General features: G+C 53.2%; 54 protein-coding genes (1 of these 54 running past the window's edge). 39 read left to right on the top strand and 15 right to left on the bottom strand.

The window, feature by feature from the left end; all coding sequences use genetic code 11:
* Together metW and metX are read right to left on the bottom strand one after the other, a co-directional pair.
* Positions 1-595, bottom strand: the 5' portion of a protein-coding gene (gene metW, locus LG200_RS12285) for a methionine biosynthesis protein MetW (RefSeq protein ID WP_226757917.1). Its footprint begins 29 nt before the window's first position; the window shows 595 of its 624 coding nt (coding positions 1-595); it begins with the start codon at positions 593-595; its stop codon lies beyond the left edge, outside the window.
* Positions 592-1,731 (bottom strand): homoserine O-succinyltransferase MetX, encoded by a 1,140-nt coding sequence (gene metX / locus LG200_RS12280; protein ID WP_226757916.1) that lies wholly within the window; start codon positions 1,729-1,731, stop codon positions 592-594. Before metX ends, metW begins: the two co-directional genes overlap by 4 nt.
* A gap of 68 nt (positions 1,732-1,799) precedes the next feature.
* Between metX and LG200_RS12275 the strand changes: the two genes are divergently transcribed.
* Together LG200_RS12275 and LG200_RS12270 are read left to right on the top strand one after the other, a co-directional pair.
* Positions 1,800-2,333 carry a gamma carbonic anhydrase family protein gene (locus LG200_RS12275; protein WP_226757915.1) on the top strand — a complete coding sequence of 178 codons (534 nt, stop codon included), beginning with the start codon at positions 1,800-1,802 and terminating at the stop codon, positions 2,331-2,333.
* A 265-nt stretch (positions 2,334-2,598) separates the two neighbouring features.
* Complete coding sequence (locus tag LG200_RS12270) at positions 2,599-3,528, top strand: DMT family transporter (RefSeq protein WP_226757914.1); 930 nt, start codon at positions 2,599-2,601, stop codon at positions 3,526-3,528.
* Here the strand turns inward: LG200_RS12270 and prmC are convergent.
* The 4 genes from prmC to hemA are packed head-to-tail and all read right to left on the bottom strand — an operon-like array spanning position 3,525 to position 7,207.
* Positions 3,525-4,379: a peptide chain release factor N(5)-glutamine methyltransferase gene (gene prmC, locus LG200_RS12265; RefSeq protein WP_226757913.1), complete on the bottom strand. Its 855-nt coding sequence runs from the start codon at positions 4,377-4,379 to the stop codon at positions 3,525-3,527. The two genes, LG200_RS12270 and prmC, sit on opposite strands and share 4 nt — an antisense overlap.
* 2 nt (positions 4,380-4,381) lie before the next feature.
* Entirely contained in the window at positions 4,382-4,831 is a 450-nt protein-coding gene (locus LG200_RS12260; protein WP_226757912.1) for a DUF2127 domain-containing protein, read from the bottom strand.
* A 24-nt stretch (positions 4,832-4,855) separates the two neighbouring features.
* Complete coding sequence (prfA, locus tag LG200_RS12255; protein ID WP_226757911.1) at positions 4,856-5,938, bottom strand: peptide chain release factor 1; 1,083 nt, start codon at positions 5,936-5,938, stop codon at positions 4,856-4,858.
* A gap of 24 nt (positions 5,939-5,962) precedes the next feature.
* On the bottom strand, positions 5,963-7,207 hold the full coding sequence (gene hemA, locus LG200_RS12250) for a glutamyl-tRNA reductase (RefSeq protein ID WP_226757910.1): 1,245 nt from the start codon (positions 7,205-7,207) through the stop codon (positions 5,963-5,965).
* A 254-nt stretch (positions 7,208-7,461) separates the two neighbouring features.
* Here hemA and rpe point away from each other — a divergent pair, with 254 nt between their 5' ends.
* The 8 genes from rpe (at position 7,462) to hemB (ending at position 16,341) form a co-directional block, all read left to right on the top strand.
* Positions 7,462-8,160 carry a ribulose-phosphate 3-epimerase gene (gene rpe / locus LG200_RS12245; RefSeq protein WP_226757909.1) on the top strand — a complete coding sequence of 233 codons (699 nt, stop codon included), beginning with the start codon at positions 7,462-7,464 and terminating at the stop codon, positions 8,158-8,160.
* Between the two features lie 124 nt (positions 8,161-8,284).
* Positions 8,285-9,775 carry an anthranilate synthase component I gene (trpE, locus tag LG200_RS12240; RefSeq protein ID WP_226757908.1) on the top strand — a complete coding sequence of 497 codons (1,491 nt, stop codon included), beginning with the start codon at positions 8,285-8,287 and terminating at the stop codon, positions 9,773-9,775.
* Positions 9,776-9,777: 2 nt separating this feature from the next.
* Complete coding sequence (locus LG200_RS12235; protein WP_226757907.1) at positions 9,778-12,417, top strand: bifunctional diguanylate cyclase/phosphodiesterase; 2,640 nt, start codon at positions 9,778-9,780, stop codon at positions 12,415-12,417.
* Positions 12,418-12,443: 26 nt separating this feature from the next.
* Positions 12,444-13,010 carry an aminodeoxychorismate/anthranilate synthase component II gene (pabA, locus tag LG200_RS12230; RefSeq protein WP_226757906.1) on the top strand — a complete coding sequence of 189 codons (567 nt, stop codon included), beginning with the start codon at positions 12,444-12,446 and terminating at the stop codon, positions 13,008-13,010.
* Entirely contained in the window at positions 13,010-14,035 is a 1,026-nt protein-coding gene (gene trpD / locus LG200_RS12225; protein ID WP_226757905.1) for an anthranilate phosphoribosyltransferase, read from the top strand. The genes pabA and trpD overlap by 1 nt, the downstream gene beginning before the upstream one ends.
* Positions 14,032-14,493 carry a DUF3465 domain-containing protein gene (locus LG200_RS12220; RefSeq protein ID WP_226757904.1) on the top strand — a complete coding sequence of 154 codons (462 nt, stop codon included), beginning with the start codon at positions 14,032-14,034 and terminating at the stop codon, positions 14,491-14,493. The genes trpD and LG200_RS12220 overlap by 4 nt, the downstream gene beginning before the upstream one ends.
* A gap of 36 nt (positions 14,494-14,529) precedes the next feature.
* Entirely contained in the window at positions 14,530-15,318 is a 789-nt protein-coding gene (gene trpC / locus LG200_RS12215; protein ID WP_226757903.1) for an indole-3-glycerol phosphate synthase TrpC, read from the top strand.
* Between the two features lie 9 nt (positions 15,319-15,327).
* Positions 15,328-16,341 carry a porphobilinogen synthase gene (hemB, locus tag LG200_RS12210; protein WP_226757902.1) on the top strand — a complete coding sequence of 338 codons (1,014 nt, stop codon included), beginning with the start codon at positions 15,328-15,330 and terminating at the stop codon, positions 16,339-16,341.
* Between the two features lie 5 nt (positions 16,342-16,346).
* Here the strand turns inward: hemB and LG200_RS12205 are convergent, their stop codons facing one another.
* Together LG200_RS12205 and LG200_RS12200 are read right to left on the bottom strand one after the other, a co-directional pair.
* Positions 16,347-16,988, bottom strand: a complete 642-nt coding sequence (locus LG200_RS12205) for a hypothetical protein (protein WP_226757901.1) — start codon at positions 16,986-16,988, stop codon at positions 16,347-16,349.
* A 28-nt stretch (positions 16,989-17,016) separates the two neighbouring features.
* Positions 17,017-19,386: a penicillin-binding protein 1A gene (locus LG200_RS12200; RefSeq protein ID WP_226757900.1), complete on the bottom strand. Its 2,370-nt coding sequence runs from the start codon at positions 19,384-19,386 to the stop codon at positions 17,017-17,019.
* Between the two features lie 160 nt (positions 19,387-19,546).
* Here LG200_RS12200 and LG200_RS12195 point away from each other — a divergent pair, with 160 nt between their 5' ends.
* From LG200_RS12195 to LG200_RS12155, 9 genes are all read left to right on the top strand, one after another.
* Positions 19,547-20,617, top strand: a complete 1,071-nt coding sequence (locus LG200_RS12195) for a pilus assembly protein PilM (protein ID WP_226757899.1) — start codon at positions 19,547-19,549, stop codon at positions 20,615-20,617.
* The gene (locus LG200_RS12190; protein ID WP_226757898.1) at positions 20,617-21,204 is read left to right on the top strand and encodes a PilN domain-containing protein; all 588 of its coding nucleotides are present in this window, start codon (positions 20,617-20,619) and stop codon (positions 21,202-21,204) included. Before LG200_RS12195 ends, LG200_RS12190 begins: the two co-directional genes overlap by 1 nt.
* On the top strand, positions 21,201-21,836 hold the full coding sequence (gene pilO / locus LG200_RS12185) for a type IV pilus inner membrane component PilO (protein WP_226757897.1): 636 nt from the start codon (positions 21,201-21,203) through the stop codon (positions 21,834-21,836). The genes LG200_RS12190 and pilO overlap by 4 nt, the downstream gene beginning before the upstream one ends.
* The gene (locus tag LG200_RS12180; protein WP_226757896.1) at positions 21,833-22,384 is read left to right on the top strand and encodes a pilus assembly protein PilP; all 552 of its coding nucleotides are present in this window, start codon (positions 21,833-21,835) and stop codon (positions 22,382-22,384) included. The genes pilO and LG200_RS12180 overlap by 4 nt, the downstream gene beginning before the upstream one ends.
* Before the next feature lie 11 nt (positions 22,385-22,395).
* Positions 22,396-24,579 carry a type IV pilus secretin PilQ gene (pilQ, locus tag LG200_RS12175; RefSeq protein WP_226757895.1) on the top strand — a complete coding sequence of 728 codons (2,184 nt, stop codon included), beginning with the start codon at positions 22,396-22,398 and terminating at the stop codon, positions 24,577-24,579.
* A 64-nt stretch (positions 24,580-24,643) separates the two neighbouring features.
* Positions 24,644-25,156, top strand: coding sequence for a shikimate kinase AroK (gene aroK, locus LG200_RS12170; RefSeq protein ID WP_226757894.1), 513 nt, complete (start codon positions 24,644-24,646; stop codon positions 25,154-25,156).
* 6 nt (positions 25,157-25,162) lie between these two features.
* On the top strand, positions 25,163-26,242 hold the full coding sequence (gene aroB, locus LG200_RS12165; protein WP_226757893.1) for a 3-dehydroquinate synthase: 1,080 nt from the start codon (positions 25,163-25,165) through the stop codon (positions 26,240-26,242).
* On the top strand, positions 26,239-27,366 hold the full coding sequence (locus LG200_RS12160; protein ID WP_226757892.1) for a deoxyguanosinetriphosphate triphosphohydrolase: 1,128 nt from the start codon (positions 26,239-26,241) through the stop codon (positions 27,364-27,366). Before aroB ends, LG200_RS12160 begins: the two co-directional genes overlap by 4 nt.
* A gap of 247 nt (positions 27,367-27,613) precedes the next feature.
* Complete coding sequence (locus LG200_RS12155; RefSeq protein ID WP_226757891.1) at positions 27,614-28,831, top strand: porin; 1,218 nt, start codon at positions 27,614-27,616, stop codon at positions 28,829-28,831.
* A gap of 135 nt (positions 28,832-28,966) precedes the next feature.
* On the opposite strand, the gene ntrC is transcribed toward LG200_RS12155, so the two are convergent.
* From ntrC to glnA, 4 genes are all read right to left on the bottom strand, one after another.
* Entirely contained in the window at positions 28,967-30,355 is a 1,389-nt protein-coding gene (gene ntrC, locus LG200_RS12150; RefSeq protein ID WP_226757890.1) for a nitrogen regulation protein NR(I), read from the bottom strand.
* A 58-nt stretch (positions 30,356-30,413) separates the two neighbouring features.
* A complete protein-coding gene (glnL, locus tag LG200_RS12145; RefSeq protein ID WP_226757889.1) occupies positions 30,414-31,511 on the bottom strand; it encodes a nitrogen regulation protein NR(II) in 1,098 nt (365 codons plus the stop codon).
* 37 nt (positions 31,512-31,548) lie between these two features.
* The gene (locus tag LG200_RS12140) at positions 31,549-32,037 is read right to left on the bottom strand and encodes a DUF4124 domain-containing protein (RefSeq protein WP_226757888.1); all 489 of its coding nucleotides are present in this window, start codon (positions 32,035-32,037) and stop codon (positions 31,549-31,551) included.
* 121 nt (positions 32,038-32,158) lie between these two features.
* Positions 32,159-33,568, bottom strand: a complete 1,410-nt coding sequence (gene glnA, locus LG200_RS12135; RefSeq protein WP_226757887.1) for a type I glutamate--ammonia ligase — start codon at positions 33,566-33,568, stop codon at positions 32,159-32,161.
* 255 nt (positions 33,569-33,823) lie between these two features.
* Here glnA and LG200_RS12130 point away from each other — a divergent pair, with 255 nt between their 5' ends.
* From LG200_RS12130 to LG200_RS12110, 5 genes are all read left to right on the top strand, one after another.
* A complete protein-coding gene (locus LG200_RS12130) occupies positions 33,824-34,279 on the top strand; it encodes a rhodanese-like domain-containing protein (protein WP_226757886.1) in 456 nt (151 codons plus the stop codon).
* Between the two features lie 9 nt (positions 34,280-34,288).
* On the top strand, positions 34,289-35,104 hold the full coding sequence (aroE, locus tag LG200_RS12125) for a shikimate dehydrogenase (RefSeq protein ID WP_226757885.1): 816 nt from the start codon (positions 34,289-34,291) through the stop codon (positions 35,102-35,104).
* Positions 35,101-35,796 (top strand): monofunctional biosynthetic peptidoglycan transglycosylase, encoded by a 696-nt coding sequence (mtgA, locus tag LG200_RS12120; protein ID WP_226757884.1) that lies wholly within the window; start codon positions 35,101-35,103, stop codon positions 35,794-35,796. Before aroE ends, mtgA begins: the two co-directional genes overlap by 4 nt.
* Before the next feature lie 189 nt (positions 35,797-35,985).
* A complete protein-coding gene (locus tag LG200_RS12115; RefSeq protein WP_226757883.1) occupies positions 35,986-36,906 on the top strand; it encodes an SdiA-regulated domain-containing protein in 921 nt (306 codons plus the stop codon).
* Positions 36,907-36,952: 46 nt separating this feature from the next.
* Positions 36,953-37,648: an FxDxF family PEP-CTERM protein gene (locus LG200_RS12110; RefSeq protein WP_226757882.1), complete on the top strand. Its 696-nt coding sequence runs from the start codon at positions 36,953-36,955 to the stop codon at positions 37,646-37,648.
* A 706-nt stretch (positions 37,649-38,354) separates the two neighbouring features.
* Here LG200_RS12110 and uvrA read toward each other — a convergent pair.
* Positions 38,355-41,174 (bottom strand): excinuclease ABC subunit UvrA, encoded by a 2,820-nt coding sequence (gene uvrA, locus LG200_RS12105; RefSeq protein ID WP_226757881.1) that lies wholly within the window; start codon positions 41,172-41,174, stop codon positions 38,355-38,357.
* Between the two features lie 94 nt (positions 41,175-41,268).
* Between uvrA and LG200_RS12100 the strand changes: the two genes are divergently transcribed.
* From LG200_RS12100 to LG200_RS14090, 3 genes are all read left to right on the top strand, one after another.
* Positions 41,269-42,645: an MFS transporter gene (locus tag LG200_RS12100; RefSeq protein ID WP_226757880.1), complete on the top strand. Its 1,377-nt coding sequence runs from the start codon at positions 41,269-41,271 to the stop codon at positions 42,643-42,645.
* 2 nt (positions 42,646-42,647) lie between these two features.
* Positions 42,648-43,157 carry a single-stranded DNA-binding protein gene (gene ssb / locus LG200_RS12095; RefSeq protein ID WP_226757879.1) on the top strand — a complete coding sequence of 170 codons (510 nt, stop codon included), beginning with the start codon at positions 42,648-42,650 and terminating at the stop codon, positions 43,155-43,157.
* A gap of 90 nt (positions 43,158-43,247) precedes the next feature.
* On the top strand, positions 43,248-43,370 hold the full coding sequence (locus tag LG200_RS14090) for a hypothetical protein (RefSeq protein WP_264193900.1): 123 nt from the start codon (positions 43,248-43,250) through the stop codon (positions 43,368-43,370).
* A gap of 4 nt (positions 43,371-43,374) precedes the next feature.
* On the opposite strand, the gene LG200_RS12090 is transcribed toward LG200_RS14090, so the two are convergent.
* Complete coding sequence (locus tag LG200_RS12090) at positions 43,375-45,153, bottom strand: EAL domain-containing protein (RefSeq protein WP_226757878.1); 1,779 nt, start codon at positions 45,151-45,153, stop codon at positions 43,375-43,377.
* 235 nt (positions 45,154-45,388) lie between these two features.
* Between LG200_RS12090 and gspG the strand changes: the two genes are divergently transcribed.
* From gspG to LG200_RS12035, 11 genes are all read left to right on the top strand, one after another.
* Positions 45,389-45,817: a type II secretion system major pseudopilin GspG gene (gene gspG / locus LG200_RS12085; RefSeq protein WP_226757877.1), complete on the top strand. Its 429-nt coding sequence runs from the start codon at positions 45,389-45,391 to the stop codon at positions 45,815-45,817.
* Position 45,818: 1 nt separating this feature from the next.
* Positions 45,819-47,000 carry a type II secretion system F family protein gene (locus LG200_RS12080; protein WP_226757876.1) on the top strand — a complete coding sequence of 394 codons (1,182 nt, stop codon included), beginning with the start codon at positions 45,819-45,821 and terminating at the stop codon, positions 46,998-47,000.
* On the top strand, positions 46,997-48,679 hold the full coding sequence (locus tag LG200_RS12075) for a GspE/PulE family protein (protein WP_226757875.1): 1,683 nt from the start codon (positions 46,997-46,999) through the stop codon (positions 48,677-48,679). The genes LG200_RS12080 and LG200_RS12075 overlap by 4 nt, the downstream gene beginning before the upstream one ends.
* Positions 48,660-49,505: a hypothetical protein gene (locus LG200_RS12070; RefSeq protein WP_226757874.1), complete on the top strand. Its 846-nt coding sequence runs from the start codon at positions 48,660-48,662 to the stop codon at positions 49,503-49,505. Before LG200_RS12075 ends, LG200_RS12070 begins: the two co-directional genes overlap by 20 nt.
* On the top strand, positions 49,502-50,056 hold the full coding sequence (locus LG200_RS12065; protein WP_226757873.1) for a hypothetical protein: 555 nt from the start codon (positions 49,502-49,504) through the stop codon (positions 50,054-50,056). The genes LG200_RS12070 and LG200_RS12065 overlap by 4 nt, the downstream gene beginning before the upstream one ends.
* Positions 50,053-50,637 (top strand): hypothetical protein, encoded by a 585-nt coding sequence (locus tag LG200_RS12060; protein ID WP_226757872.1) that lies wholly within the window; start codon positions 50,053-50,055, stop codon positions 50,635-50,637. The genes LG200_RS12065 and LG200_RS12060 overlap by 4 nt, the downstream gene beginning before the upstream one ends.
* Entirely contained in the window at positions 50,634-51,245 is a 612-nt protein-coding gene (locus LG200_RS12055; RefSeq protein WP_226757871.1) for a hypothetical protein, read from the top strand. Before LG200_RS12060 ends, LG200_RS12055 begins: the two co-directional genes overlap by 4 nt.
* Positions 51,246-53,183 (top strand): secretin N-terminal domain-containing protein, encoded by a 1,938-nt coding sequence (locus tag LG200_RS12050; RefSeq protein WP_226757870.1) that lies wholly within the window; start codon positions 51,246-51,248, stop codon positions 53,181-53,183.
* Between the two features lie 6 nt (positions 53,184-53,189).
* On the top strand, positions 53,190-53,678 hold the full coding sequence (locus tag LG200_RS12045; protein ID WP_226757869.1) for a type II secretion system protein: 489 nt from the start codon (positions 53,190-53,192) through the stop codon (positions 53,676-53,678).
* A complete protein-coding gene (locus LG200_RS12040) occupies positions 53,678-54,070 on the top strand; it encodes a type II secretion system protein (RefSeq protein ID WP_226757868.1) in 393 nt (130 codons plus the stop codon). The genes LG200_RS12045 and LG200_RS12040 overlap by 1 nt, the downstream gene beginning before the upstream one ends.
* Before the next feature lie 70 nt (positions 54,071-54,140).
* Positions 54,141-54,803, top strand: a complete 663-nt coding sequence (locus LG200_RS12035) for a type II secretion system protein (RefSeq protein ID WP_226757867.1) — start codon at positions 54,141-54,143, stop codon at positions 54,801-54,803.
* A gap of 671 nt (positions 54,804-55,474) precedes the next feature.
* Here the strand turns inward: LG200_RS12035 and LG200_RS12030 are convergent.
* The gene (locus LG200_RS12030) at positions 55,475-56,110 is read right to left on the bottom strand and encodes a lytic transglycosylase domain-containing protein (RefSeq protein WP_226757866.1); all 636 of its coding nucleotides are present in this window, start codon (positions 56,108-56,110) and stop codon (positions 55,475-55,477) included.
* Positions 56,111-56,280: 170 nt separating this feature from the next.
* On the opposite strand from LG200_RS12030, the gene epsA reads away from it, so the two are divergent.
* Positions 56,281-57,132 (top strand): XrtB/PEP-CTERM-associated transcriptional regulator EpsA, encoded by an 852-nt coding sequence (gene epsA, locus LG200_RS12025; RefSeq protein ID WP_226757865.1) that lies wholly within the window; start codon positions 56,281-56,283, stop codon positions 57,130-57,132.
* The last annotated feature ends 81 nt before the right edge of the window (positions 57,133-57,213 follow it).

Genomic DNA, 57,213 nt, shown 5'->3' with positions numbered 1-57,213 from the left:
AGCGGTAAATCGCCAGGCTGCCGAGCAAGTTGGGCATGAAGCCGACCGTCGTGCCTTCATTGATGACGATGCGGTCAGTGATACGTATGCCCATCTTGTCGCATAGCGATTCAAAGTCGTCTATGGTGCAAAGGTGCAGGTTGGGCGTGTTGTACCACTGATGCGGCAGCCGGTCCGATACCGGCATATGGCCTGCCATGAGCTGGATGCGATGGCGCCAGTAGCCGAAGTTCGGGAAAGTGATGATGCCTTGCTTGCCAACGCGCAACATTTCGCGGAGCACGCCTTCGGTATTGACCATGGCCTGCAGGGTCTGGGACAGGATGACGTAGTCAAAGGACAATGAGTCAAACCCTGCCAGGCCTGCCTCTAGGTCCATCTGGATCACGCTGATGCCATTGCTGATGCAATCCAGCAGGTTGGCATCGTCATTTTCCACGCCATAAGCCTTGATTTCCAGTTTGTCGCGCAGGTAGCCAAGCAAGGCACCATCACCGCAACCCAGGTCAAGCACCTTGGATCTTGGTTGTATCCATTTTGCTATTAAAGCAAAATCGTGTCTATTTTCTGCGGCTTGTGCAAATTTTGTGCTCATGCGCTTGTCCCGGTACTGATATTGTCGATATAGGCACGCAGTATCTGGTGGTAATGGGCATCCGGCATCAGGAAAGCATCATGGCCATGAGCTGCGGTGACCTCGGCGTAGCTGACGGATAGTTCATTATCCAAGAGCGCCTTGACGATTTCCTTGGAGCGTGCGGGCGAAAAGCGCCAGTCGCTGGTGAAGGAAACCACCAGGAACTTCGCTTTTGCCTTGGCCAGCGCCAATGAAAGGTCGCCGTGGCAGGCGAATGCCGGATCGAAATAGTCTAGTGCCTTGGTCATGCGCAAGTAACTGTTGGCATCAAAGGCGGTAGCGAATTTATCGCCCTGATAGCGTAGATAGGACTCCATTTCAAATTCAACGTCGAAGTTATATTTGAAATTGCCGTCACGCAGCTTGCGGCCAAATTTTGCGCCCATGGCATCATCGGAAAGGTATGTGATATGGCCCAACATGCGCGCAATGCGTAAGCCCCGGCGCGGTACGGCGTCCTTCTCGTAATAGTCGCCATCGTAAAATTCCGGATCCGTCATGATGGCCTGGCGGGCGACTTCGTTGAAAGCCAGGTTCTGCGCCGTCAGATTGGGTGCGGAAGCGATTACCAGGGCATGGCGCACACGGTCCGGGTAGTGCAGGGTCCATTGCAATGCCTGCATGCCGCCCAGGCTTCCCCCTACAACGGCGGCCAGCTGGTGGATGCCTAGATGGTCGGCAAGCCTTGCCTGTGAAGCGACCCAGTCCTCGACTGTCACCATGGGGAACCTGGATCCCCATGGTTTTCCGGTTGCCGGGTTGATGCTTGCCGGACCGGTGCTGCCATGGCAACCGCCCAGGTTGTTCAGCGCAATGACAAAAAAGCGGTTGGTATCCAGAGGCTTGCCGGGGCCTATCAGGTTGTCCCACCAGCCTGGATGTTTGTCAGTGTTGGCGTGTTTGCCCGCTGCATGATGGTTGCCGGACAGGGCATGGCAAATCAGTACGGCATTGGATTTCGCGGCATTCAGTGTCCCGTAGGTTTCATAGACGATATCGAATTGCGGCAATATTTCGCCGCTCTTGAGTGTCAAGGGGTCTTTGAAGTGCGCGGTTTGCGGGGCAACTAGGCCTATGGATGAAGATTCTTGCATGGGTGCGATTATACTATGGCTGATGCAAGACGATAATTCTTCTCAACGGACTTCGTACAAGGATCAGTATGAGCGCAAGCCTGGCTGCATATCAGGGCATTTTTCCGCGAGTGGGGGAGGGAGTTTACATCCATCCATCGGCCACGGTGATTGGAGATGTGGTGTTGGGTGATCATGCCTCAATCTGGCCTGCCACCGTGATACGCGGCGATGTTAACCATATCCGGATCGGCAATGGCAGCAATATCCAGGATGGATCGATATTGCATGTCAGCCATAAATCCAGTTGGGAGCCAGAAGGCTGCCCTTTGTTGATCGGCAATAATGTCACGGTGGGGCATAAAGTCATATTGCATGGATGTACTCTGGAGGATGAATGCCTGATAGGCATGGGCAGTATTGTCATGGATAAAGTCGTGGTGCAAAAACACGTGTTGCTGGGGGCTGGTAGCCTGGTACCCGAAGGTAAGGTGCTGGAAAGCGGCCACCTTTACCTGGGCAGCCCGGCACGCAAGGTGCGGCTGCTGACAGACAAGGAAATTGCCCACTTTATTTATTCGGCCAATCACTATATGCGTTTGAAAAACCATTATCTGGATTGAATATCCAGTGGCGGCTATCTGATGTTGAGTTAATTGATGTGCTGTAAAAGGCGCCATGAGTAAATGGCATAGACACTGTTGGCTGTATCCCGTAAAGTCGAAGTCATGAATATCAAGACAAATCTATCAAGCAAGCGACTGTGGCGATCTGTCATGGTGTGTCCCTTGCTCGCCTGAAGTTTTCCCTTGGCAGCACGGGCCTTGTCTCGATTGCTTGCCGTCCTGATAAGGCCTGTTCTTTTGAGTCCTTATCTAAAGTCATGAAATGAATCAATTTTTCGCTGGTTTTTTCTTTACGCGCCAACATGTCTATGGCGTCATGTTTGCATTGCTTTCTGCTGTCGGGTTTTCTGCCAAGGCTATTTTCGTCAAGTTGGCTTATCTGGAAGCTGTTGATGCCATTACCTTGCTGGCATTGCGCATGGCGTTCTCGGTGCCATTCTTTGTGTTGGCTATCTGGTTTGGCAACCGGGATAGCAAGAGAGAGCCCATGCAGCAAAGGGACTGGTTGGCGGTGCTGGTGCTGGGGTTTATCGGCTATTACCTTGCCAGTTTCCTGGATTTTCTTGGATTGCAATATATCAGTGCCGGCCTTGAGCGCTTGATCCTGTTTCTTTACCCTACCATGGTCGTATTGATTTCAGCCATCGTGTTCAGGCACCGGGTAGGCAAAACCGTGATGTTGGCGCTGCTGCTGAGTTATGCCGGAATTGTGTTGGTGTTTCTGCATGATTTTGGCGTGCAGCAAGAGGATGGGGTGCTGGTTGGAGGGGGGCTGGTGTTCGCAAGTGCACTGGCGTATGCGGTTTATCTGGTTGGTGCTGGGCATACCATTGCCAGGATAGGGGCCATGCGATTTACGGCTTATGCCATGACAGTGGCTTGTCTAGCGGCTTTGGTGCAGTTTGCGCTTACTCATCCTCTAGGCGGACTGATGGTGCAATCTGGTCGTGTATATGGCTTGAGCCTTGCCATGGCGCTGCTTTCAACCGTATTGCCCGCATTTACGCTCGCAGCCGCCATGCGCAGGATAGGATCCATGCAAACCTCATTGATCGGCGCTATTGGCCCGGTTGCCACTATTTATCTGGCATATTGGTTTCTTGGTGAAACCTTGTCGCTGGTCCAATTCGTTGGTTCGGTGCTGGTATTGGCAGGCGTGCTCATGATCAGTTTGCGCCGGCAAAAAAACTAGTCTTTTTGTCCCATGGTCACACGGCCATGGCCGGCAAGATCGGCTATGGTCATTATGTTGTGGTATTGGTCCTGATGCAGTATCTCGGCTACCTTGTCGGCTTGATTGTAGCCGTGCTCCATCATCAGCCATCCCTGGGGATTGAGATACCGGCGGGCGGAGGCTGAGATACGGCGTATATCAGCCAGGCCATCTGCACCAGAAGCCAGTGCCGAGAGCGGCTCAAAGCGCAGGTCGCCTTGTTGCAGGTGGATATCATCCTGCGCAATATAGGGAGGATTGCTGACGATCAGGTCAAACGACTGATTATTCAGGGCAGAAAACCAGTCGCTTTCTATAAAGCGGACATTATTGGCCCCAAGTCTGGTGCCATTGTTTTGGGCAACCACCAATGCAGGGTGCGAGCGGTCAACAGCAACGATGCTCGCATGGGGCCGCTCCAGTGCAATGCTGATGGCAACGGCACCGCTGCCAGTGCCTAGGTCCAGAATGTGAAACTCTTTCGCCTGCGGGATTTTCCCCAAGGCAACTTCCACCAGGGTCTCGGTATCCGGGCGTGGAATCAGGGTATCCGGAGTGACTGCAAACTCACGTCCGTAAAATTCACGCTGGCCCAGGATATGCGCGACAGGTTCGCCTTGCATGCGGCGCTGCAGCAGTAATTCAAAGTGGTGGCGCGTCTCTTCCCCTATGGTGTCCTCGCCATGGGCAATCAGCCATGCGGGTGAAGCGTCACCCAAGGCATGACGCAGCAGGGCGCGTATCTCGATACGGGCTTCGGGTATTTCCAGCTGCGATTCTTTTTGCAGTCGATTGAGTGCGCAGGCTGCAAGGTTGCGTATTTTTGCCATGATTATGATGTGCTGCGATGGTTGGACCAGAGGACGGCAATGATCAAGAGGTTGGAGCAGAAAATGCCCACCGCAATCCAGCTGGAGTGCTCAATGATTTCCAGGATTTCGAAAGGAAGGTACAGGCCGGCGCTGGCAATTCCCAATATTAGCGCCCAGGGCCGGCTTTTCCATAGGCCATAAGCTTCCAGCAGGCGGATGGCGGAATAGAACAGGGCGCCGAACGCGAGTGCCAGCATTCGTGGGTGTGTCAGGTTATCGCTCAGCTCCAGCAGAATGCGTGGGTACTTGCTGGCAGGATTGAGATGGAAGTGGGCAATCAATGTTTCGATATTACTTTGCCAGTTTGTGCCCAGGTTCTTGAACAGAGCCAGTGAGGCAGCCAGGACCAGCAGGGCTTTTGCCGCCTCTACCAAGGCAATACCGCGCAGGCTTGCTTGTCTGCCGTTCATGCCTGTTTCCCTATGTATGGCGACCTAGTTGTCTTCACCCAGCGTGGCAAGCAGGTCTGCCTGGTGTTCCGATGCGAGGGCATTGATCAGCTCATCCATGTCGCCTTCAGTGATTGCATCAATCTTGTATAGCGTCAGGTTGATGCGGTGGTCGGTAATACGGCCTTGCGGATAATTGTAAGTACGGATGCGTTCGGAGCGGTCGCCGGAGCCAATCAGGCTGCGGCGTTCACTCGCAATCTTGCTTTGCTGCTCATCAACTTGCTTGGCCTTGATCCGGGCTGCCAGCACTTGCATCGCTTGCGCCTTGTTCGAGTGCTGGCTACGGCCGTCCTGGCATTCCACAACAATACCGGTAGGGAAGTGAGTGATGCGTACCGCCGAGTCGGTTTTGTTGATGTGTTGGCCACCGGCACCTGAAGCGCGAAAGGTATCGATACGGATATCAGCTGGGTTGATGGTGATATCGCTCACCTCATCGACTTCGGGCAGTATGGCGACGGTGCAGGCCGAGGTGTGAATGCGTCCTTGGGTTTCCGTTTCAGGAACGCGCTGTACGCGATGGCCACCGGACTCGAACTTGAGCTTGGAGTAGGCGCCAAAGCCTTCGATCTTGGCAATGATTTCCTTGTAGCCACCTATTTCGGATTCGCTGGCGGAAACGATTTCCACTTTCCAGCGCTGGCGTTCTGCAAAACGGGAATACATGCGAAACAGGTCGCCGGCAAAGAGCGCGGATTCGTCACCGCCGGTGCCCGCGCGGATTTCCAGGAAGATATTGCGCTCATCATTGGGATCTTTGGGCAGCAATAGTTTTTGCAGTTCTTCCGCAATTGCTTCCAGCTTGTCCTTGCCGCTCTCGATTTCATCCTGGGCAAAGTCCTTCATCTCGGGGTCAGCCAGCATGGCCTGGGCTTCTTTGATGTCGGCTTCTGTTTTCTCGTATGCGCGGAACTGTTCAACGATAGGCGTGATTTCGGCATGTTCACGCGTGATCTTGCGGTAGTTGTCCATGTCGCTGGTGGCATCTTCGCTGCTCAGCAGGCGATTGAGTTCGTCCAGGCGCTCGCTCAGGGTGGCGAGCTTTTTTATCATTGAGGGTTTCATTGCTTCAAATCGTAAAAACGGCAGTTAATGTTGAATCTGGTAAAGCTGGCGCAGCATGGCTTCAAGCTGATCCCTGTCTTCTCCAGATGTCGTGTTGAGTGCATGGCTGGGGCCATGCAGCAGTTTGTTGGTCAGGGCATTGCTCAAGGCTTCCAGTACCAGGGCCGGGTTTTCACCGCGGGCGAGCAATTTTTGTGCTTTTTCCAGCTCCGACAGGCGATAGGTTTCAGCCTGCTCACGCAACGCCCGGATAGTGGGGACTGCGCTACGGGTTTTCAGCCAGTGCATGAAGTTTTCCACGCGCATATCGATAATGGCCTCTGCCTCTGCTGCAGCTTCCTGGCGGTTTTCCATGCCTTCCTGGACCACTTGCGCGAGGTCGTCGACGGTGTATAGGAATACGTCATCCAGTTCGCTGGCTTCGGCTTCAATGTCGCGAGGAACGGCTAGGTCGACCATGAACATGGGTTTGTGTTTACGGCTGCGGATTGCCCGTTCCACCATGCCCAGCCCAACTATCGGTAGCTGGCTGGCGGTGGAGGTGATGACAATGTCGAACTCGGCCAGCCGGTCGGGCAGGTCTGCCAGCAACATGCTATTGCCGCCGATTCTCAAGGCAAGGTCTTCCCCACGCTCCAGGGTACGGTTTGCCACTGTCAGTGATGCAGGGCGCTGGGCAGCAAAATGTTCGGCGCAAAGCTCTATCATTTCGCCGGCGCCTATAAACAGCACATGCTGGGAAGACAATTCGCCAAAAATCCTCTGGGCGAGGCGTGTGGCTGCTGCTGCCAGCGAGACTGAATTTGCACCAATATTGGTGTTAGTACGTACTTCCTTCGCAACGGAGAAGGTACGCTGGAAAAGTTTATGCAGCAGCGTGCCCAGGGTGCCGGCGTTTTCAGCAATGCGCACGGCCTGTTTCATTTGTCCCAGGATCTGCGCTTCTCCTAGCACCATGGAGTCCAGGCCAGAGGCCACGCGGAAAGCGTGCTTGACTGCGTCCTGCTGCGGCAGGGTGTACATATAGGGTTCTATAGCCTGGGGTTGCAGGCGATGGTAGTGTGCCAGCCAGTTCAGGGCCTTTTGGGGGTTGTCAGTGTTGCAGTAAAGTTCGGTGCGATTGCAGGTAGAGAGGATGGCGGCTTCATTGATGCCGAATGAGTTCAGGTCACGCAAGGCAACGCCGAGATGCTCGTTTTGGAAAGCGACATTCTCACGTATGGAAATCGGTGCGGTCGTGTGGTTCACGCCGACTGTAAATAAATGCATCCTGCAATTTTCCTGTATCGCGGCAACTTAAGCAACAATTTCAAGTCATTAAGCCGTTGATTCTGCATGGCAGGCCGCTATCATACTCCGTTTGAGCCAAAGCGTAAGCTTGGGATTCAATCTTGCCAAGAGGCCTGTGCCGCTATATAAATGCGGTTTTTATCGGGATTTTTGCAACATATCCCTTGTACAAAGTGCTTTGCACGGTTTTTCGGTTAAAATACTCATTTTTTACGCTATCACGACCCAATATCATGGCTAAACCATTCAGAATTGCTCCCAGTATCCTTTCCGCCAACTTTGCCAAGCTAGGACAGGAAATTACCGATGTCATCACGTCTGGCGCTGATATCGTTCACTTTGACGTAATGGATAACCATTATGTTCCCAACCTGACCATTGGACCTCTGGTCTGTGAAGCAATTCGCCCAGTGACTGATGCAATTATTGATGTGCATCTGATGGTGAAGCCAGTGGATCGCATCATTCCTGACTTTGCCAAGGCTGGCGCCAACATCATTACCTTCCATCCTGAAGCTTCTGATCATATTGACCGCAGCCTTTCCCTGGTGCGCGAGCACGGCTGTAAATCGGGCCTGGTGTTCAATCCGGCAACACCACTGAGTTATCTGGATTACGTCATGGACAAGGTGGACATGGTGTTGTTGATGTCGGTCAACCCTGGTTTTGGCGGTCAGAAATTCATTCCAGGCACGTTGGACAAGCTGCGCGAGGCACGTGCCCGCATTGATGCCTATACTGAAAAAACCGGCCGTGAGATCTGGCTGGAAATCGATGGCGGTGTCAACCCATCCAATATTGCTGACATTGCCCGCGCTGGTGCTGATACCTTCGTGGCAGGCTCTGCTGTGTTCGGTGCTGGCAAGGATACCGATCCTAACCGTTACGACACAGTGATCAATGCATTGCGTGCCGAGCTGGCAAAAGTCTAGGCCCTGCAATGAATCCCCGGATCCTGAACAATCCAAATAGCTGGCGATGGTGGCGCTGATGTAGCCACCCTTCTGGCAAGGTCAATGCCAGCGTCATCTTAATATTCAGGATCCGGGAGTCTGTATGTTGCAAACCATCAATCAACAAGAGTTTGATGCCCTCGCGAGTGAGGGTTTCAATCGTATTCCGCTGGTCGTAGAAACCTTTGCCGACCTTGATACCCCACTTTCGCTTTACCTGAAACTAGCCAACCAGCCTTACTCTTATCTATTGGAGTCGGTGCAGGGTGGTGAACGTTTTGGGCGCTATTCCATCATTGGCCTGCCAGCCAGGACGCGGATTGAAGTTCGTGGCCGCAAGCTGAAAGTACTGAAGGATGGCAGCGTCATAGAAGAAGCGGTTGATGACAGCAATCCGCTGGATTTCATACAGCAATACCAGGCGCGTTTTCGCATTCCACCCTATCAGGGCTTGCCGCGGTTTACCGGGGGGCTGGCTGGTTATTTCGGCTATGACACCATACGTTATATAGAACGCCGTCTTGCGAATACCGTCAAACCAGATGCGCTGGGTGTGCCGGATATACTGTTAATGGTATCCGAAGAGCTGGCCGTGGTTGATAACCTGTCCGGCAAGCTTTACTTCATTGTGTACGCTGATCCTGCGCAACCGAATGCTTATGTGGATGGCCTCGCCCGCTTGCATGAACTAGTACGCCGCCTGCGCCAATCGGTACAGATCCCCGATGCGCAAGCCATGGATGCAACAGAGGCGGGATCGGAGTTCGGTGAAGGCAGCTTCAAAAATGCTGTGGCGCAGTCCAAGCAGTATATTTTTGATGGCGACATCATGCAGGTGGTGTTGTCGCAACGTATGGCCAAGCCCTTCAGCGCTCCGCCACTTTCCCTGTACCGCGCATTGCGCAGCCTGAACCCGTCACCCTATATGTTCTACTATGATATGGGGGACCATTATGTGGTTGGCGCGTCGCCTGAGATTCTGGTTAGGCTTGAGGATGATACCGTGACATCGCGCCCAATTGCGGGCACCCGCCCTCGTGGCAAGACCCGCGAGGAAGATATAGCGTTGGCGGAAGAGCTGCTTGCCGACCCGAAGGAAATAGCTGAACATGTACAGTTGATGGACCTGGGGCGCAATGATGTGGGCCGCGTGGCCGAGGTCGGTAGTGTACGTGTTACTGATAATATGCTGATAGAGCGTTATTCACACGTGATGCATATTGTCTCCAATGTCGAGGGCAAGCTAAAGCCTGGCATGAGTGCAATCGATGTACTCAAGGCAACTTTTCCTGCCGGCACCTTGAGTGGTGCTCCTAAGGTAAGGGCGATGGAAATCATAGATGAGCTGGAGCCGAGTAAGCGCGGTATCTATGGTGGAGCCGTCGGCTATCTTGGTTTTAATGGCGATATGGATCTGGCCATTGCGATCCGTACCGGTGTGATCAAGGATGGCATGCTCTATTCCCAGGCAGGGGCCGGCATTGTTGCTGACTCCGTGCCTGAAAACGAATGGATGGAAACTCAAAACAAGGCGCGAGCGGTGCTGCGCGCCGCAGAAATGGTGCAATCAGGGCTCGATAACAGCGAGGATTGAGCATGACCATAGGGACAAGCCGGCAATTAAGCCGGCTTATTATTCTGACGCTGGCCTACCTTGCAGTTGGCAAAGTGCTGCAATATTTGCCATTTGTCATGTCTCATATTGTACTGCTCTGGCTTCCATCGGGCATTGCCGTGGCTGCGCTCATGCGCTGGGGCATGCGATATTGGCCTGCTATTCTTGCGGGCGCATTCCTTGATTGTTACTTTTATCTCCAGACTTCATTGGATGGCGGTGATCCAGTCCTGCCTGTAGTCGTGGCGGTTGCCAATACTTTAGGTCCTGTCTTGGTTACCTTGATACTCAGACGGACTTTCTTCCATACTTCATTGAACAGAATACGGGATATTCCGCTGATGGTGGCGGCAGCGGCTATCGGCATGCTGGTGTCCGCCACAGGTGGAGTTGCAGGATTGCAGTATGCCGGCATGTTGGAGGCAGGGATGTTCTGGCGTGCACTCCTTTTATGGTGGACGGCAGATGTAATGGGAATATTGATGTTGCTTCCGTTATTGCTCAATGTCTCCCGGCAGGAATTGGCGGCACTCTGGAAACAGCGCAGGCGCTACCTTGGGTTTGCGTTGATGGTATTTATCCTTGAATGGCTGATTTTCCAGTATATCGCTGATTATACCGATCAATACATGGTGCTGGCATTTCTGGTGCTGCCCTTCGTTGTGCTGGTCGCAATGCGAGTAGGAGTGACCGGCGCATCCTTTATAGTGTTGATACTGTCCTTGATAGCGCTCAGCTCGATAGTGGATATCCAACCAAGCTCCACCACGGAGCTTGAGTATCAGCCAGCATGGGCGTTGTGGGTATTTATGAGCACATTGTCATTGGTGGTGTTACTCATTACTGCATTGCAATCTTCGCGGGAAACCTCCGACAAGGCTTTGCGTAGCAGCGAGACCAAGTTACGGGCGGTGGTGGACAATGCGCAGGACGGGATTGTGAGCATCGACGACAAAGGCCGTTTGGTGGAGTTCAACCAGGCAGCCGAGCGCATGTTTGGATATAGCCGTGCAGAAGTAATCGGTCAACCCATGGTGGATAAAATTATTCCGCCATCCTTGCGAGAGGCTCATTTACGGGCGCACAAGAAGTTTATCGATACCAATAAGGCGACCATGTTTGATCGCCGGCTTGAGCTTACTGGAATGCGGTCTGACGGCACAGAATTTCCGGTTGAACTGACGATTACTTCACTCATGGATAAAGGTGTGCCGCTGGTTACCGGCTTTTTCCGTGATTTGACCGAGCGCAGAAAGGTGGAGCAGGAAATCCGCAACCTGGCGTTCTTTGATGTGCTTACCGGCCTGCCTAACCGGCGCCTGCTTATAGATCGCCTGCACCAGGCTATAGCGTCCAGCATCCGGGATTACAAACATGGAGCAGTCATATTTATTGACCTGGATGATTTCAAGGCATTGAATGATTCGCGCGGCCATGATGTGGGAGATCTGCTGCTGGTTGAGGTTGCCAGCCGTTTGCGGGATTGCGTGCGGGCTGAAGATACAGTCGCACGTCTTGGCGGGGACGAGTTTGTGATCATCCTGGAGGATTTGAGCTCGGATATGGAGCAGGCGCTGGTACAGACCAGGCAGGTTGCCAACAAGATACTGGAGGCAGTGAACCAGCCCTATCATCTGGGTGAAATTGAACACCACAATTCGTCGAGTATGGGAATTGCGTTGTTTACTGGTAATTTTGTCAGCATAGAAGAGCTCCTCAAGCGCTCAGACACTGCGATGTACCAAGCCAAGGCAGCAGGACGCAATACACTGAGGTTTTTTGACCCAGCCATGCAGGCCGCTCTTGAAAAGCGCGTGGATCTTGAGCTGCAATTAAGATTGGCACTGGTGCAGGAACAATTGCGCATGTATTGCCAGGTGCAAGTGGATGCAGATCGGCGTGCCTTTGGCGCCGAAGTGTTGCTCAGGTGGCAGCATCCAGAGCATGGATTGTTGCCTCCCAACGAGTTTGTCGGCATTGCCGAGGATAGCGGCCTGATCGTTTCTATCGGGCGCTGGGTGCTTTATAGCGCATGCCATCAATTGAAACTGTGGGAAGGCCATCCTGGGCTGGATGGCTTGCAGTTGGCAGTCAATGTGAGTGCACGGCAATTCCGGCAAGCAGATTTTGTGGATGATGTGCTCAAGGTACTGGAGAAAACAGGTGCCAATCCCTCATTGCTAAAGCTTGAGCTCACTGAGAGCGTGGTGCTGGACAATATTGCAGATGCAGTTGAAAAAATGAATGCATTACGCGAGATCGGCGTGCGTTTCGCCATGGATGATTTTGGCACCGGGTATTCATCGCTGGCCTATCTCAAGCAATTGCCCCTGTCGCAGGTAAAGATCGACCGGTCTTTTGTCCGGGATATTGCGGAAGATCCAAGTGATGCTGCGATTGTGCAGGCCATTATCGCCATGAGCAATACCTTGGGCCTGAATGTGATTGCCGAAGGAGTTGAAAGTGAAGCGCAGATGGCACTGCTCAATGAGTATGGCTGCCGCTATTTCCAGGGGTACCTGTTTTCCAGGCCGTTGCACATGAAAGAGTTTGAGCGGGTGTTGGAAGAGAATGGGCTTTTGTTTATAGAAAATTCCAGCCAGAATGACGGGCTGGCTTGAATGCAAGATGACGAAGGAAGCAGAACATGCTGTTAATGCTGGATAATTACGACTCTTTTACTTATAACCTGGTGCAGTATCTGGGTGAGTTGGGGCAGGAAGTGCAGGTGTACCGTAACGATGAAATCAGTTTAGAACAGGTGGCTACGCTTAATCCTGACCATATCGTGATTTCACCTGGGCCATGTACACCGAACGAGGCAGGTATCTCTGTGCCACTCATACATGAGTTCGCTGGCAAGATTCCCATTCTTGGCGTGTGCCTGGGACATCAAAGCATAGGCCAGGCATTTGGCGGAAATATCGTGCATGCCAAGCAATTGATGCATGGCAAAACTTCCCAGATTCATCATGCGAATGTCGGGGTGTTCAAGGATTTGCCTAATCCTTACACCGCAACCCGCTATCACTCCTTGGTCATTGAGCGTGAAACTATCCCGGACTGCCTGGAGATCACGGCCTGGACAGAGGATGGGGAGATCATGGGCGTACGTCACAAGAGCCTGCCTATAGAGGGTGTGCAGTTTCATCCAGAATCCATCCTGACCCAATATGGGCACGAGCTTTTGAACAATTTCCTGAAAGCGTATTAATGAGCATCACGCCAAAAACTGCCCTGCAGAAATTGATAGATCATGTCGATTTTTCGCATGAAGAAATGTTGGATGTGATGCAGCAGATCATGGGTGGCACATTCACTCCAGTACAGATTGCAGGTTTTCTTGCAGGGTTGCGTGTGAAAGGGGAAACCGTCACTGAGATAGCGGCCGCCGCTCAGGTCATGCGTGAGCTTTCCACCAAGGTGGTAGTGGCAGACGGGGCGCACCTGATCGATACCTGTGGTACCGGTGGAGCTGCCAATAAGGCTTTCAATGTATCCACGGCTTCAGCGTTTGTGGCTGCCGGTGCGGGGGCGAGGATAGCAAAGCATGGCGGTCGGGCAGCTTCATCCAAAACGGGATCCGCTGATGTGCTGGAGGCATTGGGCGTGAACATAGGCCTGGGTCCGGAACAGGTTGCCCGGTGTGTTAACGAAGCTGGTATCGGCTTCATGTTTGCCCCCAATCATCATAGTGCCATGAGGTATGCTGCTCCTGTACGGCGTGAGCTGGGGGTGCGCACATTGTTCAATCTGTTGGGGCCGCTGACCAATCCCGCCGGAGCAAAACGCCAGGTCATGGGGGTGTTTCACAAGGATCTGGTGAGTTTGCTGGCGTTAACGCTCAAACAGTTAGGCAGCCAGCATGTAATGGTGGTGCATAGTGCAGATGAGATGGACGAGATATCTTTTGCGGCCGATACGTATGTTGCTGAACTCAAGGATGGCGAGGTGCATGAGTACGTACTCAATCCTGGGCAGTTCGGCATGCCGTTGCATGATATCAATAGCATACATGTGGAAAATGCGCAGGAGTCCAGCGAGATCATCTGTAGTGTGTTTACGGGAGAGAAAGGTCCGGCCCGCGATATTGTCCTGTTGAATGCAGGTGCTGCCATCTATGTTTCCGGACTGGCATCCGACCTCAAGGCCGGGATTGAAAAGGCTGCCCAGTCCCTGGATTCCGGTGCCGCTTCGGCTAAACTTGAGCGTTTGAAGGTGCTGAGCCAGCAATTATGATCCGGTTGTTTCTGGTTATCGCGATAGCGCTGGTTTATACCGGCTATCATTTCAGTACCCAGCAGGAAAGTGAAGCTGCATTACCAGGCAGTGAACATGTGATTGTGCTCAAGCAGCCTTCAGCTGCGGATGCGCGTATCCAACAGGCATTTGACCAGCATGAGAACGGGGTACAGGTGCAGTCACGAGGCTTGGTGGCCAAGGTATTGCCGGATGACGAGCAAGGTGCAAGGCATCAGCGTTTTATCTTGAAACTGAATAACGACATGACCTTGCTGGTGGCCCATAATATTGATCTTGCACCACGGATTTCCGGCCTCAAGGTTGGGGATGAAGTGGATTTTTATGGCGTTTATGAATGGGGCCATAAAGGTGGTGTCATACACTGGACCCACCATGATCCACAAGGCCGCCATACTGGCGGTTGGCTGCGTCACAATGAACGTGTATACCAATAAGCCGTTGGCTTTAATCTCAGGATGATCTACAGAACCATGTCCGATATTCTCAACAAGATACTTGATGTCAAACAGGTGGAAGTCAGTACCGCAAAGGCGGCCAGGCCGTTAGCCTTATTGCAGGAGGAGATTGAACAAAATGCATCTCCTCGCCCTTTTCTTGGCGCGATACGCCGCAAGATTGCAGCTGGTCAAGCGGCTGTTATTGCGGAAATCAAGAAGGCGAGCCCTTCCAAGGGCATTATCCGCGAGGATTTCCAGCCGGCAGCGATTGCTGCCAGCTATGCGCAGCACGGCGCAGCTTGTCTTTCCGTGCTGACCGATGAGCAGTTTTTCCAGGGCCGTACTGAATACCTCAAACAGGCACGTGCAGCCTGTGATATCCCGGTATTGCGCAAGGATTTCATGATAGATCCTTACCAAGTTTACGAAGCACGCGCCATGGGGGCAGACTGTATCCTGCTGATCGCGGCAGCCATAGATCTGCCACGCATGCGTGAATTGGAAGCCATCGCACATGACCTGGGTATGAGCGTGCTGGTGGAAGTGCATAATGGAGAAGAGCTGGATATTGCCTTGCAGCTGGAGACTGATCTGCTGGGCATTAACAACCGTAACCTGCGCACCTTTGATGTGACGCTGGATACAACGCTGGGCTTGCTTGATCGCATTCCACCAGGCAAGACCGTCATTACTGAATCCGGTATTTTTACACCTGAGGATGTTGCATTGATGCGTAGCCATGGGGTACATACCTTCCTGGTAGGCGAGGCATTCATGCGCCAGCCTGATCCGGGCATCGAGTTGGCCAAAGTATTTGCATAAGGAATTGTCATGACCGATCACAATCGCCAGTTTCTTGCCATCCGCCCCCGTCGGATGAGGCGGGATGATTTCTCGCGGCGCTTGATGCGTGAGCACGTACTCACCAGTAATGACCTGATCTATCCAGTGTTCGTGCTGGAGGGAGAAAGCCGTGCTGAGGAAGTTGCATCCATGCCTGGCGTACAGCGTCAGAGCATAGACAACCTGCTGGAAACCGCAGGCGAGTGTGTGGCGCTAGGTATTCCCGCCTTGGCATTGTTCCCGGTGGTGGATCAGCAGTACAAAAGCCTTGATGCTGATGAAGCATGGAATCCGAAAGGCTTGGTGCCGCGCGCGGTGCGTGCTTTGAAGGCTGCATTTCCGGAGCTGGGGATCATTACCGATGTGGCGCTGGATCCTTATACCACGCATGGCCAGGATGGTGTGATCGATGATACCGGTTATGTGCTCAATGATGAAACTGTGGCCATATTGGTCAAGCAGGCGATCTGCCATGCAGAGGCAGGTTCAGATGTGGTGGCACCTTCAGACATGATGGATGGCCGAATAGGGGCAATACGGGATGCGCTGGAAGAAGCAGGGCATATTTATACCCGCATCCTGGCGTATTCTGCCAAATACGCTTCGGCTTTCTACGGTCCTTTCCGCGATGCTGTCGGTTCCTCAGCCAATCTTGGCAAGAGCAATAAGTACAACTACCAGATGGATCCGGGCAATAGTGACGAGGCCTTGCGTGAAGTCGCGCTGGACCTGGAAGAAGGCGCTGACATGGTGATGGTGAAGCCGGGCATGCCTTATCTTGATATCGTACGCCGCGTAAAGCAGGAATTTGGCGTGCCGACTTATGCTTACCATGTCAGCGGTGAGTATGCGATGCTGAAAGCCGCTGCGCTCAATGGCTGGCTGGATGAACGGGCGGTGGTGCTGGAGGCCATGCTGGGGTTTAAGCGAGCAGGTGCGGACGGCATCCTGACTTATTATGCGATGGATATTGCCAGGTGGCTGAAGGAAGGCCAGCAATAATAGCCTTATCCAGCGGGGCTGCCTGATACTGAAAGATTGATCAGGCCCTGCAGGGTTTCAATATTTGCCTTGGTGGCATTGCTGCCGTTGACAGGGCTCTTGGTCGGGATACGCATGTCATCGACCTCGAACACACTAAGTCTGATCATGCCGTTTGGGCCATCAAGGGTAAATACGGGTACTTTTTTTCTATCCGTGCTGCGCCTATCGCTGACCCGGTAGGATTTCTCATCAGTTTCATACGGGATCTGCTGGTTGAGCAGATACATTTCCACTTCTTTCAGGCTATCCGCAAACAGGTGAATGTGGGTCTCCGCATATTTTCCGGCAGTCCCATCCAGTACTGCCCCGGTCAGGTGAGGATTGAAGCGCTGGAGCAGCTGCATCACGACCAGTGCATCCTTGCGTAATTGCAACAATGCCTCAGGTTGCTCCTCACTGCTGTATATGTCGTGGTACAGCCTGATTTCTTCTTCAATTTCACTATTGGTCGGCATGCAGTGCGCATCCGTCACGCCTAACTGGCGCCCTGCCTTACGCTTGGCATAGGCATAATCTGAGATACCCTCTTCCGCCATCATGCGCGCAGCCTGTTGTGTAATCAGCTGGCGCAACTGGGATTGGCGATTGCCATTTTCTTTTGCCATGATGCAAACGCCTCATTATTCAATCTTGTCAGAACAATTGGTCGGCGCGAGGCGGCGTATTGTCCTGTTTCTCTGTCGGGATGGGCTGGCCATGGCCCGGGATCGGGAATCCTGGAATCAGCGAAGGAGTTTCCTCCGCATCCGGCGGCGGGAACTCATGGTAGAAATATTCCACCATGCTGTGCTCACCTGTGGCACGCCTGCCTGTCGCAGGATCTATCAGCACCGGTGTCACTCCTGTTGGAGCTTCCAGCGGAACATCGGGAATGCCTCGCAGAGCGGAGCTCATATAGTCAATCCAGATTGGCAGAGCAGCCTTGCCGCCGGTTTCAACATTGCCGAGCGACTTGGGTTTATCGAACCCCATCCAGACAATAGCGACCTGTTTTGGGTTGAAACCAGCAAACCAGGCATCAATCTGGTTGTTGGTGGTGCCGGTCTTGCCCGCGAGATCGGATCGGCCAAGCTGTCTGGCTTTGGTGGCAGTGCCTATGCGTACCACATCCTGCAGCATTGAGGTCATGATGAAGGCATTGCGCCCATCAATCACGCGGGGCGCATCCCGGCCGGCCAGCTGGGGCTTGGATTGCTCCAGCACCTTGCCGCGACTGTCGACAATTTTGGCAATGATGTAAGGCTTGACGCGATACCCGCCATTGGCAAATACGGAATAAGCCCCTGCCATCTGCCAAGCTGTGACTGAGCCTGAGCCAAGGGCCATCGCCAGGTAAGGCGGGTGATCCTTGGGCGAAAAGCCGAAGCGGGTGATGTAATCCTGTGCATAGTTGACGCCTATGCCTTCAAGAATACGGATGGAAACCATGTTCTTGGACTTGGTGAGAGCGGTGCGCATGCGCATGGGGCCATCGTACTTGCGATCATAGTTCTTGGGCTCCCAGGCTGAGCCACTGCCGGTTTCTCGCGCGGAAATCGAGATTGGCTCATCCTCTATCATGCTTGCGGGCGTGAAGCCTTTTTCCAGGGATGCCGAATAAATAAAGGGTTTGAAACTGGAACCCGGTTGGCGCCAGGCCTGTGTCACATGGTTGAACTTGTTGCGGTTGAAGTCAAAGCCGCCAACCAGGGCGCGGACGGCCCCATTTTCTGGATCCACGGCCACAAGCCCTGATTCTACTTGCGGCAGTTGCACAATATGCCAGGCCTCTCCCTGGCGCATGATTCGAATGACGGCACCAGGCTTGATCACGTGTTTGGCCGGATCTTTTTCTGACAGCAGCTTTTGGATAGCAGCCAGACCGTCGCCATTGATATCGATATTGGCACCATTCTTGGTGTAAACGCTGACCGTTTTTGCACTGGCCTGGGTAACCACTGCGGGAATCATGCCTTGGAACTCCTCAGTGTCGTCCAGAGCGCTGTCTAGCCAGTTGCTGCCATTATCAGGTGCAACGCCTGGTTTGACCATTTTTTCCGGGCCACGGTAACCATGGCGCCTGTCGTAATCAATAATGCCTTGCAGGACTGCGCGGTTGGCCGCTTCCTGGTTGCTTTGGCGGATAGTGGTATAGATTTTCAGGCCGCTGCTGTAGATATCGTCCTTATAGCGTTCGTACATGGCCTGGCGGACGATTTCTGCCACATAGTCTGCAGATAGATCACGTATCTTGCGGGACTTGCGGAAACGGTGAGGTTCCTCAAGGGCGGCCAGGTATTGCTTTTCCTCAATAAAATGCAGGTCCTTCATGCGGCGCAACACATAACGTTGGCGTGCCTCCGCCCGTTTTGGGTTGGCAAACGGGTTATAGCGGGATGGTGCTTTGGGCAAGCCTGCCAGCATTGCCACTTCGGCTATGCTCAATTGATCCAGAGGCTTGCCGTAATAGACTTGTGATGCGGCGGCAAAACCATAGGAGCGCTGGCCCAGATAAATCTGGTTGATATACAGCTCAAGAATCTGGTCCTTGGTCAGGCTGTGCTCGATCTTGATCGAGAGCAGGGCTTCGCTGAGCTTGCGGGTGGCGGTTTTCTCGCTGGACAGGAAAAAGTTGCGCGCCACTTGCATGGTGATCGTGCTTGCGCCTTCCTTGAAACTACCGGAAGTGACATTGGAAATCGCCGCCCTCAGTATGCCGAGGGTATCGACACCGCCATGCTGGTAGAAACGTTCATCTTCGGCGGCAAGAATGGCTTCTTTCAGTTTCTTGGGCACGGCATCAATGCTGATGAAGGCACGTCTTTCCTCTCCGAACTCGCCGATCAGCTGACCGTCTTCGGAGTAGACCCGCATGGGAACTTTGGGCTTGTAGTCGGTAAGGGCTTCTAGTGAGGGAAGTTCGGGGTAGATCAGCGTGGCGGCCAGGCCTACAAGTGCAGTTACCACCAATCCCAGGATCAGCCCGGTCAGGATCAGGAACTGCCACCATTTTTTAGGAAGCATTGGTAGGGTTCAGTATTGGAAACAGACGACGTTATTATAAGTGGCATTGATGCTAATTTAAAAACAATAATATGCTTTACTCGGTTTATAGTTGTTGTTAGCATCTAAAGTAAATTATTAAAAACGTTTGTAACTAACCGCAATAGAAAGGGAATTTCGTTTGAAATTCGACTTTTTTTCAGAGCGCGCAACGCCTCTGATTGGTGTGGATATCAGCTCCACCTCGGTCAAGATGGTGGAGCTGGCACAGGGGAGCAAGGGGGCTTATCACTTGCAGGGCTACGCCATTGCTTCCATTGCCAAGGATGCTGTGGTCGATGGCAATATCGTCGGCCTTGACCTGGTCGCGGATGCTGTCAAGCGAGCCTGGAAATTACTGTCTACGCGTGAAAAGAAAGTGGCGCTTGCCTTGCCTGCAGCCGCAGTGATCAGCAAAAAAGTGCTAATGCAAAGCGGCTTGCGTGAGGAGGACATGGAGTTCCAGGTCGAGGCTGAGGCCAACCAGTACATCCCCTTTTCCCTGGATGAAGTAAATATTGATTTCCAGGAGCTGGGGCCAGCCACGAACAATCCGAACGAAGTTGAGGTCCTGATCGCGGCTGCACGCAAGGAAAAAATCGAAGACAGGGTAGCAGCTGCCGAAGGCGCCGGGCTCAAGGTGGTGATTGTTGATGTGGAAACCTATGCCATTGAAGCAGCCTATGAGCTGGCCGCGAGCGCTTTGCCCAAAGCCGGAAAAGGGCAGACCGTCATGGTGGTGGATGTGGGTGCATTGATGATGCATGTCAATGTATTGCATGACAATCAGTCAGTACATACCCGTGAGCAGGCATTTGGTGGCTATCAATTATCTCTGGAAATCCAGCGTCGTTTCGGCGTTTCGCCAGAAGAGGCAGAGCTGGCCAAGAGAAATGGCGGTTTGCCTGAAAGTTATGAGGCTGAAGTGCTGCAGCCTTTTGTCCAGTCCCTGGCTCAGGAAGTGGTCCGCAGTTTGCAGTTTTTTACCAATTCCACACAGTACAACAAGGTTGACCAGATTCTTCTTGCCGGAGGTTGCGCAGCCATTCCTGGTGTTGCGGCGGCTGTGCAGGAAAGAACCCAGGTGAACACCGTAGTGGCAAACCCCTTCAACCATATGTCTATTAACCCTCGCCTGAAGCAGCAGCAGGTGGCGACGGATGCGCCAGCGCTGATGATTGCCTGTGGATTGGCATTGAGGAGGTTTGCCTGATGGTCCGGATTAACCTCTTACCGCATCGCCAGATTCGGCGTGCAGAGCGTCAGCGCCAGTTTAACTTGATGCTTGCTGTGACAGCAGCAGCAGGCGTTGCCATTGTATTTATGGGCAGCACCATTATCAGCAGCAGGCTTGATGAGCAGTTGAGCCGTAATGCTCGCCTGGAAGCTGCCAGTGCCAATCTGGACAAGCAAATTGAGGAAATCAAGGAGCTCAAGACCCAGATACGCAATGTGCTTGAACGCAAGCAGGTCGTTGAAAATCTCCAGCTCAATCGAAGCCAGGCAGTGATGCTGCTGGATGAAGTGAGCCGGCAAATGCCTGAAGGGATGTATCTTAAAGCCATCAAGCAGCAAGGCAGGGTTGTGACTCTCGAAGGGGTCGCTGACACCAATGCCCGGGTAGCGACACTGGTGCGCAACCTCTCAGGTTCCCAATGGCTGGAAACGCCGACCCTGGTCGAGATCAAGTCAGCTACGGTGAATGGCCTCAAGCAAAATAATTTTACCTTGACGGTACAGCTCAAGGCGCCGAAATCGCTTGAGGATGAAGCGGATGTCACGAAAGGCAGGCCAGCATGAACCTGCAGGAATTAAATAATATCGACCTCAATAATACCGGTAGCCTGCCGTTACCGGTCAAGGCCCTGTTGCTTGGCATTTTGCTGTTGGTACTGGTGATTGGCGGCTACTGGTTTTTCTGGAGCCCATCCCTGGAAGAGCTGGATCAGGCAAAAGCCAAGGAAAATGAGTTGCGCGAAACATTTCTTGCCAAGAAAAGGCAGGCCATCAACCTGGAAGCCTATAAGCAGCAGATGGTAGAGATTGAGCGTACCTTTGGAGCATTGGTCAAACAACTGCCTGATCGTTCCCAGATGGACGGCTTGCTGACCGACATCAATCAGGCCGGATTGGAAAGAGGGCTGGAGTTTGAATTGTTCAAGCCTGGCCAGGAGGTCATTGCCGATTTTTATGCAGAAATGCCAATCTCAATCAAGGTTACCGGGTCTTATCATGACCTGGGCGTATTTGCGACGGATATTGCCAGGCTGCCCCGCATTGTGACCCTGAACGATATTGTGGTTAACACGCCCAATAAAGATAGCAAGGATGCGCGCCTGGTCATTGAGGCTGTGGCCAAGACTTACCGTTATCTGGATGCCAATGAAATTGCCAGCAAGAAACAGGCAGAAAAGAAAGAGGCCAGGAAATGAGGCCAACCGAATTTGAAAGTGCGGGGGTCGCCAATGTGGTTGCGCAGGCAAGATATGGGGTGCTGGCATTCTGCTTGCTGCTTGCGGCCTGTGGTGATGGGCAAGGTGACGACCTTGATCATTTCATTCAGGATGCAGGCAAGGATATGCATGTACGAATTGAGCCTTTGCCAGAGGTGCAGCCCTATTCATCAGCTGTGTACAACCAAGATGGCCTGTTGAATGATCCGTTCAAGGCGAGAAAAGCCACTACAAGTCGCAGCAGCACTTTGCAGCCGAATATGAACCGCCCGCGTGAGCCTTTGGAGGCTTTTCCCCTGGAAAGCCTCAAGTTTGTAGGATCCCTGTCGAAGGAGAAATTGAAGTATGCGTTGATCCAGACGCCAGAAAATACAGTGCAGCAGGTCAAGATCGGTGGATACATGGGGCAGAATTTCGGAGTGGTGACAGACATTACCGAAGGTGGCGTGACGCTGAAAGAAATCATTCAGGATGAATTGAGCGGCGACTGGACAGAGCGTACTTCCAGCATTGAGTTGCAGGAATAAGGGTGAAAAAAATGAATATCATAAAATTGGCCACAAGGTTTTCTTACGTCATGGTGGCATTTATTGCGGGGATATCGGTGGCATATGCTGACGACCAGTCAGAGTTCGCCAATAAAATTGAAAAGATAGATTTTGTGGCGATGTCTGGCGGGCGTGTTGCTGTGCAAATCCAGACGACAAAACCGCTTGCCAATCCCCCCGCCGGATTTACCTTGAATAACCCTTCCAGGATTGCCCTTGATTTTCCTGCGATTGGCAATGGTTTGGGCAAGAATAGCTTGCAAGCAGGCCAGGGCGTACTGAAAACCGTCAATCTGGCGCAGGCAAAGGACAGAACCCGCTTGGTATTGAATCTTGCCAAGATGGTCGCTTACAACACCACGACGCAGGGCCGGGAGACTACCATCATCCTGCAAGCCAATGAGCTCAATGCAACAGCCAGCGGTGCGGTGTCAAGGTTTGCAGAAGCCAAGGCAGGAGAGCAGTTGCATAGCTTGAACAATATTGATTTTGTACGCGGCAAAAACGGTGAAGGCCGCATTATGGTGGACCTTTCCGATGCTTCTGCAGGCATTGATATCCGCCAGCAAGGCAAGACCGTGGTGGTGGATTTCATCAATACCGAGTTGCCCGCCAAGTTGCAGCGCCGCCTGAACGTGATCAATTTCAATACGCCGGTGTTGTATGTGGACGCGATGAAGCAAGGCAACAATACACGCCTGATCATTGAGCCGCAGGGATTGTGGGAGCAGTCCGCATACCAGGCTGACAAGCGTTTCATCATTGATATCAGACCTGTGGTTGAGGATCCGAACAAACTAGTGCAGGGTTCAAAGCCTGGCTATGCCGGTGAAAAACTCTCACTGAATTTTCAGAATATCGATGTGCGTTCCGTACTGCAGGTAATTGCAGACTTTACCGGTCTCAACATCGTCACCAGCGATACCGTGACCGGCAACCTGACCTTGCGTTTGAAAGACGTGCCGTGGGACCAGGCGCTGGATATCATCATGTCCAGCAAGGGGCTTACCCAGCGCAAGACCGGAAACGTGATCTGGGTGGCGCCTTCTGACGAAGTGGCTGCCAAGGAAAAACTCTTGCTCGAGGCCAGCCAGCAAATCGAGGAACTGGAGCCGATGCGTACTGAAGTCTTCACCTTGCGTTATCAAAAGGCCGAGGCGTTCAAGAACATTATCAGTGACAGCAAGCAGAAGATTCTTTCCAAGCGTGGTAGCGCAGTGGTGGATGCCAGGACCAACACGGTATTTGTCCAGGATACCTCCAAGCACCTGGAAGAAATCCAGCACATCATTAACAAGATTGACATTCCGATCAAGCAAGTCATGATCGAGTCGCGCCTCGTGATTGCCGATGAAAAATTTGGCAGAAGCCTGGGTGCGCGCTTTGGCGTGCAAAAGCAGCAGGCCAGTGGTGATACGCGCTATGGCAGCAGCGGAACCTTGGGCAATACCATTACTCAACGGACAACTGACCCGACCACAGGCGTGATTACCGAAACCATTGCAAATCGTGTCGGCTCCTCCACATTGGCAACCACTTCCATTCCAGGAACGGTTGGTGTGGGTGTCAGTGCCGATGGCGCGCAGGACCTCAACGTGAACCTGCCGGTGGCCAATGCCTTTGGTAACTTTGCCTTCAGCTTGTTCCGTTTGCCTGCCGGTTTCCTGCTCAATCTTGAGTTGTCGGCCCTGGAAACCGATCAGCGCGGCAAGATTGTATCAAGTCCGCGTGTGACAACGGCCAACCAACAGAAAGCTATTATTGAGCAAGGGACACAAATTCCGTTCCAGCAGGCAACCAGCAGTGGCGCGACAGCAGTCCAGTTCAAGAATGCCTCGCTGAGCCTGGAAGTCACGCCGCAAATTACCCCCGATGAAAAAATCATCATGGACCTGGAAGTGAAAAAGGATAAGGTCGGCCAGATATTCGCCAGTGTACCGTCGATCGATACCCAGCGGGTGCAGACCCAGGTTCTGGTTGCCAATGGCGAGACAGCCGTGCTGGGGGGCATTTATGAGCAAACAGAGCGTAATGATGTAGATAAGGTCCCATTCTTTGGTGATCTGCCTTTCATCGGGAATGTCTTCAAACGCAGGACGAAACAGAATGACAAGACTGAACTCTTGATCTTTATTACCCCTAAAGTGATGGATGAGAATCTTTCAGTCCGATAGTCATATCTGACATCTGCGCTGGTTTCCCTTAAAATGCTCACCATGCAAATGGCGGGCATTTTTTATGGCAGGAAATATTTTCTTTGTAGGATTGATGGGGGCGGGGAAGACAACCATAGGCCGTATTATTGCCAGGCATCTGGATAAAACTTTTTATGACACCGATCACGAGATCGAGCGGCGTACTGGTGTCACGATTCCTGTTATTTTCGAAGTGGAAAAAGAGGATGGTTTTCGCAGGCGCGAAGCGAGTGTGATTGACGAGTTGGTCAACATGCAGAATATTGTGCTGGCAACTGGTGGCGGGGCGGTCTTGTTGCCTGAGAACCGGGATAACCTGAAACAAAACGGTGTCGTGATCTACCTGCGCGCCAATGTGCATGAATTGTGGTTGCGGACCCGCAACGACAAGAACAGGCCGTTGTTGCAAGGCGATAACCCCCGAAAGAAACTGGAGCAGCTTTTTGCGCAACGTGATCCGTTGTACAGGGAGGTAGCTTCCATTGTTGTGGATACTGGCGGACAGCCGGTCAGTGCCATCGTGCACCAGATCGAACAGAAACTTAACCATCTCTAGAGTGATATGCAGACATTAAACGTTGACCTGGGAGATCGCTCCTACCCCATCCATATCGGCAGAAATCTGTTAGGCCAGGCCGACTTGATACTGCCCCACCTCAAACGCAAGCAGGTGGCAGTCGTGACCAATACGACAGTTGCTCCTTTGTATCTGGAAAAGTTTTCCCAGCCTTTACGCGATGCTGGTGTTTCGGTGATTCCTATCATTCTGCCGGATGGCGAAGCATACAAAAACTCGGAAACCCTGAACCTGATTTACGATGCGCTGCTGGAAAACCGCTGCGAGCGCAGTACTACCGTAATTGCGCTTGGTGGTGGCGTGATTGGTGATCTGACAGGCTATGCTGCGGCAACCTACCTGCGAGGCGTACCGTTTATCCAGGTGCCCACAACCCTGTTATCCCAGGTCGATTCCTCCGTGGGTGGCAAGACAGGTATCAACCATCCGCTGGGCAAGAATATGATAGGCGCGTTCTATCAACCGCAACTGGTGCTTGCCGATCTTGATACGCTGGCTACATTGCCGGAGCGCGAGCTTTCTGCCGGATTGGCTGAAGTCATCAAATATGGCCTGATTCGCGATATCGAGTTTTTCTCCTGGCAGGAAGCCAATATGCAAAAGCTGATGGCCCTGGATACGGAAGCCATGAGTTATGCCATTTACCGCTCCTGCCAGAACAAGGCAGAAGTGGTGGCGGTTGATGAACGTGAGTCTGGCGAGCGGGCATTGCTCAACCTGGGGCATACCTTTGGCCATGCAATAGAAAATGCCATGGGATACGGTGTATGGCTGCACGGTGAAGCTGTGGCTGCCGGTACCATGATGGCAGCTGATCTTTCCCGGCGTTTGGGTTGGCTGGATAAATCCGATATTACGCGGATTGCCAATATTTTTGCCGAGGCCAGATTGCCGGTACAGGCGCCAGATCTGGGTGTGGAGCGTTATCTTGACCTGATGGGGCTGGATAAAAAGGTGGTTGATGGAAAAATCCGCCTGGTATTGCAGCAAGGCATAGGCAAGTCGGTCGTGAGCAGCGACTATGATGCAGCGCTATTGAGGCAGACCCTGGCATTGGCGGCATGAGCCAATTAAAGTCATACGCAGCCGATCCGCTGAATAGTCGCGGCAGGTTGCATGATGAGCCTGCGCCGGCTACCCGCAATCAATTTCAGCGTGACCGTGATCGCATCATTCATTCCAGCGCCTTTCGTCGCCTGGAGTACAAAACCCAGGTGTTCGTCAACCATGAGGGCGACCTGTTTCGCACCCGTCTCACCCATAGTCTGGAAGTTGCCCAGATTGGGCGTGCCATAGCGCGCAACCTTGGTTTACATGAAGATCTGATAGAAGGCATAGCGCTGGCGCATGATCTTGGGCACACGCCTTTTGGCCATGCCGGACAGGATGCATTGAATGATTGCATGCGCGAGCATGGCGGTTTTGAGCACAACCTGCAATCCTTGCGGGTTGTCGATCATCTTGAGCAGCGTTATGCCGAGTTCGATGGCTTGAACCTGACTTTTGAAGTGCGCGAAGGCATACTGAAGCATTGCTCTATCAACAATGCCAGGTTGTTGGGAGAAGTGGGCGAGCGCTTCATTCAGAAAACGCAGCCTTCATTGGAGGCACAGGTAGCCAATTTGGCAGATGAAATTGCCTACAATAATCACGATGTTGATGATGGTTTGCGTTCCGGCCTGGTGACGCTGGATCAACTTGCGGAAGTCCGGGTGTTTGCCGAGCACCTTGCACTGGTGCGCCAGAAATATCCAAGCCTGACTGGCCGCAGGCTGGTGCATGAAACCGTCCGTCGCATGATTCATACCCTGGTGGTTGACCTTTGCCAGCAGACCAACCTGAATATTGCCGCACATCAACCCCATACCGTCGACGATATACGCCAGCTCCCGCCTTTAATTGACTTTAGTGAGTCTATGCGGGAACAACAGCTTGAGCTCAAGCGCTTCCTGCGGGTAAACCTCTACCAGCATTATCGTGTTAATCGCATGACTTCCAAGGCCAGGCGGATCATTCGAGAATTATTTGGCGCTTTTATCAATGAGCCAGGCCTTTTACCTCCTGAATACCAGCCTGCATCCAGACCGGACAAAGCACGGGCCATTGCGGACTATATCGCAGGCATGACGGATCGCTACGCCATCCGCGAATATCAACGCATATTCTCCATATCTGAGCGGGAACTTTAGCTTTTTCATATAACTGGTTCAGATATATTGTTTTTCCTGTTCAGTATTCTTGGAAATTTCGATGTTGTTGCAAAATAACAACACAAATCCCCGCATATCCTAAAAAAAACCACATCTTTGCTTGCGGTCTTTCAAGCGGCTTTGGCATACTGCCCATAACTTCTTTCAATAGAAGTCCGCGAAATACTCTTGAAGTGGTTGATAAAAAACCGCACGAGAGCTAACTAAAACGCATTAGGAGATATACATGAACAAGAAACTAGGCTTGGCAGTTGCCGGTGCTGTATTGGCATTTGGCGCTTCCGCAGCAAACGCAGGTATCATCATTCCAGCAGGTGACTGGACTGTAGATATCGGTGGTAACGTTAATACTTACTACACCAACACTCGCTTCTCTGGCGATGCTTTCGCTGGTGTAGCTAGGAAAAACCAAGTTTCCACAGGTCTGTTGCCATCCGCTCTGGGCATTGGTGCTAAGACCCGTCAAAACGATCTGGATATCGCATTCCAGTTCACATTTTTCGTTGGCGCAAACGGTGAAGAAGGTTTTGGTACTACAGGTTCCGCAGGTCCTAATTACCAAAGCCGTGCAGGTGGTGGCAACTCCATCAACATTCGTCAAGCTTACCTGACTTTCGGTGATGCTTCCTGGGGTACTATCAAGGCTGGTCGTGACCTCGGTCTGTTCGGTTCCGATGCTATCCTGTCTGACATGACTCTGTTGGGTGTTGGTGTTGGTGCAGGTGGTCCTGGTAACTCCACATTGGGTCGTATCGGTTCAGGTTATGTATACGCTGACTGGATCGGTCAAATTCAATATGCATCCCCTAACTGGAACGGTTTCAGCTTTGCTGTAGCTGCTCGTGAAGGCCTGCGTAATGACGGTGTTCTTCTTACTACTGCGACTGCTGATGACAAGACAGAACTTGGCTTCGATGGTAAGGTTAGCTATGAGTGGGCTGGTGACTTTTCCGGTAAGGTTTGGGCAGGTTTCATTACTCAGAAGCATAACAACTCTACAACAGGCGATTACCGTTCACGCGGTTATGACCTTGGCGGTAAGATCAACGTAGCTGATTTCGGTTTGGTTGGTTACTACTATGATGGTAAGGGTCTGGATATTCAGACTGGCGGTCAACTGGGTGGTCTGCAATTCTTGGGTGGTAACAAGTCCGACGACAAGGGTGGTTATGTTCAAGCAACATACAAGCTGCCACAAGTTGGTACCAAGCTGGGTGTTTCCTACGGTATCTCCAAGTCTGATAACAGCAGCAGTTCGATTTACAATCCAGGTGTAGACTTTGAAAACAAGTCTTGGATTGTTGGCGCTTATCATCCTCTGACCAAGAGCCTGAACCTGGTTGCAGAATATGCACATCAAAAGGTTGAGGCAAGCAATACCGCAGCTGGTAATGTTGACGGCAAGGCCAAGACTATCAGCTTGGGCGCAATCCTGTTCTTCTAGGATTAAATCGTAAGATTTAGTTTAGAACACAGTAAGCGTAAAAACGGCACCTTAGGGTGCCGTTTTTTTATTGTCTGGAGCTTTAAGAAGTTGGAGATTAAGGCTGAGAGAATTGCTCCAGTGATGGTTATTCGGTTATTCGTCTATTCCCAGTTCCTGGATTTTCCGGGTTAAAGTATTGCGGCCCATGCCCAGTTGCGTAGCAGCCTCAATCCGGCGTCCACCTGTGTGTTGCAGGGCTTTGGTGATAAGGATGCGTTCAAACTCGTGGGTGCGGCTTTCCAGGATTTCCTGTTCCCCGCGGTTTAGCGCATCTGTGACTTCTGAGCCCAATGCTTCCTGCCAGGATGTGGTGCCGTTTGGCTTGGCCGCATCTTCTTTCAGTTCTGGTGGTAGGTCAGCCACGTCTATGTTTTGCCCTGGGGCCATGACGGTCAGCCAGTGGCAGACATTTTCCAGTTGGCGTACATTGCCGCTCCAGCTCAAGGTGGCGAGGTAACGCAGGGCGGCAGCTGAAGGCTGTTTTGCTTCTACACCCAACTCACGCGCGCTATGCTGCAGGAAGTGTTTGACCAGCAGGTGGATGTCTTCGCGGCGTTCGCGCAGTGGTGGCAGGCGCAGGCGGATGACGTTCAGCCTGTGGAACAAGTCCTCGCGGAACAAGCCCAACTTGACGCGCTCTTCAAGGTCCTGGTGCGTCGCGGCAATGATACGTACGTTGACCTTGACCGGTTGGTGACCACCGACGCGGTAGAACTGTCCGTCACACAAGACGCGCAGTAAGCGCGTTTGCAAGTCTGATGGCATGTCCCCGATTTCATCCAGGAACAAGGTGCCGCCATCGGCCTGCTCAAAGCGGCCCCGCCTTGCTGCCTGGGCGCCGGTAAATGCGCCGCGCTCGTGGCCAAACAATTCTGATTCCAGCAGGTCTTTGGGGATAGCTGCGGTGTTGATGGCGATAAAAGGCTTGTCAACGCGCGGGCTGTGCCTGTGCAATGCGCTGGCGACCAGTTCCTTGCCGGTGCCGGATTCTCCATTGATCAGCACGGTGGAGTGCGAGCGGCTCAAGCGTCCGATAGCACGAAAAACTTCCTGCATGGCAGGTGCCTGGCCAATGATTTCCGGTGTTTCTTCCTGTGCGACGACTTCTGTCGCCTGACGCATGCTTTCTTCAACTGCACGGCGAATGATCTCTATCGCCTGGTCTACATCAAATGGCTTGGCCAGGTATTCAAAAGCACCGCCCTGAAATGCGGCCACTGCACTTTCGAGGTCAGAATAGGCTGTCATGATGATGACGGGAATTTCAGGGTAACGTTGCTTGATCTCGTGCAGGAAATCCAGACCCGAGCCATTGGGCATGCGGATGTCGCTCACGACTACCTGTGGTTCTTCACGTGAAAGCGCATTGAGCGCTTCTGGTACCGATGCGAAAGTCTTGAAGTCCATGTCGGTACGAGCCAGTGCTTTTTCAAATACCCAGCGTATGGATTTATCGTCGTCTATGATCCAGATCGGTTTCATGGTGTGTGCCTGTTGGTTGGTTTCTATTTTTATTGAATGATGATGAATTCAACAATAACTATTGCCGTGGAATAAATGCCTTCATGGCAGTGCTTTCTATTGGCAGCAGGATGGTAAAGCAGGTTTTTCCTGCCTCACTTTCACATTCAATCATGCCATGGTGTTGGGTGATGAACGTCTGGGCCAGGGTCAGGCCCAGGCCTGTGCCGCCTTCACGCCCAGAAACCAGGGGGTAAAAAATCCGTTCGCGGATTTCTGATGTGATACCGGGGCCGTTGTCTATGATTTGCAGCTTGATGGCAACCCGATAACGCTGTTTTGCAAGCGTGACCTGGCGTGCTGCGCGCGTTCTTAGGATAATCTCAGGGGCTGCTATGCCCGGCGTGTTCTGCATGGCTTGTACCGCGTTGCGTGCAATGTTGAGCACCGCCTGGATAAGCTTTTCACGGTCTCCTATCAGTTCAGGCAGGCTGGTATCGTAATCGCGCCGGATATTGATGCCGCGCGGCGATTCAGCCAGTAGCAGGCTACGAACACGCTCCAGAACTTCATGAATGTTCGTGGGTTCATATTTGGGAACGCGATGCGGCACCAACAGCCGGTCCATCAGCAATTGCAGGCGATCTGCCTCCTTGATGATGACCTGGGTATATTCGCGCAGGCTGACTTGCGGCAGTTCGTGTTCCAGCAACTGTGCCGCACCCCGTAATCCCCCAAGCGGGTTGCGTATCTCATGGGCCAGGTTGCGCAACAGTTCGGCGTTGGCCTGCTGTTGAATCAGCATGCGTTCTTCGCGTGCAATGCGCAACTGCTGATCCATATGCTGGAATTCCAGAACGAGGCAGGCCGGGGTCAGGTCAACCGGGGTTACTGTGCAGGTGACAGCAAAAGATTGCTGGCGCAGGGTCGTAATCGGAAACTCATGCTCCCGGAACGGACTATGATGGGTAATAGCATGCTCAACGGCGGAATCCAGGATGTCACATCCAGGAAAGACCTGGAAAATAGGCAGGCCTGCAATCTGTTTTGCGCTAATGGCAAACAGAACTTCTGCACCGGGATTGGCGTAAACAACATGGCGATTCTGGTCCAGCAGGATAACGGCGGTCGCTAAATGTTCAAGGCCGGCGAATGAGGGGGGAATTGTATGTACCATGGCTTATGATAAGCAAAAGCCAGGCCAGCCAGACTCGCTATTTAAAAGCGTCCAGCTCTTTCTGTAAAAGCTGCACGTTTCTTTCATGCGCATCTACATCGGCCTGCAAGCGCTGCATTTTTTCCTCGAATTTAACCACGTTGCGGTAAGTTTTCCCGTTGGCTCCCCGGTAAACCTCGGGTTTGGATTCGCCTTCGGCATAAGCTTTTTTGGCATCCTCCAGCGCTGATTTCTCGGCCTCCAGTTCATCCAACAGTATTTTCTTGCGTTGATCGTCGCGTTTTTTCTGGGTCTGGCTGTCCACGCGCGGGAAATCGCTTGGTGTCGCTTGCGGCTTTGGTCTGCTGGGTTGAGTGCTGGCTGGAGGCGGAGGATCTATTTCCAGTTTTGAAGCGCCCTTGCTGGGAACATTTGAATACGTGACGTGACCATTTTCATCAACACTTTTATAAATGGCTGCATAGGCCGTATGGGTCAGGGACAAGCAGGAGAGCCATGCTAAGAGGTGGATGAGCGATTTTTTCATGCGATTCAGTTTAGTGCAGAACCCGGGTACAGGCAATCTGCACTTCATAGGTTGCTTATAAAACACACACAATAAAAAAGGCGGGTTTCCCCGCCTTTTCCATGATCGCTTTTACTGGCGATTAAACGCTGTAGTACATGCTGAACTCTACTGGGTGTGGAGTCTGGCGCAGCTTGGTGACTTCTTCCATCTTGAGGTCGATGTAGCTGTTGATCCAGTCTTCGGAGAACACACCGCCGCGGGTCAGGAACTCGCGATCCTTGTCCAGGGCTTCAAGTGCCTGTTCCAGAGAAGATGCCACTGTCGGGATTGCTGCATCTTCTTCTGGTGGCAGATGGTAGAGGTCCTTGGTTGCAGGCTCACCTGGGTGAATCTTGTTCTGCACGCCATCAAGGCCGGCCATCAGCAGGGCACTGAACGCCAGGTATGGGTTGGCAGTTGGGTCTGGGAAACGGGCTTCAATACGACGTGCCTTGTCGGAATGTACGAAAGGAACGCGGATGGAAGCAGAGCGGTTCTTGGCTGAATAGGCCAGTTTCACTGGAGCCTCAAAGCCCGGTACCAAGCGCTTGTAGGAGTTGGTGCCAGGATTTGTGATGGCGTTCAGTGCACGCGCGTGCTTGATGATGCCGCCGATGTAGTAGAGGGCGAAATCACTCAGACCAGCATAGCCATTGCCTGCGAACAGGTTCTTGCCATCTTTCCATACGGATTGGTGGACGTGCATGCCTGAACCGTTATCACCGAAAATAGGCTTGGGCATGAATGTAGCAGTCTTGCCGTATGCGTGCGCTGTATTCAGTACGACATACTTGAGGATCTGGGTCCAGTCAGCGCGTTGAACCAGGGTGCTGAACTTGGTGCCGATTTCACATTGGCCGGCAGTAGCGACTTCGTGGTGGTGCACCTCTACAGGCACACCCAGCTCTTCCAGGGCCACTACCATGGCGGAACGGATGTCGTGCAGGGAGTCGATTGGAGGAACAGGGAAGTAGCCACCCTTGACGCCAGGACGGTGACCAGTGTTGCCGCCCTCAAATTTCTCACCGGAAGCCCATGCAGCTTCTTCTGAATTGATCTTGACGAAGCTGCCGCTCATATCAACTGACCAGTTGATTGAATCGAAAATGAAGAATTCTGGCTCTGGGCCGAAGAATGCTGTATCGCCGATACCGCTGGACTTGAGGTAAGCTTCAGCACGTTTTGCCAGGCTACGTGGGCAACGGTCATAACCCTTGCCGTCTGTTGGGTCGATGACGTCACAGGTCAGAATCAGTGTTGGCTCGTCCATGAATGGATCGATGTTGGCAGTGTCAGGGTCAGGCATCAACTGCATATCGGAGGCTTGAATGCCCTTCCATCCAGCAATGGAGGAACCATCGAAGGCGTGACCTTCGGTAAATTTGTCTTCGTCGAATGCGGAAACAGGCACGGTTACGTGTTGTTCCTTGCCTTTGGTGTCGGTAAAGCGAAAATCGACGAACTTAATGTCGTTTTCCTTTACGAGTTTTAATACGTCGGCCACCGCCATTTGATTCTCCTAGCTCTTTTATCTGAATTAAGAAGGGTTGTTGAAGCACTATGCTTGACACATTCCACTAGCAGGAACTGTGCCATGAAAAAAATGCAGATTATCATTTTCACACATACGCTTATAAAAGAGAACAGCGTTGTTATGCACCAAAATATTGCGTTGATTGATTTTTATGCACCATAAAAGTGCTTGATCGTTTGAGGTGGAATTAAGGCTATACTTTCAACACTTTTAGCAGTAAGGATGATGATCATGGAAAGCTTAACGACCATTTTACAAAACGCAAGACAACGGGCTGAACAAAACGGCTTGCCCTATGCAGGTGCCTTGACGCCGGCAGAGGCAAAAAAAGTGCTTGATCTGGCACCCTCATCCAAGCTGGTGGATGTGCGCACGCGTGCCGAGCTTGAGCTGGTAGGCCGTGTGCCGGGCGCGACGCATATCGAATGGGCATTTTACCCAGGGATGGTTGCCAACCCGGACTTTCTCTCACAACTGAATATGCAGGTGGATCATGAGGCGCTGGTGATGTTCCTGTGCCGCACCGGCGGGCGTTCCCATAATGCGGCGGTAGTGGCTACCCAGGCTGGATATACCGAGGCCTTCAATATCCTGGAAGGATTCGAGGGCGAATCTACCGCAGATACCAAGCAGCGCGGCCGCATCAATGGATGGAAAGCTGCTGGCTTGCCATGGACGAATGCCTGAGACTGACGCATGGATTATTACGCGGTCATCGGCCATCCGGTTGAGCATAGTAAATCACCCTTGATACACCAGGCATTTGCAAAACAAACGGGGCAGGTGCTTGAATACAACAAGGTGTTGGCACCTTTGGATGGTTTTGCGGCAACCGTGGCTCAGTTACATGCCGATGGGTACAAGGGTGCCAACGTCACCGTGCCTTTCAAGTTCGAGGCTTATGCGCTGGCAGACCAGTTGACCACGCGTGCACTAAATGCGGGCGCTGTGAATACGCTCTCATTTCTGCCTGACGGCGTGCTGGGCGACAATACTGATGGCATTGGTTTGGTGCAGGATATTTTGCACAATCTTGAATTCCCCTTACAGGGCAAGCGCGTGCTCCTGCTTGGGGCGGGCGGTGCTGCAGAAGGTGTGCTATATCCCTTGCTGGAGCAGGCGCCTTCCCTGTTGTGTATTGCCAACCGTACCCATGACAAGGCAACCGCCATGGCTGCACGTGCACAAAAACAGCATGGCGAGTCGAGAATTGAAGTACACAGTTTTGAAGCATTGACTGGGGAGGCATTTGACCTGGTGATTAATGCTACCTCCAGCGGCTTGAGCAATGAGGCCATGCCATTGCCTGCAGGGTTGTTTGCGCCACAGGCATTGGCGTATGACATGATGTATGGCCGTGAAACGCCTTTTATTGCGTATGCAAGGCAAGAAAAAGTGCAACATATTGCGGATGGCCTGGGCATGCTGGTCGAGCAGGCTGCGGAAGCATTCTATAGCTGGCGCAAGGTGCGTCCACTGACGGCGCCAGTGATCAAGCAGCTACGGTCATGAGCCTCAAGCGGGTATTCTGGCACCTCTTACTGGCGTTGATGGTGTTTGTAGTGTTGTATCAGTTATGGATATTCCTGCACATCTGCTGGTGGGTTGAGCATAACCCATCCAGCAGCGCATTCATGCGGACTGGTCTGCAAACCCTGCGCGATGACAATCCGGATGCCAGGTTGCAGCATCAGTGGGTAGAGTATCGCAAGATTTCAAACAATCTCAAGCGAGCGGTCGTGGCTTCAGAGGATGCCAAATTCATAGATCATGAAGGCTTCGATTGGGATGGTATCCAGAAGGCATATGAGAAGAACTGGCAAAAGGGGCGCATCGTTGCTGGCGGTTCCACTATCAGCCAGCAATTAGCCAAGAATCTTTTCCTTTCTACCGGGCGCACACCATGGCGCAAACTGGAAGAGGCGGCGATTACCTGGATGCTGGAACGCATGATGAGCAAGCGCAGGATTTTTGAAATATATCTCAATGTCATCGAGTGGGGTAACGGCGTATTCGGGGCCGAGGCTGCCGCGCGACATTACTATAAAACCAGCGCTGCCAACTTGAGTGCCTACCAGGCAGCCAAACTAGCGGCCATGATCCCCAATCCGCGCTATTACGACAAGCATCGCGAAGCTCGTGGCCTGATACGCAAGACCGGCATCATACAGGCGCGAATGCGCTATGCCGTCATACCTCAGTAGCTTATTTCCCGCATAGCGTATCCTCCTCCTTGCGGGATGCCTCTTTATCGCTTTATCCTCACTCACCCCTCGGACTAGTCAGGAACTACCCCAGAATTTCATTCAAGCGACTTATGCCGGATGCAGTATAGCGTCCAGCATTAATCTAACAAGTCAATTGAACGGTTCAATTTAAAGGGGTAAGAAAAAATGATTGCACGTACCTTGGTGTTTTTTGCCGGGCTTTCCATGTCTTTGCTGGCGTTCGCCCAGCCTTCTCTCAATCTTGCAGGCTATACGCTGGGTTACCAGTTCAGGCTGCCTGGGCAGCCCGGCATGGCCGCAGAAGCATCGGCAATTACCTACAACTGGGATACCGGCACTTTGTTTGTTGTCGGCGACGAGGCCGAGGCCATCGTGGAAGTGACCAAAACCGGCGAGGTGGTGGGTTCCATGAAGCTTAGTGGTTTTGACGATACCGAGGCGCTGACGTATATAGGCAATGGCCAGTTTGCACTGGGCGAAGAACGTACGCAAAGCCTGTTCAAGATTACTTACCAGGCCGATACCACAGTAAGCCGCCTCGATAGCCTGCCAGCTTATTCATTCGGCGCTTACAGCAATAATGAGGGATTGGAAGGTATCAGCTGGGATCCGCGCGATAACACCTTCATCGCGGTCAAGGAAAAGAATCCGCAGGCCATCTATAACGCCAGTATCGATTTCAATGATGGTAGCGGCAGCCACGGTATTCTGTTCAATGCCTCTTTGCTGGGCGTGCTTGATCTGGCGGATGTACAGGTATTGGCTACCGTGCCTTCCTTCCTTGGCACTGGCCTTGAAGACAATCTGCTGGTGATCAGCCAGGAATCGCGCTTGCTGCTTGAGGTTACCCGCACGGGCGAAATCCTTGGCTCCATTGATCTGCGTTTCCTCACCGGTACCGCGGAAGGCGTCACCATCGATGAAAACGGCATTATCTATATCACCCAAGAGCAACCGGGAGTGTTTGTGTTCCTGCCCCCAACACCAGCCGTGCCTGAGCCAGAAACATATGCATTGATGCTGGCAGGTTTGGGCTTGCTGGGTTTTGCTGCACGCCGTCGTCGTAATGATCCGAGTGTTTTGTAGTTCCTGTGTTGTACCCCATTAATATTCTTAAATCAGAGAGGTTATCATGAGTGTTATCAATAAATTGATTGTTGCCGGTGTTGTGGCCCTAAGCGCATTTTCCGCTGTTCCTGCGTTAGCTGCTAATCCATACAATGTCTATATTACCGAGTGGTCTTATCAAAGCGCCCATTCCAGCGAGCTGGGTGAATATATCGAGCTTTCGAACCTTGGTACAACAGATGTCGATTTCACCAACTGGAGCTATGACGACGATAGCCGCAATAGCCTGACATTCAACCTTTCCGACTTCGGTATCGTGAAGGCTGGCGAGTCTGTCATCGTGACAGAAATCGGCGCTGACGAATTCCGTGCCCGTTGGGGCCTGGATGACTCCGTCAAGGTAATTGGTTTTTTGAACCCCAACCTTGGCCGTGCTGATGAAATCAATATCTACGACAATGAACTGAACCTGGTAGACCGCCTGACCTATGGTGATAACACTATTGGCGGGATCCGTGCTCGTTACAATAGCGGTATTCCTACCAGCGTTGATGTGCTTGGTGCTAATAACGTACAAGGTTGGGTATTGTCCCAGGTTGGCGATTCCGAAGGCTCCTGGCGCTCCACCGTGGGCGATATTGGTAGCCCAGGCCAGACCAACCTGACTATTGCCGCCGTACCTGAGCCAGAAACTTATGCCTTGATGCTGGCTGGCCTTGGCCTGGTTGGTTTTGCTGCACGTCGTCGCAAGGCTGCTTAAAATATTGTTTTAATGAATGAAAGCGGCTCTCCTAATGGAGAGCCGCTTTTTTTATTTTCTTTAGGGCGAGTGCAGTAATGCCAAGTGTTGCTTTTGACCTTTGGGTTTCCGTTTGGCTGCACCGAGTAGCGCAAGTGCTGGATGGATTAGGGCTTCCGTCTGTCTGAGCAAAGCAAGTTCAGAAAGACCCCATTCGGTACGAGCAACGCAGGGTGCCTGAAGCGAAGCTTCAGGTCGCAGGCAATCGGGGTCGCCTTTTGGCCTCGCCGAAACTGTATCTTTTCTTTTGGCGAAGCAAAAGTAAAGGTATTCGCTAGCAGGCAAAAGGCAATCGTTTAATTATTTGCGATATGGGGCAAAGCGATTGCCGTTAAAACTCAAAAATTTCTGGTCTTAACCCATATTGCTATTTCCGAGAGGATGGATTTCGCCCCGCCGGGCGAGTCCATTTCTTTTGTCTCGCCAAAAGAAACAGGACCAAAGAAAACAAGCGTGAGCGAAGTTTCGGCGCTAGTCAAAAGGCGACCCAACTGCCCACGACTTCCCCTGTGCTGCTCACTTGTAGCGGGACTGTCAGAACTCGCTTCGCTCAGACATGCTGCCAGCCTGTTTCCGCTACAAGCTCCGCTGCTCGGCGCGGTCACATGGGAGGGAAAGTCAGGCCTGCACTTGGCATCGCTGCGTTTGCCTTTGTGTATATGTCGTTTTAGCGTTTAAGCATCGGCTTCAGGTATTTGCCGGTGTAGCTTGCCTTGGTATTTGCAACTTCTTCCGGTGTGCCGCAGGCAATCATGGTGCCTCCGCCGTCGCCGCCTTCGGGACCCATGTCAATGATCCAATCTGCAGTTTTGATCACGTCAAGGTTGTGCTCGATGATGACGATGGTATTGCCGTGATCTCGCAGGCGGTGCAGGACGTCCAGCAGAAGCTGGATGTCGGCAAAGTGGAGGCCTGTGGTTGGCTCATCAAGGATGTACAGGGTGCGGCCTGTATCGCGCTTTGACAGTTCAAGCGCCAGTTTGACACGCTGTGCTTCACCACCTGATAGCGTTGTTGCTGATTGCCCCAGGGTGATATAGCCCAGGCCTACATCCAGCAGCGTTTGAAGTTTGCGCGCGACCACGGGGACAGCATCAAAAAATACTCTCGCCTGTTCCACAGTCATCTCCAGCACTTCACGGATGTTTTTGCCCTTGTACTGGATTTCCAGGGTTTCGCGGTTGTAACGGTGGCCCTTGCAGACGTCGCAAGGCACGTATACGTCGGGCAGGAAGTGCATTTCAACGCGGATGACGCCATCGCCCTGGCAGGCTTCGCAGCGGCCGCCCTTGACGTTGAATGAATAGCGGCCAGGACCATAGCCCCGTGCACGGCTTTCCGGTACGCCGGCAAACAAGTCCCGTATGGGAGTAAATAAACCCGTGTAGGTGGCGGGATTGGAGCGGGGTGTACGTCCAATCGGGCTTTGATCTACATCCACGACTTTGTCGAAAAACTCCAGGCCCTGGATTTCCCCGTAAGGTGCAGGTTCAGTGGAACTGCCGTACAAGTGCTTGGCCACAGCGCGGTAAAGCGTGTCGTTGATCAATGTCGATTTGCCAGAGCCGGAGACGCCGGTTACACATGTGAGCAGCCCAACCGGTAATTCCATGCTGACTTGCTTGAGGTTGTTGCCGGTAGCATTGACCAGCTTGAGCCAGCGTTCTGGGTCGGGAGCATGACGCTTCTTGGGAACGGCTATTTCCTTTGTTCCGCTCAGGTATTGTCCGGTCAGTGAGTGTTCGTTTGACTGGATTTCAGCAGGAGTGCCAGCGGCGACGATGTTGCCGCCATGTTCCCCAGCGCCGGGGCCGATATCCACCACATAGTCCGCTGCCATGATGGCATCCTGGTCGTGTTCGACCACGATGACGCTGTTGCCTATGTCCCGCAGCCTGACCAGTGTTTCAAGCAGGCGGTCATTGTCGCGCTGATGCAGGCCGATGGAGGGTTCATCCAGTACATACATGACACCAGTAAGGCCAGAGCCTATCTGAGACGCAAGGCGGATGCGCTGCGCTTCACCACCGGACAGGGTTTCGGCAGAGCGGGAGAGCGAGAGGTATTCCAGACCAACATTGGTGAGAAATTTCAGACGGTTGCCGATCTCCTTGACGATTTTGTCTGCAATGGCCAATTTCTGACCTGTCAGTTCGATTTCTTCAAAGAAAGTGAGTGCTTGCCTTAAAGGTGCTTCGCATACTTCGTGAATGTTTTTCCCACCGACCTTCACATGCCTTGCTTCGCGGCGCAGGCGCGTCCCGCTGCATTCCGGGCAGGACTGGGAGTTCAGGTATTTCGAGAGTTCCTCGCGCACCGTGACGGAATCTGTTTCGTGATAGCGGCGTTGCAGATTGTTCAGGATGCCTTCGAATGTGTGGCTCTTTTCATAGAGTTTTCCACGTTCATTGAGGTACTGGAAAGTGATGGTTTCCTTGCCGCTGCCGTGCAGTAAGACATGTTGTATATGCTCGGACAGTGCTTCAAATGCAGTTTCAAGCTCGAATTGATAATGACTGGCCAGGCTTTGCAGCATCTGGAAATAAAACTGGTTGCGCTTGTCCCAGCCTTTGATTGCACCGCTGGCAAGAGAAAGATGGGGGAAGGCAACCACCCGCTTGGGATCAAAAAAGCTGATCTGCCCCAGGCCATCGCATTTGGGACATGCGCCCATCGGGTTGTTGAAGGAAAACAGCCGTGGCTCCAGTTCCGCTAGTGAGTAATCGCATACCGGGCATGAGAACTTGGCGGAAAAGAGATATTCCTTGCCTGTATCCATTTCCATGGCCACTGCCTTGCCTTCGGCCAGGCGCAATGCAGTTTCGAACGATTCGGCAATCCGCTGTTTCATGTCGGCGCGGATCTTGAGCCGGTCCACCACTACATCCACATTATGTTTCACGGTCTTCGTCAGTTTGGGCACTGCATCCAGCTCGTAAATCTCCCCATCTACCCGTACCCGCACAAAGCCCTGGGCCTTCAATTCCTCAAACAGGTCCAGTTGTTCGCCCTTGCGGTTGCTGACAACCGGTGCCAGGATCATGAGCTTGGTGTCTTCTGGCAAGGCCAGTACGCTGTCCACCATTTGCGATACGGTCTGGGCTTCCAGCTTGATGCCATGGTCCGGGCACTCTGGATCGCCGGCGCGGGCGTAGAGCAGGCGCAGGTAATCGTGAATTTCAGTCACCGTGCCTACAGTGGAGCGCGGATTGTGCGAGGTGGATTTCTGCTCGATGGAGATCGCCGGGGAAAGGCCTTCAATCAGGTCTACATCTGGCTTGTCCATGCGCGCGAGGAATTGCCGCGCATAGGCGGAAAGCGATTCAACATAGCGTCGCTGGCCTTCCGCGTACAAGGTGTCGAATGCCAGCGATGACTTGCCGGACCCGGAAAGCCCGGTAATGACGATCAGCTTGTTACGGGGCAAGTCCAGTGAAACATTTTTCAGGTTGTGCGTGCGCGCACCGCGTATGCGTATGTATTCCATGTATGTAAGTCGTAGACCTGTCGGTTTAATTTTAACGAGGGTGGGGCAACCTGTTAATATACGCAACTTCGCCTGTTTAATTCAATGATTTTTAATGTCACAGTCTGAACGCATGTCCGCTGTCGAGCTGCGGGCCACCCTGGGCTTGGCCTCCATTTATGGCCTGCGCATGCTGGGGATGTTCCTGATCCTGCCGATTTTTGCCATTTATGCAGAAACGCTGCCGGAAGGGCATGATCATTTCTATATCGGTTTGGCACTTGGTGCCTATGGCCTGACCCAGGCTATTTTCCAGTTGCCTTTCGGCATGGCATCCGACCGTTTTGGCCGCAAGAACATGATCTACATCGGCCTGTTGATTTTTGCCGCCGGCAGTTTTGTTGCCGCTTTCGCGACAGATATCCATATGGTGATCATCGGCCGTGCCATCCAGGGCGCGGGTGCCGTATCCGCTGCCGTGACCGCCATGGTGGCAGATCTCACGCGGGAAGAGCACAGGACCAAGGCCATGGCCATGATAGGTGGCACTATCGGCATTACCTTTGCGTTATCGCTGATTCTTGGCCCTACCCTTAACCAGTGGATAGGCGTGCCTGGTATTTTTGCCCTGACTGGCGTGCTGGCGTTGCTGGCCATGCTGGATATCAAGTACCTGGTGCCTGATCCGCAAGTCAGCCGCTTTCATTCCGACACCCAGGCGGCACCTGCCAAGCTCAGTTCCGTGTTGAAAAACACACAGCTGCTACGCCTGAATTTTGGCATTTTCGCCTTGCATGCATCGCACATGGCCATGTTTGTGGTGGTGCCGTTTGCCATCAAGCAAACCAGCGGCATGAGTGAAAACGACCACTGGATGATTTATTTGCCTATCATGGTGATTTCCCTGGTGTTGATGGTGCCAGCCATCATCTATGGCGAAAAAAAGGCCAAGCTTAAACAGGTATTCATCGCGACTGTCCTGACCATGTTGGCAGCAGAGATCGCCTTTGGCCTGCTGATTGACAGTTTCTGGGGCATAGTCGCCTCACTGACGACATTTTTTATTGCGTTCAATGTGCTGGAGGCCATCATGCCTTCAACCATTTCCAAGCAGGCGCCGGGCGAAGCCAAGGGGACGGCAATCGGTGTGTTCAACACCGCGCAATCGCTGGGTATTTTTGTCGGTGGTGTATCCGGTGGTTTGCTATCATCTAACTACGGGTATTCAGCAGTCTTTGTCTTCTGTAGCATATTGATGCTGTTGTGGCTGGTCATCGTGATGACCATGCAGCCGCCTGCCGCGGTCAAGAGCAAGATGTATCATTTGCCTGAAGGCTATGCACAGGATGCGGCACAACTGTCCAGAAAGCTGGCAGCTTTGCCGGGTGTTCGTGAATCTGTAGTATTGCCTGCTGAAGGCATGGTGATATTGAAAGTAGACATGCAGGCAAGCTGGGATGAATCCGCAGCACTGCAATTAATAAGGGGTTAAAGATGGCATCGGTCAATAAAGTAATTTTAGTCGGCAACCTGGGGCGTGATCCGGAAGTCCGCTATATGCCCAATGGTGAAGCGGTCTGCAATTTCAGCATAGCGACTACCGACAACTGGAAAGACAAGAACGGCCAGCGTCAGGAACGTACTGAATGGCACAATATTGTCATGTATCGCAAACTGGCGGAAATTGCAGGCGAGTACCTGAAAAAAGGCCGTCCGGTATATGTGGAAGGACGCCTGCAAACGCGCAAATGGCAAACCAAGGAAGGCCAGGATCGTTACACCACCGAGATCATTGCCGACCAGATGCAAATGCTCGGCGGCCGTGAAGGCGGTGGTGGTGGCAATGCCAGCTATGAGGGTGGCGGTGATGACTTCAACCAGGATTACAGCGGGCAGTCTGCCCCTAGACAGCAAGCTGCGGCCCCGGCACAGCGCCAGGCTCCAGCTGCCAAGCCGGCAGGTGGCAGCAATTTTGATGATTTCGAGGATGATATACCGTTCTAGAGGGTAGATGGATTTCTCAGGATTGTTGATCCAATCCATTGATAGATAAGCCCGGTTATTTTGAATAACCGGGTTTTTTATGCGAATGCCGTGACGGAATACGGCAATGGCGTGCCAGAACCTTCTATCTTCTGGATGCTGCTCTTGGAGCTGGCCGGTGTGGTAGTGCGCTGGCATCACAAGCGCGGGCAACGCTTCAAGTGGAATTATTAATTGTCTATAAATTGACGAGTTGTGGAAGGGAGGTATGAAGTTCGTAATCTGCTACCCAGCGTGCGAACTTCTCTGCTGGCAGCGGCTGCGAAAACCGGTAGCCTTGCACAAAGTTACAACCGCTTGACTCTGCCCAGTGCAGCTCAATGTCGGTTTCCACTCCTTCAGCCACCAGCTCCAGGGACATGCTGCGGGCAAGCGCTGCAATGGTCTTGATAATTTCGGCATTGACTGGCTCGTGTTCAATGCCTTTGATGAATGATTGATCAACCTTGAGGCGATCAATCGGGAATTTACGCAGATAGCTGAGGTTGGAATATCCGGTACCAAAATCATCTATTGCAAGCTTGATTCCAAGCCCATGCAATTTGCGCAATGTGCGCATGACCGCATCGGCATCCTGCATAAACATGCTTTCTGTCAGTTCCAGTTCAAGGTAGCTCGGGTTGATGCCAGTGTCGCGAATGATTTTCTCTACAACATCGCAGAAATTGCTTTGATAAAACTGCATCGCGGAGATATTCACGGATATCCTCATGGGGTGCAACCCTGCACCCACCCAGGCCTGATGCTGGCGACAAGCTTCACGGATCACCCACTGCCCGATCGGCACGATCAGGCCGGTTTCCTCTGCTATCTCAATGAAATGAATCGGCGTCAGCAAGCCACGCTCGGGATGATGCCAGCGGATGAGGGCTTCCTTGCCTACGACCTTTCCGCTATCAAGGGCAACCTGCGGCTGGTAGAACAGCTCAAATTCATTGCGCTCTATGGCCAGGCGCAAATCGGTTTCCAGCGACATACGGTCCAGGGAATACAAACGCATGCCCGCGGTGTAATGACGATAGGTGTTGCGGCCGCTACGCTTGGCTTCGTACATGGCTGCATCTGCCTTTACCAACAGGTTATTGGCATCTTCATCATCTCTTGGATAGGTAGTGGTGCCTATGCTGGCAGAAATGAAGACTTCCCGTCCCATGATGTGCTGTGGCAGCTTGAGCGAGTCAAGAATGCGCCAGCATAGTTTGTCCAGGTCTTGCTGGCCGCTGATGTCATCGACAATGATGGTGAATTCATCGCCGGAAAGCCGAGCGACCGTATCCGTTTCGCGTGAGCAGCGCGTCAGTATGGTGGCTACTGTGATCAGTAATTGATCACCGAAAGCGTGACCCATGGAGTCATTGAAGTGCTTGAACTTGTCCAGATCTATGAATAGCAGTCCCAGCTTGGATTGCTTTCGATTGGCTTCGGCAATGGCCATGGACAATCTGTCCATGAACAACACCCGGTTGGGCAGTTTTGTAAGCTGGTCAAAGTGTGCCAGATAAAACAGGTTGTCCTGTTTCCGCTGGGTAATCTCGTCCAGCAGGTCATGCCCATTGGCAATGCCCATATATTGGTCATGCTCGGTGACAATGAAGCCACTGACCATATGCTGCATGCCTGCATCAATAATGATGCGGGAAATATCGTCTATGGAGGTCTGGCTGGTGACGATCAGTGGTTTGGTATTCATGAACTCGCTAATCGGCTTTTTACCGTAAATCTCATGCGTGTATGGTTTTATAAAGGTTTCAACGAAAGCATGCCTCTCCACAATACCCACGGGAACATTCAATGTATTGACGACCGGCAAGGCAAAGATGTGCGGGTATTCCTGGAAAATGGCCAGGACACTGAGGCATGGCATTCTGTCTAGTACCGGTTCCACTGTACGCAACAGGCGTTTTACCGTGGGATTGTCGTCGCTTCTGATAAAGCGGAATGATTTTGTGATATTCATGGCTTGGAAAAGCAGCTGCAGCGGGCTTTCTGGTTGTCAGGGACATATCGATCGAGGATCGTATTCCTGACAGATTATGCATAGCCATGTTGCAGAATTGTGAATGAGGAGAAGTGTTCAGACCTGGTTGAATGGGGCTGGAATGGCAGGCAGGTTTTAATGAAAACGTCATAAAGCATGGTTATGCTTTGCGGCAAATCTACCTTAAAAAGGCTGGGCAGGCCTGTCATCCGCAATGAACAATCCTATATTAATTTTTCGTCGCCATGCAGGCTTTACCTTGCTTGAACTGCTGGTGGTGCTGGTCATCCTTGGGCTGTTGGTCGGTTATGTGGCACCCAAGTATTTTGCCCAGCTCGGCAAATCGGAAGTGAAGACGGCACGTGCGCAAATTGGCGCGCTGGAAAAAGCGCTGGATCAATACCGGCTGGACGTCGGTCATTATCCTGCCAGCGAGCAGGGCTTGGCGGCATTGAATACGGCGCCTGCTGGTGAAACCAAGTGGGCAGGGCCTTATCTGCAGAAAACCGTGCCTAATGATCCCTGGGGCAGGCCTTACATCTTCAAGTCGCCGGGGGAGCATGGGGATTTTGACCTGTTTTCGTTAGGCAAGGATGGTCAGCCCGGTGGCACTGACGACAATGTCGATATCGTGAACTGGTGATATGCGTTACCAGGTACGGGCGATCACCGGCGGACAGCTGGTCTCTCTTGAGCTGGAAGCCCAGCATGCAGAAGATGCGGCGGCGCAGGCGCGCAGCCAGGGCTATGAAGTCCTTTCCACCAAGGCAGAGTCTAAAGGCCTGCGCAAAAGCAAGCGTACCCGCTTTCCCCTTCTTTTGTTCAGCCAGGAGCTGCTTTCATTATTGAAGGCTGGCTTGGGCCTGGTTGAGTCGCTGGAAGGCATTGCCGAGAAAGAGCAGCGGCCTGAAGTGGCCAGTATTCTGCGCGGCATTCTTGAGGCCTTGTATCGTGGCCAGACCTTATCCAACGCACTGACAGCCTATCCGCAAGCCTTCCCCGGGCTTTATGCCTCCATGATCAAAGCCAGCGAGCGTACTGGCGATTTACCCGAATCCTTGATGCGATATATCGGTTATGAGCAGCAGGTGGAAGTGTTGCGCAAGAAGTTGGTGGCTTCCTCAATTTATCCCTTCCTGCTGATGACGGTCGGCGGCCTTGTCGTGCTGTTCCTGCTGGGCTATGTGGTGCCGAGGTTTTCGCAGATCTATGCTGATGTTGGTGATAACCAGCCGTGGATGCTTAAGATTGTATTGGGCTGGGCTGGCATGATGGAGGCACATGGGAAGACGTTATTGATGGTTGCTGTAGCCGCCGTGGCGGCCTTTATCTATGCCTTGATGCAGCCTGCCATACGCGGGCGCATGATGGCCTTGCTCTGGCGCATGCCCGGCATTGGCGAGCAGATGCGGGTGTTCCAGCTTGCCAGGTTTTACCGCACGCTGGGAATGCTGTTGGAGGGCGGCATTACAGTATCCCAGGCGATGGAAATGGCGCGCGGGCTATTGACCGCTTCATTCCACGATAGCCTGGGCAGGGCGTCCGCGCTGATACGCGAGGGCCGGTCCATTTCCGAGGCAATGGAGTCTGCCGGACTGGTGACGCCGGTTTCACTGCGCATGTTGCGCGTAGGCGAGAAAAGCGGCGATATGGGCCGCATGATGGAGCATATCGCGACGCTGCATGACGAGGAGATCGCCCGTTGGCTGGAGTGGTTTACCCGGCTGTTCGAGCCTTTGCTGATGATCTTTATCGGCCTCATTATCGGGGCGGTGGTCGTGATGCTCTATATGCCGATTTTTGAGCTGGCCGGGAGCCTGCAATGAATCTGGAAACGCCGGTGCTCTTTTCCCGCGAGCATATGCAGCAGGCCCGCTCGCTGGCTGCCAGCAGTGGCCACCCATTGATAGAGATGCTGCAGAACGTGGCTGACCTGCAGGATGCCGATTTCGGGCAGGCACTAGCGCAAGCGACAGGTTTGCAGTCGCTTGCCATGGATGAGCTGCATCGGATGCAGCCAGCGTTCGACGCCATGAGCTTCAGCCTGGCCAGCCGCTATCAGTGCCTGCCATTGCGAGATGGTGAGCACTTGCTGCTGGTGGTATCCAATCCATTCGACAACACGGTATTCGACTGGGCTACCGAGTGGCTGCCTGCAGGATTTTCCACCTGCCTTGCGCATTTCACTGATATCCAGGCCTATCTCAGCCGCCACGAGGAAAGCATGCGCGCCATGGATGGCAGCATGCTGGCTGGCAATGAGATCAGCGAGGCCAGGGCAACGGATGTGGAGCACCTGAGCCTGCAAAGTATCAATGCCGATAGCAGCCCGGTAATACGGATGGTGAACTCCACGCTGTATGACGCATTGAAGGCGGGTGCCAGCGATATTCACATGGAGAGCGTTGCCGCCGGGCTGGTAGTCAAGTACCGCATTGACGGCGTGCTGGCCCATGTCGGAAGCATGCAGGGGGCTGACATGGCGGAACAGGCCATCTCCCGCGTCAAGATACTGGCAGAGCTGGATATTGCAGAGCGGCGGGTGCCGCAGGATGGCCGTTTCAAGGTCATGATGCAGGGACGTGACGTGGATTTCCGTGTCTCCATCATGCCCAGTATCTACGGCGAGGATGCGGTGTTGCGCGTGTTGGACCGCAAGTCGCTCTCAGACCAGGCCAAGGGACTGTCCCTCAAGCAGCTCGGGTTTGATGACTACATCATCGAGGAGTTTCGCCACCTTGTCAGCGAGCCTTATGGCATGGTGCTGGTCACCGGCCCTACAGGTTCCGGCAAGACCACCTCGCTCTATGCTGCCATCAGCGAAGTGAATCACGGCCATGACAAGATCATCACGATTGAAGACCCGGTGGAGTATCAATTGCCCGGCGTGCTGCAGATCCCGGTCAATGAAAAGAAGGGCCTGACTTTTGCACGGGGGCTGCGTTCCATCTTGCGGCACGATCCTGACAAGATCATGGTGGGGGAAATCCGTGACCCGGAAACAGCACAGATTGCCGTGCAGTCGGCCCTGACAGGTCACTTGGTATTTACCACCCTGCACGCCAATAACGTATTTGATGTGATCAGCCGTTTTCTGCATATGAACGTGGAGGCATACAGCCTGGTGGCAGCCCTCAATGGCGTGATGGCGCAGCGCCTGGTGCGCCTGGTCTGCCCGCATTGCGCTGAAGATGTGACGCCCAGTGATGAATTGATGGTGCAATCACGTCTGAAGCGCGAGGAGACGGCGCATTATCGTTTCCGCCAAGGCAAAGGCTGCGGCCATTGCCGCGGCAGTGGCTATCGCGGCCGCAAGGCGATTGCCGAGTTGTTGGCGCTGGATGACGAATTGCGCGAGATGATCATTGCGCGCGAGCCTTTGAGGAAACTGAAGGATGCCGGCCGTGCGCGCGGCATGAAGAGCTTGCGCGAGGCAGCGCTCGAGTCGGTGGCACGTGGCGAGACCACCCTGGAGGAGATCAACCGTGTCACCTTCGTGGCTTGAGCAATGGCGGCCTCGCCGCTTGTTGTCTTCCATTACATTGGCCCTTTATCCGGACCGTATTGTCTGGCTGCGTACCAGGCGCGGATTGAATATCCAGGTGGAAGATAAAGGCATACTGGAGATTGCCACGGCCAATGGCGCATGGCAGCCGGTGCTGGAAAGCCTGCCCCAGGCCCTGAGCCAGGCTGGTGCAGGCGGGTTGTCGGCCAGGGTATTGATTTCCAATCATTTCATGCGCTACGCGATTGTGCCCAACCCTGATGGCGCAACCAGCCGTGCAGAAAGGCAAAGCCTTTGCCGGTATGCGTTTGAACGTGTGCACGGGGCTGCAGTGGCAGACTGGGAGTTGCAGCTGAGTCTCGCTGCTGTCGGCGGGAGCGCGCTAGCAAGCGCCCTGGACCGTGAATTGACGCAGATGTTGCGCTTACACCTGAAGTCTGCCGGGGCCAGCCTGGTATCGGTACAGCCCTATTTGATGGCTGCCTATAACCAGTCAGCCAGCCCGGCTGGCGATGGCATATTTGCGCTGGCGGAGCCGCAGCGCCTATGCCTGCTCGCATGGCAATCAGGTAGCTGGGTTGCTGTGCAGCAACAGCGCGCGGGTGCAGACTGGCCAGTGCTGTTGCAAAGCCATGTCTCACGTTTGCGCATGCAGTTTGAATTACCTGCGGATACGCCGGTACAAGTCTGTGCGCTGGAGTCTGCCTCCACTGCCAGCCTGCTCGCTGGATCGCATCATACATTGGTGAAACCGGGGTTGCCTGCTCGTTTGCAATCTGCCATCGGCAACGATTATTTTGGCGCTGCGCTGGTGCTGTCGGTATGAGGACAGCAATAAAAATCCAGCTTGATTATGCAGATCAACACCATTTATGGCGTCTGTCCAATTGGTTGTTTGGCGCGACATTGCTGCTGGCGCTATTGGTTGGCTGGAAATCTGTCGAGATGCGAGATCAGCGCGATGCCTTGCAGCAGGAGTTGAGTACCCGGCAGGCAGCGGCGCGTCCAGTAGAAGTTCAGAAAATCAAGCCGGAAGCTTTGTCAGCTGGGCAGAAAATGCAGATCAAGCAGGCCAACCTGGTGCTGGAACAGTTAGGTCGCCCCTGGCCTGCCATGCTTGGTCGGCTGGAACAAGCCATTAGTGTGGATGTGGCCATTCTCTCCATACGCCCGGATGCGGGCAAGGGGCGCTTGCGACTCAGTGGTGAAGCCAAGGATATCCCAGCATTGCTGGCTTATATCAAGCGCTTGGAACTGATCCCTGAAATGAGGGATGTGGTGCTGGATAAGCATGAAATCATCGAAGAAGCACAAGGGACTGGAGTAAGCCGCTCTGTGCAATTTGGCATCAGTGCGCGCTGGAGTCAGGTGTCATGACCGCTGCGCTGAATCGATCGTTGGAGTTCAGCAGGCTTACCTGGAGTTTGCGCCGCGTGTATTTTCGACTGGGCTGGCAAGGCGTCTCGGTGATTGTACTGGCATTGCTTGCCAGCGTGCTGATTGCTGGTGTCATCCTCCCGGTGCGTGGAGAACTCAAGGATATGCAGGAGCAGCTCAAGCAGTCATATCGCCAGCAACCAAAAACGCAGGTGGCGGTTGTCACGCCTGAGCAGGGCCTGGAAAAAGAGTTAGCGACGTTTGAAGCCAGATTTTCTGGCATAGAGCAGCTGAGCGATGAGCTCGGCGTGCTGTTCCGCCTGGCGCAGGGACATGGCCTGGAAGTGCATAAGGGCGAATACACACTGGTGGAAAAAAAACAGGGGGTATTGCGCAGCTTTGAAGCCAATGTGCCGGTGGTTGGCAGTTATCAGCAGGTTAAAGCATTGGTGCTGGACATCCTGGACAGCCTGCCCAATGTGGCCTTGGACGAATTGAGCTTCGAGCGCGGGGAAGTGGCGGAAAACCAGGTGAAAACACGCTTGCGCCTAGTGTTCTTTATCAGGAAGCGTGCGTCATGAATACCTTCACCAAGCGTCAATGGGGCATGGCGCTTGCCTTGTTGGCAACAATCGCGTTGGTATTTTCCATGGAGGATAGTGACGACGGTGATTTATTGGCTGTTGAGCGCAAACCGATTGCGGTGGTTGATCGTCCTGCAGGGCCTGATATTCCGCATGCTGATGCTCGCCAAGCTGAAACGAGCCATGATCAATACCTCAACTGGCAGGCGCTGCAGGGCAGAAAATTCCAGGGAGAATCTATCCAAGAAGCTGATCTGTTCAAATCGCACAGCTGGTATGTGCCTCCGGTGAAAACCGCGGAAGAACTGGCCCCTCCCGCGCCAGTGGCACCTGAGCCGTCCTTTGCCTATATCGGCAAACTGGAAGACGGGCCTGGCGGGACAGTGATATTGCTGGCTTCGACGACCCGGCTCTACTCCGTCGCGGTGGGAGAATCGATAGACCGCAGCTGGCGCCTTGATAAAGAGGATGACAACAGCCTGCAGCTGACATACCTGCCGCTCAATCTGGGCAAAACCTTGCTCAAGAAAAAAAATCTGGCCGTGACTGCTGGTCCTGCCGGCCACCTACCGGGTAATCCGGATGATTTACAGGGGAATCTTTAAATGCGGTTGAGTTTTACGTGGCACAGTCTTGCTTACCTCTTGTGTGCGGTCTTGTCTGGCTGCGCGCTGACTCCGTGGCCCAAGCCTGGGTTTCCTGGAGATACGCCTGAGGAAAAGATTGCCAACACGCGCAAGCTGCACGAAAAAAAGCCGGAAAGCCTGCCGGAAAAAAAGAATATGCTGGTGGCCAGGGAACAGGGCGTCACCCAGTTATTGACGGAGGCGGAAGCCGCCTTGCGCGATAACCGCATGGCGGATGCAGGCGAGCTTTACCAGCGTGTGCTGGCAATTGATCCTGATAACCCGCGTGCGCAGTCCGGCAAGATATTGATCGATAGCCAGCGCAAGCATGCCGAGATGGTGGATGTCGCCACCAGCCTGCTGGAAAAAAATGAAGTAGAGGAAGCGCGGGATAAATTGCGCCAGGTATTGCTGGAGGCACCAAATCATGAAGCCGCGCTTAGGCTGCAGCGCGAAATAAAACAGAAGCGTGCCACTGTGCGCATGGAGCCGCCACGCCTGAAACCGGCATTCAACAAGCCGGTGACGCTGGAATTGCGCGATGCCAATATCAAGATGGTGTTTGAGGCATTGTCGCGTGCCACCGGCATTAATTTCATTTTGGACAAGGACATCAAGCCCGAGACCAAGGCGACGGTATTTATCAAGAAAGCGCCGATAGAAGACGCCATAGAAATGGTGCTGGCGACTAATGGGCTGCAGAAAAAGGTGCTGTCGGAAAATACGGCACTGGTGTTCCCCAACACCGCTGCCAAGCTCAAGGATTACCAGGACCTGGTGATACGCAGTTTTTACCTCACCAATGCCAAGGCCAAGGATGTCTCCGCCATGGTCAAGACCATGCTCAAGACCAAGGATATCCACACGGATGAGCGCCTCAACATGATCGTGATCCGCGATACGCCCGATGTCGTACGCATTGCTGAAAAGCTGGTGGCCGCGAATGACCTGGCCGACCCGGAAGTGATGCTGGAAATAGAGGTGATGGAAGTCACGCGCGAGCGCCTGCAGGAGCTAGGCATCGAGTATCCCACTTCGCTGACTGCATCGGCTGGACTGTCAATCGAGGCAATGCGCAGCAACAACTCCAGCACTTATTTGTTTGATGCCAACCCCAGCCTGAATTTCAGGAAAACCACCGGCGATGTCAATATCCTCGCCAATCCGCGCATACGGGTGCGCAACAACGACAAGGCACAGGTGCTGGTCGGCGACAAGGTGCCCGTCATTACCACGGTGGCGACGGCTGGCGTGGGATCTTCTCAAACTGTCCAGTACATCGACGTGGGCCTCAAGCTGGAAGCCGAGCCGCGCATTACACTGGATGACTTCGTCAATATCAAGATTGCGCTGGAGGTTTCTTCCCTGGGCAGCTCAACCACGCTCAGCGGCGGCGGCGTGGTCTACCAGATAGGCACCCGAAATGCGAGCACGCTGCTACGTCTGAAGAATGGTGAGACGCAGATTCTTGCCGGGCTGATCAATGACGAGGAACGCAAGAACACCAGCCGCTTGCCCGGCCTGGGCGATATTCCCTTGCTGGGACGCTTGTTCTCCAACCAGATTGATAACCGCAAGAAAACCGAGATCGTGCTCGCGATCACGCCACGCGTAGTCAACAACATCAGCCGTCCTGAGTCCGAGGTGATGGAGTACTGGTCTGGGACCGAAACCGGCATTAGCGACCATCCCCAGATCGTGGCGCCAGGCACCGGCAGTGGCACCATGACGACGCGCGAGATCATGATGCAGCGTTTACAGCCGGCGGAAACTCCACCTGAGCCTGCTGCAGAACCGGAGGCGGTCCAGACGGAAAGCAATGACCTGAGCCAGGACAACTTCATGTCCACGCAACCCAAGCCGGTTGTGCCGCCGGTGGCGCCACCTGTAGTAGTACCGCCCCAGCCTCAAAGGTAAAACGGCATGAGCATGCGTCATCAGGTGCAGTTCCGGGGATTTACGCTGATAGAGCTGGTAGTGACGCTGACGATAGTCAGCATACTTGCCACCGCCTTGATCCCGCTGGGGCAGTGGAGCGTCAAGCGGCAGCAGGAGGCCGACTTGCGCATTGCATTGCGTGAAATACGCACGGCGATAGATGCTTATAAAAAAGCGGTGGAAGAAGGCAAGATTATTGTCACAGCTGAAGAAACCGGTTATCCGCCCAACCTTGAAGTGCTGGCTAAAGGGGTGCCTGATGCCAGCAGCGAGAAAAAGCGCATGATTCGCTTTTTGCGCCGCCTGCCGCGCGATCCCATGTTTCCCGATCAGCATGCTCCCGCCCAAGAAACCTGGGGCAAGCGCAGTTATGAAAGTGCGCCGGATTCACTGCAGGCCGGTGCGGATGTATTTGACGTTTACTCGTTGAGCACGGCCAGCGGACTCAATGGCATAGCCTACCGGGAGTGGTGATGCGTAAGTCCCTTTTCAGAATACCTGCAAGCGGGTTCACCCTGGTGGAGTTGCTGGTGGTACTGGCCATCCTCATGTTATTGCTCACCGTGGCGGCACCGCGCTATTTCAATGGCGTGGACAGAGCCAAGGAGGCGGCGCTCAAGCAGACCCTCTATGTGGTGCGGGATGCCATAGACAAATTCCATTCCGATAATGCGCGTTATCCTGACTCATTAGAGGAGCTGGCTGAGCGTAAGTACATACGGACCATCCCGGTTGATCCCCTCACGGAAAGCGCTGAAAGCTGGATTGTAGTGCCGCCTGATGAGGAGTTGCCCGGCAATCTCTACGACTTGCACAGCGGAGCTGAAGGCACTGCCGCGGATGGCTCGCAGTATGGCGAATGGTAGGCCTGATAATCGCCATATGAAGCTCCATCATCATGGTGGAGCGCAGGGATTCACTTATATTGGATTGCTCATGATGATAGCAATCAGCGGCATTGGGCTTGCGGCCATCGGGCAGGCCTGGCATACCGCTTCACAGCGGGAAAAAGAGCAGGAACTTCTGTTTGCAGGGGAGCAGTTCAGGCAGGCGATTGCCCGTTATCATCAGGAGACACCCAGTCCGATCAAGGAATATCCTCCCACCCTGGCGGCGTTGTTGACAGACAAGCGCGGCCCCAAGCCCGCACATTACTTGCGCAGGATTTACATAGATCCGATGACGGCCAGCCAGGATTGGGGACTGGTCAAGGAGCAAGAGCGCATTGTGGGTGTATATAGCCGTTCCAGGCTCAAGCCATTCAAGCAGGACAATTTCAGTCAGTCACTGGAAGGGTTTTCAGGGGCCGAGAGCTATCAGGACTGGCGCTTTGTCGCCAACCAGAAATCAGAAGGCAGCAGCCAGGCAAACAATCGAGGCCTGCCTCAAGATACCAGCAATAACCCGACGATGCCCAATACAGCCGAGAACCCGCCGCCAGTGAATGCCGGAGCCAATGCTGACAAATATGCCGCTTGCGGCGCTACACTGGATGCTGCCCAACTGTCCTGCCACAGCGGTTGTGGTGCCTTGACGTCAACCGCTTGCCAGAGCTGCCTGGGGGCGGCATTTAGTAGCTATCGGCAGTGCTTGCGATAAGAGCGAGAACAGGCAAAGGCGATGGTGAGCGGGAAGATGCCAAGTCGCTGTGGTTCTTGGATCCCCGTCTGGCTGTGCCGAGTAGCGGAGGGCTGGATGGAATGGGACTTGCATGCATGTCTGAGCGATAGCGAGTTCTGCAAGACCCCATTCAGCGCGAGCAACGCAGGGAACCGGGAGCTTGGCTCCCGGCGCAGGTTCCGGGGTCGCCTTTTGGCTGCGCCGAAACTTCGTTTTCTTTGGTGCCTTTATTTTGGCGAAGTAAAAGAAAGACACTCGCTGGCAAGCGAAGAGCGTCTTCCCGCAGTTACAACCATTACTTTTATCCGGATTGTTTAACCCAATTATTTTGGATGTATCTCCTGACTGCACTTTAAATTCACTCAGGCCATATCTCTATGGCGAGAGGACAGATTTCGCCCCGCCGGGCGAGCCTATTTCTTTTGTCTCGCCAAAAGAAATGAGACGAAAGAAAAAGCGACCCAGCTGCCCGCGACATTCCCTGCGCTGCTCGCTTTCATCGGGCCTTGCAGAACTCGCTATCGCTCAGACATGCTGCAAGGCTATTTCCGCTGAAAGCTCCACTGCTCGGCGCGGTCAGATGGGTATCCAGGAACTACAGCGCTTGGCATCACTGATCGCTGCGCTTGCCCTCGGTTGTTTGGGTGTAGTTAATATGTGCCGCTGATGCGTTGATATGCCTGCAATACCCTGGGAACGTAAGCCTGGGTTTCTGCATAAGGAGGAATGATGTTGCCATGCCGTTTCACTGCGGCAGGTCCTGCGTTGTAGGCGGCCAGGGCCAGATGGATATCACCATTGAAGTCTCGTTGCAACTGGCTGAGGTAACGTGCGCCTGCCATGACATTCTGCGCCGGGTCATGCATGTTGTTGACGCCCAGCTGGCGTGCCGTGGCTGGCATCAGTTGCATCAATCCCTGGGCGCCTCGCCTGGAAAGCGCTTGTGCATTGTGGCCAGACTCAATCTGTATCACCGCATGCAGCAGCGCCGGGTCAATCGAGGTTTTTTCAGCGGCACGGGCGACTACCTGCATGTAAGGCAGTCTGTCTGGAGTGGTTTTTTTGCCATGATTGCTGGCGGCAGTGCCGTGTTCAGACAGCAGTAAGGCACAGGATACCTGCTCTTCTGTATTGCTGATATATACCTCTTCTCCTGCTTCCGCATGCAGGCAGATATCCGCCCGCGATTCAGGCATCAACGAAAGCCACACCCAGATGGCGATGATGAAAGAGGCTGGAAGTTTCAGGAACATGATCAAAGTCTGGTCTATCGCTGTAACAACCATGTGAACTATCACACTGGGTAAGGTAGTTCTTTGGGACTATCCGCGACATCCTTTTCTGTCACATGGAGTTGTTATAAAACCCCTGCAATATCAAATTGATGAATAAAAAAAACAGATTCCCAATAATGAAATACTAATGCCATACAGATTTCATCTGCATGCAACCTGTTATGCAGACAATACCTGGCTGGGAGGATGGTATTTTGCTGCAAGAATATTCAATCGGGGTTATGGATAACTACAATAAGGATCTGACGCCAGATCAGGCGAGTGCTTTTCTGGAAGTGGTGGATGCATCCTTGCGCATCAAGAAAAAAGCACAGTTCTTTTCCTGGCTGCAGGGCTATTTTCAGAGCCTGTTGCCGCATGAAGTGTTGTTGTGCGGCTTATCCATCGGGGTGGACAGGGCGTTTTCCCTGGAAAGTTTCAGCAGCACACGCTATGTGGCGCAGGAGCATGTGGGCATCGCCATGCATCCGCCGGATGGCGTGGTGCTGAATGCGATTTCCGCCTGGCAGGAGTCAGGCCAGCCTGTCCTGATAGATCCCTACTTGAGTCCCGGCAGTTTTGGCGGATTTGTTGTACCCAAGACGGATAGCGCCAACCTGCAAGCCAGCGAACTGCGCAATATCGTGGCGTATGGCCTGTCTTCGGCGGACGGCATGATCTCTTCCTTTTTCTGTTTCTCACGTATTGCCGGCGAGCTGGGCGCCAATCATGCCTACCTTCTGGAGTTGCTGGTGCCTTACCTGCACTCGGTGTTGATGCGCATCAGCGATGGAATAAGCAATGCCGGCGAGCTGCTGGGAGACAGTGCAATTGCCGGATTGATTACCACGCGTGAGAAAGAGATCCTGCAATGGGTGCACACCGGCAAGAGCAACTGGGAGATTGCCACCATTCTCGAAATCAGTCCGCTTACCGTGAAGAACCATATGCAAAACATCCTGCGTAAGCTGGATGTGCAGAACCGCAGCCATGCTGCTGCAAAAGCCTCGCGCCTTGGCCTGATTCGTCATTAGGCTTTTTCTCCATCAGTCTTGGATAACTTGGTGCTTTTGCTGCCATTTTCCATTGAGTCGCTACTGTATTCCTGCTGAAGC

Origin of the sequence: Methylobacillus caricis, assembly GCF_020532705.1 — a bacterium.
Lineage (GTDB): Bacteria > Pseudomonadota > Gammaproteobacteria > Burkholderiales > Methylophilaceae > Methylobacillus > Methylobacillus caricis.
Note: the sequence above shows the minus strand (reverse complement) of the source record. Positions and strands in the feature narration are given on the sequence as shown.

What these genes read in the sequence shown, in the direction of transcription:
- LG200_RS12160 (WP_226757892.1), top strand. Translation starts at nt 26,239, where the DNA reads ATGAGCCAATTAAAGTCATACGCAGCCGATCCGCTGAATAGTCGCGGC.
- LG200_RS12030 (WP_226757866.1), bottom strand. Translation starts at nt 56,110, where the DNA reads ATGGTTGTTACAGCGATAGACCAGACTTTGATCATGTTCCTGAAACTT.
- aroE (WP_226757885.1), top strand. Translation starts at nt 34,289, where the DNA reads ATGGATTATTACGCGGTCATCGGCCATCCGGTTGAGCATAGTAAATCA.
- LG200_RS12180 (WP_226757896.1), top strand. Translation starts at nt 21,833, where the DNA reads ATGAGGCCAACCGAATTTGAAAGTGCGGGGGTCGCCAATGTGGTTGCG.
- LG200_RS12115 (WP_226757883.1), top strand. Translation starts at nt 35,986, where the DNA reads ATGATTGCACGTACCTTGGTGTTTTTTGCCGGGCTTTCCATGTCTTTG.
- LG200_RS12205 (WP_226757901.1), bottom strand. Translation starts at nt 16,988, where the DNA reads ATGGCAAAAGAAAATGGCAATCGCCAATCCCAGTTGCGCCAGCTGATT.
- LG200_RS12190 (WP_226757898.1), top strand. Translation starts at nt 20,617, where the DNA reads ATGGTCCGGATTAACCTCTTACCGCATCGCCAGATTCGGCGTGCAGAG.
- LG200_RS12035 (WP_226757867.1), top strand. Translation starts at nt 54,141, where the DNA reads ATGATGATAGCAATCAGCGGCATTGGGCTTGCGGCCATCGGGCAGGCC.
- LG200_RS12050 (WP_226757870.1), top strand. Translation starts at nt 51,246, where the DNA reads ATGCGGTTGAGTTTTACGTGGCACAGTCTTGCTTACCTCTTGTGTGCG.
- hemB (WP_226757902.1), top strand. Translation starts at nt 15,328, where the DNA reads ATGACCGATCACAATCGCCAGTTTCTTGCCATCCGCCCCCGTCGGATG.
- trpD (WP_226757905.1), top strand. Translation starts at nt 13,010, where the DNA reads ATGAGCATCACGCCAAAAACTGCCCTGCAGAAATTGATAGATCATGTC.
- gspG (WP_226757877.1), top strand. Translation starts at nt 45,389, where the DNA reads ATGAACAATCCTATATTAATTTTTCGTCGCCATGCAGGCTTTACCTTG.
- LG200_RS12040 (WP_226757868.1), top strand. Translation starts at nt 53,678, where the DNA reads ATGCGTAAGTCCCTTTTCAGAATACCTGCAAGCGGGTTCACCCTGGTG.
- trpE (WP_226757908.1), top strand. Translation starts at nt 8,285, where the DNA reads ATGTTGCAAACCATCAATCAACAAGAGTTTGATGCCCTCGCGAGTGAG.
- hemA (WP_226757910.1), bottom strand. Translation starts at nt 7,207, where the DNA reads ATGCATTTATTTACAGTCGGCGTGAACCACACGACCGCACCGATTTCC.
- pilQ (WP_226757895.1), top strand. Translation starts at nt 22,396, where the DNA reads ATGAATATCATAAAATTGGCCACAAGGTTTTCTTACGTCATGGTGGCA.
- LG200_RS12065 (WP_226757873.1), top strand. Translation starts at nt 49,502, where the DNA reads ATGAGGACAGCAATAAAAATCCAGCTTGATTATGCAGATCAACACCAT.
- prmC (WP_226757913.1), bottom strand. Translation starts at nt 4,379, where the DNA reads ATGGCAAAAATACGCAACCTTGCAGCCTGCGCACTCAATCGACTGCAA.
- prfA (WP_226757911.1), bottom strand. Translation starts at nt 5,938, where the DNA reads ATGAAACCCTCAATGATAAAAAAGCTCGCCACCCTGAGCGAGCGCCTG.
- LG200_RS12235 (WP_226757907.1), top strand. Translation starts at nt 9,778, where the DNA reads ATGACCATAGGGACAAGCCGGCAATTAAGCCGGCTTATTATTCTGACG.
- LG200_RS12110 (WP_226757882.1), top strand. Translation starts at nt 36,953, where the DNA reads ATGAGTGTTATCAATAAATTGATTGTTGCCGGTGTTGTGGCCCTAAGC.
- aroB (WP_226757893.1), top strand. Translation starts at nt 25,163, where the DNA reads ATGCAGACATTAAACGTTGACCTGGGAGATCGCTCCTACCCCATCCAT.
- LG200_RS12155 (WP_226757891.1), top strand. Translation starts at nt 27,614, where the DNA reads ATGAACAAGAAACTAGGCTTGGCAGTTGCCGGTGCTGTATTGGCATTT.
- LG200_RS12270 (WP_226757914.1), top strand. Translation starts at nt 2,599, where the DNA reads ATGAATCAATTTTTCGCTGGTTTTTTCTTTACGCGCCAACATGTCTAT.
- ntrC (WP_226757890.1), bottom strand. Translation starts at nt 30,355, where the DNA reads ATGAAACCGATCTGGATCATAGACGACGATAAATCCATACGCTGGGTA.
- LG200_RS12075 (WP_226757875.1), top strand. Translation starts at nt 46,997, where the DNA reads ATGAATCTGGAAACGCCGGTGCTCTTTTCCCGCGAGCATATGCAGCAG.
- LG200_RS12260 (WP_226757912.1), bottom strand. Translation starts at nt 4,831, where the DNA reads ATGAACGGCAGACAAGCAAGCCTGCGCGGTATTGCCTTGGTAGAGGCG.
- epsA (WP_226757865.1), top strand. Translation starts at nt 56,281, where the DNA reads ATGCAGACAATACCTGGCTGGGAGGATGGTATTTTGCTGCAAGAATAT.
- pabA (WP_226757906.1), top strand. Translation starts at nt 12,444, where the DNA reads ATGCTGTTAATGCTGGATAATTACGACTCTTTTACTTATAACCTGGTG.
- metX (WP_226757916.1), bottom strand. Translation starts at nt 1,731, where the DNA reads ATGCAAGAATCTTCATCCATAGGCCTAGTTGCCCCGCAAACCGCGCAC.
- glnA (WP_226757887.1), bottom strand. Translation starts at nt 33,568, where the DNA reads ATGGCGGTGGCCGACGTATTAAAACTCGTAAAGGAAAACGACATTAAG.
- LG200_RS12080 (WP_226757876.1), top strand. Translation starts at nt 45,819, where the DNA reads ATGCGTTACCAGGTACGGGCGATCACCGGCGGACAGCTGGTCTCTCTT.
- LG200_RS12220 (WP_226757904.1), top strand. Translation starts at nt 14,032, where the DNA reads ATGATCCGGTTGTTTCTGGTTATCGCGATAGCGCTGGTTTATACCGGC.
- LG200_RS12140 (WP_226757888.1), bottom strand. Translation starts at nt 32,037, where the DNA reads ATGAAAAAATCGCTCATCCACCTCTTAGCATGGCTCTCCTGCTTGTCC.
- LG200_RS12275 (WP_226757915.1), top strand. Translation starts at nt 1,800, where the DNA reads ATGAGCGCAAGCCTGGCTGCATATCAGGGCATTTTTCCGCGAGTGGGG.
- LG200_RS12130 (WP_226757886.1), top strand. Translation starts at nt 33,824, where the DNA reads ATGGAAAGCTTAACGACCATTTTACAAAACGCAAGACAACGGGCTGAA.
- LG200_RS12090 (WP_226757878.1), bottom strand. Translation starts at nt 45,153, where the DNA reads ATGAATATCACAAAATCATTCCGCTTTATCAGAAGCGACGACAATCCC.
- uvrA (WP_226757881.1), bottom strand. Translation starts at nt 41,174, where the DNA reads ATGGAATACATACGCATACGCGGTGCGCGCACGCACAACCTGAAAAAT.
- LG200_RS12045 (WP_226757869.1), top strand. Translation starts at nt 53,190, where the DNA reads ATGAGCATGCGTCATCAGGTGCAGTTCCGGGGATTTACGCTGATAGAG.
- LG200_RS12100 (WP_226757880.1), top strand. Translation starts at nt 41,269, where the DNA reads ATGTCACAGTCTGAACGCATGTCCGCTGTCGAGCTGCGGGCCACCCTG.
- trpC (WP_226757903.1), top strand. Translation starts at nt 14,530, where the DNA reads ATGTCCGATATTCTCAACAAGATACTTGATGTCAAACAGGTGGAAGTC.
- LG200_RS12200 (WP_226757900.1), bottom strand. Translation starts at nt 19,386, where the DNA reads ATGCTTCCTAAAAAATGGTGGCAGTTCCTGATCCTGACCGGGCTGATC.
- pilO (WP_226757897.1), top strand. Translation starts at nt 21,201, where the DNA reads ATGAACCTGCAGGAATTAAATAATATCGACCTCAATAATACCGGTAGC.
- mtgA (WP_226757884.1), top strand. Translation starts at nt 35,101, where the DNA reads ATGAGCCTCAAGCGGGTATTCTGGCACCTCTTACTGGCGTTGATGGTG.
- aroK (WP_226757894.1), top strand. Translation starts at nt 24,644, where the DNA reads ATGGCAGGAAATATTTTCTTTGTAGGATTGATGGGGGCGGGGAAGACA.
- ssb (WP_226757879.1), top strand. Translation starts at nt 42,648, where the DNA reads ATGGCATCGGTCAATAAAGTAATTTTAGTCGGCAACCTGGGGCGTGAT.
- rpe (WP_226757909.1), top strand. Translation starts at nt 7,462, where the DNA reads ATGGCTAAACCATTCAGAATTGCTCCCAGTATCCTTTCCGCCAACTTT.
- glnL (WP_226757889.1), bottom strand. Translation starts at nt 31,511, where the DNA reads ATGGTACATACAATTCCCCCCTCATTCGCCGGCCTTGAACATTTAGCG.
- LG200_RS12060 (WP_226757872.1), top strand. Translation starts at nt 50,053, where the DNA reads ATGACCGCTGCGCTGAATCGATCGTTGGAGTTCAGCAGGCTTACCTGG.
- LG200_RS12055 (WP_226757871.1), top strand. Translation starts at nt 50,634, where the DNA reads ATGAATACCTTCACCAAGCGTCAATGGGGCATGGCGCTTGCCTTGTTG.